Raw genomic sequence first — 55328 nt, forward strand, 5'->3', positions numbered from 1 at the left:
CCGCGCCGGTGAACGGGTCGGCGTGCTCGTCCCATACTTTCTCCAGCAGATGTTCAGCGGACACCACGGCTCCATCGGCTCGAAGGAGTTCCGCCAGTACCCCGAATTCTTTGCGGGACAGGCTGATCGGTGTGCCGTCGCGCGTCACCGTGAGCATGTGGGGATCGAGTCGGATACCGGCACGTTCCAGTATCGGCGGCACGGCCGCCTGTGACCGCCGGCTCAGCGCCTGCACCCGTGCGACCAACTCTGAGAAGGCGAACGGCTTACTCAGATAGTCGTCGGCACCGAGTTGAAGACCGTTGACACGGTCGGCTACGGCGCTGGCCGCGGTCAGCATCAAGATCCGGGCGAGACGGCCGCTCGTGGACAGCTCCGCGCAGACATCGTCGCCAGAGAGCACAGGAAGACCGCGGTCGAGGACGATCACGTCATAATCGTTGACCGTTGCGCGTTCGAGTCCGCTGGCTCCGTCGTAGGCGACGTCGACTGCCATCGCATGGCGGCGCAGACCTGCGGCGATTGCGTCGGCGAGCACGACTTCGTCTTCGACGACCAACACCCGCATGACCGAAAGTATGCTCCCGGCCTCGTTAGGTGGCTGTTTGGCGCAGAGTCATCCTGCTGGTTCGGGCGTGCGACGTGAGGTTTGCACCCCGCGTCGCACGCCCGACTTCAGCTGGTCAGATCAAGCCGGGACCGGGAAGGCCGAGTCCTGCGCCGGGCAGCACTCCGAGACCTGACAAGGGTCCGCCGAGGCCGCCGAGTCCCGGCCCGGGCAGGATCCCCGGGCCGGGAGCGCCCAGTCCTGCGCCGGGGAGCAGCCCAAGACCGGAAGCAGGGCCCCCGACACCGCCGAACCCAAGTCCCGGGAGAAGGCCGGGCCCCGGTGCGCCCCAGCCCAGACCCGGGTCTGCGTTTGCCACGCTTGACAGCGCGATCAACGGTGCGGACAGCAGTGCGGCGCATGCCAAGCCAACCAGCGCCCGTTTGGTGAATCGCCGATAACTCATGGTGAGTTCCTTTCATGTGAATTGATGCGGCAGTTGGCAACTGGTCTCGACGTCGGGACCGCCAACGCCGAATCAGTCTGGTGCGCAGGATGTTCGATCACGGTGAGGAATGTCCTCACGCCCACCAAACAGCGATGACGACAGGATGACCTGGCGTCCGGCAATCGCCGGGCGCTCTGTAGCTGACCGAGAGGATCGGTGACCACATGGCCATCAGCCCCAGCACTTCGGCGTCGGTACTGCGACGCGCTTTCGTCGGTATCGCCGTCTCCGCCGCGGTTGTGGTCGTGGTGCCGGCCGCACCCGCAGTGGCATCCGACGATTGCACCGCCAGCGGACTGGCCCGCACGGTGTCTGAGGTGGCCAGCAGTACGGCGGACTACCTTGACGCCCATCCCGACGTCAACGACGCGTTCACGAGGCTCAAGGGGGAGTCGCGCCCGCAGATGCGGGCGGATGCCCAGCAGTACCTGAATGCCAACCCGTCGGTTCGTGCTGACCTGCAACATCTGCGGTCACCGCTCAACGATCTCGCCCAGCGATGTGGTGTCGCGCTGCCGCCCGGGCCGCTCGGCAGCTGAGCGCCGCATGTGACGGTCGCTTGCCGCGCACCCTCACGGCGAGCAAACAAAAGATCAGCGACGATTAGACGGTGCAGTCATTCGAGACATCGCAGGTGCTGGGCTGGCCGCTGCGGGGCAGGACTATCAGGATCAGGTTGACCGTGCTCTACGGCGGGGCCTTCTTTGTCGCGGGCGCGTTGCTGATCGCCGTGATGTATTTCTACGTACGGCAATCGTTGGACAACAGCCCTGGTGTCAACGCGCTGGAGACGGCCCAGACCTTTCTGAGTCAGCGCGGTCTGCAAGCCCACCCGATTCTCGAGGACCTCATCATCGGCTTGAACAAGCAGGCCGAGCAGCAGCGCCGTGACACGCTACGGGCGGTGCTGGTGTGGTCGCTAGTGTGCTTGGCGGTCGTCGGCGTGGTGGCCTTCGCATTCGGCTGGGTGGTTGCCGGCCGTTTCTTGCAGCCGTTGCAGGAGATCACTGCGACCGCGCGCCGCGTCGTCGACAGGAACCTTCACGAGCGCATTTCGCTGAGTGGGCCGTCCGACGAGATCAAAGAGCTCGCCGACACGTTCGACGCGATGCTCGAGCGCCTCGACCGGGCGTTTGAGAGTCGATATCGGTTCGTGGCCAACGCTTCTCACGAGTTGCGCACCCCACTCGCCATTAACCGCACGGTCATCGAAGTAGCACTGGAGGATCCCGAGCTGGTCGAGCCAACCCGCCGGCTCGCCGAGACACTGCTGGGCGTCAACAAACGGCACGAAAGGCTCATCGACGGGCTGCTTGTGCTGGCGAGCAGCGACCAGCGCATCGACAGGCTCGTTCAGGTCGAGTTGGCGGAGTCGGCCACCCAGTCGATCGTCAATGCGAGTCAACAGGCGGCACAGGCCGGTATCCACATCACCTCGACCATCAATCCTGCGCGGGTGGCCGGTGATCCGGCTCTCCTGCAACGCCTCATCGACAATCTCGTCGACAACGCGGTGCGCTACAACGTGCCTGTCGGAGGGTGGGTACACGTCGGCGTGACGGCCGACGCCCGCGAGGCCCGGGTGCGTGTGGAAAACGCCGGCCCCGTCGTTTCACCGGCCGATGTGGAGCGCATGTTCGAGCCATTTCGCCGTCTGACCAACGACGACCAGCAGGCGGGCACCGCGGTTTTCAGTGGGGCCGGCCTCGGACTTTCGATTGTGCGCGCCGTCGCCGAGGCGCACGGTGGAAACGTCGTCGCGACACCAGGCCCTCGCGGTGGGATGACGGTCGAGGTCGTGTTCCCCCGCGCACCCCAGTAGTTGTCTTCGTCTCCGCACCAATTGCGTTGCCCTGCAAACGCTGAACCAACACCTCAGTTGATGAACTAACGTGCGTGGCGCATTTTGGTGAGCGCCGCGGAATCGCTCCAACTTTGGATGTGAATCCAACCGATTCACAGACACTCTAAGAGACAGGAAAACGATGACCGTCATCAATCAGGCGCAGCGTTCGCCGATCGCGGCGATCGCGGCGATCGCCGCGATCACCGCCACGGCCGCAATCTCGGTGTCAGCCCTCGCGGCGGGCCCGCTGGTGTCCAACTACGCGTGGAAAATGGCAGCCTCGTCGCTGCCTGCCGACATCGCCTCGGCCATTCACGAGGTGCTGGTCGCGACGCACACCGCCGTTCAGGCTGACCGCGCCGATATTGCCGCCGACCGACAGGACATTCGGGCCACCCGTCGTGATTCGGTCGAGGCCATCGGCGCCAGCATTGTTGCCGGCGCGATCGGCGAAGGGCAGATCGTCTCGATTCTCGACGATGCTCACACCGCCAATCATGATGCGCGGCAGTCGATCAGCGCATCTCGCTTCGATATCCATCAGACTCGGCAGGGGGCGGCGGCGGATATCCGCGACATCATCGCCGGCACCCAGGACCCAGGCGCCGAGGCGCCGCTTGTCGTTGCCGGTACCCACGACGGCAGCATTGCGCAGGCGGTCCGAGCCATCATCGACACGGCCAAGATGGACAATGCTATGACCCGCTCCGCGATCGTCGCCGATGCCCAGGAGAACGCTTCAATCCGGCAGGCCACGGTCACGGCCGACGTCGCGGTCCGGCAGAGCGTGCGGGCAGGCGATATCAGCAAGGCGGACGCCGCACAGCAGATCAGTACAACTCGCCGCAGCGCTCATGCCGAGATCGCCGGTAATCGCAGCCAGATGGTTTCCGACCACAAGCAGATCGTCACCACCCGTCACCAGGCGGCTCGTGACATCGCGCAGACGGTTCACCAAGGCCGTACCGGGAACTGAGCCGATGGCGGCCGGGGCTCTTCTCACACTTCGTCGGCGAAGGGGGAGGGGCTCCGGTGCCAGGGCGCTCTTAATAACAAAGAGGTCGGTAAGACAACGGTAAGGAAACGGCTAGATCGCAAACAGTTATCGGGCCGTGTCACAAATGTGACATGAGTGCATCAGTGTTACCGAAGTGAAATCGAGTAGCCGGTGGGTCTCGATCAAAGGGCAGGAGTGGCAATGACTTCCATGACCATGTACGACTCGTGGACCGCCCCAACCATGCTCAGCCTGTGGACGGAGAAAGCGCCCAAGCAGACCAGGGTGGCTCGACAGGTTTCGCAGTGGGTGAAGGTCGTCGACACGACCGTGACAATTCTCTGCCCGCCGGTGGTATCGGTGTGCGCCATCTTCGCCGCCGTGGTGTGGCCGGTACATGTGGACGCCGATCTGGTCGGCCACGCCGCGAAGGCCGCTCCGGCAAACGCCCAGATGCAAGACGCGCCGCCGGCTCCCTAACCCGTTGTGCGCGTTGGCCGGTGGTCGGAGTCGAGCAACGCCGCACCGACCCAACGACGCAGGTACCGGCGCAGCTCGTCCCCGTGACGGGGCGGGCGGCCCGGGTCGACCATGAACGATTGCACGATCCTCAGCAGATGTTCTCCAAGCTCGTCAAGCTCGTTATCACCGAAACCGTGTGCAGCCCAGTCGACGTCGAAGCGACGCAACAGCGAGCCTGCGAACGCCAGCGCGACATCAGAGGTGACTTCGGCGCTGAAGGCGCCGACCCGCTCGGGCCCGAGCAGCAGGCCCATGTGCTTATCGTTCGGCAGCGATTCCACCGCTGCCGCAATTCCTTCGGTCACTGCCTCCGCCGGATCGGTGATATCGGCCAAGTGCGCGGCCATCCGGTCGAGGAATCCGGTCGCCGACGCCATCGCGGCGGCCTGGAGCAGCGCGTCGGTGCTGGGGAAGTAGCGATACACGGTCTGCCGGGTCACGCCGAGGGTGCGGGCGACGTCAGCGATGCTGAGATCTGCGCCGCGGACGTCGATGGCCTTGTTGGCCGCCGCCAGGATCCGGGCGACGGCCTCCTCGTCGGTGGCCGGCGCTGATCCCGACCAGCCATGAGTGCGCACGATCTACCCGCCCACGGCCGCGTAGAACCCCACACCGCCGAAGAACAGCGCCGCCAACGTCAGCACCAACGTGCCCACGGCATAGGGCCACGCCTTCTTGCGGGCCACCAGCACGACGATCGTGACGATGATGCCGACCACGCCGACCAGCGCGGCGGCCCCGACCCCCGTCATGACCGCGGTCACTGCGCCCTCGACACTGCACGTCGCGGGCGGGCAGCTGTCCAGGAACGCCAGCGAGAACATGCCCAGGAACGCGCCGACGGCACCGACCACCACCGTCAAGACCAGCAGAATGATCGAGATCGTCAGATCGGCTGCCGAGCGCGGCGGCTTGGCGGGCGCGGGCGGATAGCCGGGGTACGGCGGTGGATAGCCCGGGTAGCCCATGATCCGCGATGCTATCTGCGGCCCCGCCCTAGTGGTAGGCGACAGGCAGTTCTTTGACCCCGTTAAGCCAGCCCGACCGCAGCCGCTGCGGTTCGCCGAGCTTGCTGATGTCCGGAAGCTGATTGGCGATCTCGTTGAAGATCAGCTTGATCTCCATGCGCGCGAGGTTGGCGCCGATGCAGAAGTGCGCGCCGTTGCCGCCGAACCCGAGGTGTGGGTTGGGGTCGCGCAGGATGTCGAACCGGAACGGGTCGTCGAAGACGTCCTCGTCGTAGTTGGCCGAGCTGTAGAACAGGCCGGCCCGCTGACCTTCCCGGATCGTGACGCCCCCGAGTTCCACGTCTTGCAGCGCGGTGCGCTGGAAGCAGTGCACCGGGGTCGCCCAGCGGACGATTTCATCGGCTGCGGTCTCCGGGCGCTCGCGCTTGAACAGCTCCCACTGGTCAGGGTTTTCGAAGAACGCGTTCATCCCGTGGGTCATCGCGTTGCGAGTGGTCTCGTTGCCGGCCACCGCAAGCAGGATCACGAAGAACGCGAACTCGACCTCGGATAAGGCCTCACCATCGATATCGGCCTCCACCAACCGCGTCACGATGTCGTCGGCCGGGCACTTCCTGCGGTCCTCGGCCATCGAATACGCGTAGCCCATCAGCTCGGCGTTGGCGACGATCGGATCGACGTCGTTGAAGTCCGGGTCGTCGGTGTTCATGATGCTGTTGGTCCAGTGAAAGAGCTTCTGGCGATCGGCTTCCGGGACGCCGAGCAGGTCGGCGATCGCCAGCAGCGGCAACTGCATCGCGATGTCGTCCACGAAATCCCCGGTGCCCTTCGCTGCGGCTGCGGCGACGATGTCGCGGGCGGCGTCGGCCAGCTTCTCCTCCAGCTTGGCCACCGCGCGCGGGGTGAACAGCCGCGCGACCAGCTTGCGCAGCCGGGTGTGTTCGGGCGCGTCGTGGTTGATCAACAACGCCTTGGTGATCTCCACCTGGTCTTTGGTCATGTCGTCGGCGAAGCGCATCACCACGCCCTGCTTGTTCGTCGACCACAGGTGGCCGTCGCGGGAGATGTCGCGGATGTCGCGATGCTTGGTGATCACCCAGTAGCCGCCGTCGTCGAAGACCGTGCTGCCCAGCGGCTGCTCGTTCCACCACACCGGCGCGGTCTTGCGCAGTTGCGCGAACTGGGCGACGGGCATGCCCTCTTTGATCAGGTCAGGGTCGGTGAAATCGAAGCCGGAGGGCAGGAGCGACGCGACCCGGGAATTGGGTTCCGCTCCGAACGGGCATACGTCCGCGGTGGTCATGGTCTACCTCGCTGTTCCTGTGATGTAGCGCACCTTGGCCTAGACCATACACCTGATTGTTGAGTGTATGGCCACTAAGTTCAGCTGATGACTGATCGCCCCGACCTCGCCGACCTGCAGCGGCGACGCGCGTTGACCGAGGACGCGGCCCGCCCCGACGCGGTGGCCCGCAGGCACGCCGCAGGCGGGCGCACGGCCCGCGAGAACATCGCCGACCTGATCGACGCGGATTCCTTCGTCGAGTACGGGCGGTTCGCGATCGCCGCCCAGCGCCGCCGCCGCGATCTGGACGACCTGATCGCCCGCACGCCGGCCGACGGGCTGATCGCCGGAACGGCCACCATCAACGGACACGCCTGCGCGGTGCTGGCCTACGACTACACCGTGCTGGCCGGCACCCAGGGCGTCTTCGGGCACCGCAAGAAGGACCGGCTCTTCGAGCTCATCGAACGGCTGCGACTGCCTACCGTCTTCTTCGCCGAGGGTGGTGGCGGCAGGCCCGGCGATACCGACTATCCAGCGGTGTCGCAGCTGGAAACGCGGGCCTTCAAACTGTGGGCGGCGCTGTCGGGCATCGTTCCGCGCATCGCCGTCGTCAAGGGCCGCTGCTTTGCGGGCAACGCGGTGATCGCCGGGTGCTCGGATCTCATCGTGGCCACCGCCGACACGTCGATCGGCATGGGCGGCCCGGCCATGATCGCCGGAGGCGGGCTGGGCGATGTCGCGCCCGACGACGTCGGCCCGATCTCGGTGCAATCGCCCAACGGGGTCGTCGATGTCGTCGTCGCCGACGAAGCGGAGGCCGTCGCCGTCACCAAACGCCTCATCGGGTATTTCCAAGGCAGCACCCCGCCCGGCCCGGCCCCGGACCAAACCCCTTTGCGCACAGTCATTCCCGAGCGGGCCCGGCGCGCCTACCCGGTCGCCCCGATCATCGAAACCCTCGCCGACGACGACACCGTCACCTTCCTGCGGGAGAAGTTCGCCCCGGAGATGGTCACCGCGCTGGCCCGCATCGAAGGCCGCCCGGTCGGCGTCATCGCCAACAACACGATGGTCATGGCCGGCGCGATCACCGCCGCGGCAGCCGACAAGGCGGCGCGCTTCCTGCAGCTGTGCGACACCTACGGTCTGCCCGTCGTCTCACTCATCGACTGCCCCGGCTACATGGTCGGCCCGGCCGCCGAAGCCGAGGCGTTGGTGCGGCGCGCCTCGCGGATGTTGGTCGCCGGGGCCGCGATGCGGGTGCCACTGGTGGCCGTGGTGTTGCGCCGCGGCTACGGGCTGGGGGCACAGGCGATGACCGGCGGCAGCCTGCACGAGCCGGTGCTCACTGTGGCGTGGCCCAACGCCCACCTCGGACCGATGGGCCTCGAAGGTGCGGTGCGGCTGGGGATGCGCAAGGAACTCGAGGCCATCACCGACGACGCCGAGCGCGAACAGCGGGTCCGGGAGGCCACCGCGGCGATGGAGGACAACGCCAAAGCGCTCAACGCCGCGCAGATCTTCGAGATCGACGATGTCATCGACCCGGCCGACACCCGTGCGGTGATCGCCGCGACGCTGACCGCCGCGACGGCGCGCGGTGATCTCCCGGCGCCGAGGCGGTTCGTCGATACCTGGTAGTCGCAGTGGGCGATAGGGTGTGAACCTGTGCGCGTCCTCGTGATCGGATCCGGTGCCCGCGAACATGCCCTGCTTCTGGGCCTGCGCGAAGACCCCCAAGTCGACTTCCTGGCCATCGCGCCCGGCAACGCCGGCACCGCGGCGGTAGCCGAGCAACACGACCTCGACGTCACCTCGGCTGAGGCTGTCACCGCCTTGGCCCGCACGCTTGCCATCGACCTGGTGGTCATCGGCCCCGAGGTACCGCTGGTGCTCGGTGTGGCCGACGCGGTGCGCGCCGCCGGTATCGCCTGCTTCGGACCCTCGAAGGAAGCCGCCAAGATCGAAGGCTCCAAGGCATTCGCCAAGGATGTGATGGCCGCCGCCGGTGTGCGCACTGCCGGCAGCGAGACCGTCGACAACCCGGCGCATCTGGATGCCGCGCTCGACCGGTTCGGCCCCGCCGCCGGCCAGGCCGCCTGGGTGGTCAAGGACGACGGCCTGGCCGCAGGCAAGGGAGTGGTGGTCACCGCCGACCGCGACCTGGCCCGCGCACACGCCGCCTCGCTGCTGGATTCCGGACACCCGGTGCTGCTCGAGTCGTTCCTCGACGGCCCCGAGGTCTCGCTGTTCTGTCTGGTCGACGGCGCGACCGTGGTGCCGCTGCTGCCGGCCCAGGACTTCAAGCGTGTCGGCGACAACGATGCCGGCCCGAACACCGGTGGGATGGGCGCGTATTCACCGCTGCCGTGGCTCGGCGCCGACGAGACCGCCGCCATCGTCAGCGGCGTCGTCGAACCCGTTGCCGCCGAACTGGTTCGACGTGGCTGCGCGTTCTCCGGTCTGCTGTATGCGGGACTGGCGATGACGTCTGCAGGGCCGGCCGTAGTCGAATTCAACTGCCGATTCGGCGATCCTGAAACGCAGGCGGTATTGGCGCTGCTGGAATCGCCGCTGGGGCAACTGCTGAACGCCACGGCCACCGGCACGCTGGCCGGCTTCGGGCCGTTGCAATGGCATGACGGCTACGCCGTTACCGTCGTGGTGGCCGCCGAGAACTACCCCGGCCGACCGCGGGTCGGTGATGTGATAACCGGCTCGGAGGCCGACGGCGTGTTGCACGCGGGCACCACCCGACGCGACGACGGCGCCGTCGTCTCCTCCGGCGGGCGGGTGCTCTCGGTGGTCGGGGCGGGCGCCGACCTGGTGGCTGCCCGTGCGGCGGCCTACGCGATCCTGTCGTCGATTCGCCTGCCCGGCAGCCATTTCCGCACCGACATCGCGCTGGCCGCCGCCGAAGGACGAATCACACGAGCTTGACCGGCAGTCGCTTCACGCCGTGAATAACGTTGCTGTGCAGGTATTCCGGCTCGCCGACCGCGACCTCGGGAAGCCGGGTGAGCAGCTGGTGGAACAGTTGGCGAAGTTCGGTCCTGGCCAGGTTGGCGCCGAGGCAGAAATGCGGACCGCCGCCGCCGAAACCGAAGTGCTGGTTGGGTGCTCGGGTGATGTCGAACTCGCCCGGACGGTCGAACACGGCTTCGTCGCGGTTGGCCGAACAGTAGAACAGCGCGACCTTCTCGCCGGCCTTGATCGCGGTGCCGGCAAGTTCGGTGTCGACGGCCGCGTGCCGGGCGAAGTTGAGCACCGGGGTGGCCCACCGGATGAACTCCTCGGCCGCCGGGCCGATCCGGGCATCGAAATCCTCAAGCAGCCAAGCCTTCTGGCCGGGATTGTCGGCCAGCGCCTTGAAGGCGTGCGAGGTCGTCTGCTTGGTGGTGTCGTTGCCTGCGGCGCCGAGCAGCACCATGAACGAGCCGATCTGGATATCGGTGAGCCGGTGACCGTCGACCTCGGCGTTGACGATGTTGGTCATCAGATCGTCGTGCGGTTCGCGGCGGCGCAGCTGGGCCAGCTCGATACCCGAACCGGTGAGAATCCCGATCTGCGTCAGCGCGTGGGTGGCCCGCTCCTCGAAGGTGGCGTAGTCGTCGTCGGTGGCGCTGAACAGGCTTTCGGCCGCGTATGCCACCGCCTCCTGATCGGCGGGGGCGATGCCGATCATGTCCGAGATCGTCCGCATCGGCAGCTTCGCCGAACACTCGGTGACGAAGTCGATTTCCTCACCGTCGCAAAGCTTTTCGATCAGCCGGTCGACGATATCGGCGGCGTTGGCCTGGATCTGGGCCTCGATGCGGCGAACCTGCTTCGGAGTGAACGCGGCGCTGATCAACCGCCGGTACAAGGTGTGCTCCGGCGGATCCATGGCCAGGAAGAAACTGGTGGCCTGCTGCACCTCGGCGGGCAGGGGGTCGACGCTCATGCCGAGCGCTGAGCTGAAGATCTCGGTGTGCTGGCTGACGTACTTGACGTCGGCGTGGCGGGTGATCGCCCAGTATCCGGTCTCCTCATGCGGGAAGACCGACGACACCGGCGGATGCCACGACAAACCCCCGGCCGCGCGCAGCCGCGCGAATGTGTGGTCGCGGGTGGCGAAGTCGGCCGTCCAGAAGTCCGGTGCCGAAATGTCCAGCGGGTGGTACGGCCGCGGGGAAAGCGGCAGACTGTCGACGGTCATGGTCTCCTCGGTGCGCTGTCGAAAGGCTTATCGAATGGCTGACAGTAGTAGCGACTGTAGACAATTCCACAACGGGAGACAATCATGACCGACGTGACACCGGACCCTGGTGCGGCGTTCAAGGCCGAGCGCGCCGACATGCTGGCCTTCTGTGGCGGCCTGGAACCCTCGGAGTGGCGGATGGACAGCCGAGCGCAGGGCTGGCGCATCCAGGACGTCGTTGCACACATGGGCACCGGCTGCCGCGCGATGTTCAGCCCCGCCGCGGCAAAGATCATGCGCACCAACGACATCGAAGCCGCCAACGATCTGATGGTCGACACGCGCCGGGATCGGTCCGCGTACGACGTGCTCATCGAATACCGCCGCTGGAGCGGTGTCGCCGCGGTCGTCTTCCCGATGATGGCGCGCAGGCCGGTCGCCGGTCTACAGGTGCCGCTCGGTGAGCTCGGCCGCTTTCCGCTGCGGGTGCTCACCGGCGCCATGGTCTTCGACCACCACACGCACCTGCATCACGACATGGCCCCGGCGCTGGGGCGCCCCGCCCCCGGCACCGACGCCAACCGGATGGCCGTCGTCCTGGAGTGGATGCTGGCGGTGCTGTCCAACCAGCTGCGTGCGGCCGCGCCGTCGTGGCTGGACCGTCCGCTCGCGATCACGCTGACCGGGCCGGGCGGCGGCACGTGGCGGGTCGCACCCGGGGGTGCGGTGGCGCGGGGCTCGGCAGCCGGGGCGGCCGCGCAGATCACCGGTGCGGCACTGGAATTCCCGGAATGGGGAACCCGGCGGGCGAGCTGGCGTGACCGTGACGTGCAGATCGCCGGCGACACCGACTACGCGACGGCGTTGCTTGACACCGTCAACGTGGTTTAGGCCGTCAGCAGGGGAGCCATCCAGGTCAGCTCGCCCGGCAGCTGCGAGCTCCAGTAACCGCCGTCGTGCCCGCCGGGGGAGAAGCCACCGGAGGGCGGATGGGGGAGCTGGGCGATGAACTGCTTGGTGGCCGAATAGAACGGATCGCTGTCACCGCAGTCGATCCGGATCGGGATCGACGCCAGCGCGGGCAGGCCGAACACGCTGTTGGCGGCGAAGTCGTCGGGTCCGTCGAACGCGCCGGGTGCGGCCGCGCCGGATGACAGCCACAGTGCCGGGCTGACCGCGGTGATCGCCGCCGTGCGGGGCGCGCCGAGCCGAGCACCCAGCAACAACGCACCGTAGCCGCCCATCGACCAGCCCAGGAAGGCCACCCGCGAGGTGTCCAGCCCCTGGCTGCCGAGCATCGGAATCAGCTCATCGAGCACCATCGCCCCGGAATCCTCGCCCGAGGCGCGCTTGTGCCAGTAGCTGCCCCCGCCGTCGACGGCGACCACGGCGAACGGTGGGAGTCCGGCGGCCACGGCCTGGGCCAGGCCCTGTTCGACGCCGCCCGCCATCACGCCCGCGGCGTCCTGGCCCTTGCCATGCAGCGCGATGATCGGCCGCAGCAGCGCGGTTTGACCGGGCGGACGTGCGATCGCCCAGTTCGTGTTGACCCCGCCGCGTGCGGCCGAGACGAACGATCCGGTGACCATCGTCGGAAAGGGGGTGCCTGCCGAGGCCGGCTCGAGCGGGGCCGGTGGCGACAGAGGTGCGCCGACGCCGGTCATCGCGATATCCGGGCCGACCAGATGCGTGGGCGACTCCAGCATGCGGCCGGCAGCGAAGGCACCCGCGGCGCCCGCCGCGGCCCCGGCGCCGAGTCGCAGGACCGCGCGACGGCTCAGGTTCGGCATGGGGCCATAGTGCCATCGGATGCTGGTGGACCCGAATCGTGCGCAGACGCTCGTCGGCCCGTCATGTCAAAGGGACGTTAATGATTCTCCTGAAAGACCGATGTCCGCTGCACGCTGCTGGCAGCATTGCTGTACGTGACGGCAGCTGTGACTCCCAAAGGGGAACGACGACGGTATGCGCTGATCAGCGCTGCTGCCGAGCTGCTTCGTGAAGCGGGATTCGAGGCGGTGCGCCATCGCGCGGTGGCACGTCGTGCAGGTTTACCGCTGGCGTCGACCACCTATTACTTCTCGTCGCTGGACGATCTGGTGCACAAGGCCGTCGAGTACATCTGCGCGGTCGAGACCGCGCAGCTGCGCGCCCGTGTCGATGCGCTCCCGCGCCGTCGGCGAGGTGCCGAGGCGATCGCTGATGTGCTGGTCGATCTGCTTGTCGGAGACCCTGACGGCGAGGCGAGCAGCGAAGAACTGATCTCCCGCTACGAGCGCTACATCGCCTGCGCCCGCCAACCCGAACTCCGGGAGATCCAGCGCCGACTGCTTCAACAGCGGGTGGACGCCGCGATGGAGGCGATCGCGCGCTCGGGCCGCAATCTGCGGGTCGACCTGGTGACCGCCTTGGTCAACGCCGTCGACGGCGCGGTGGTCTCAGCGCTTGTCGGCGACGGGGACGGCCCGCGCGAACTGGCCAGGGCGACCCTGATGGACGTGATCGACGTGTTGGCGCCCATCGACGAGCGCACCATCAGGGTCTAACCGATTACGTTCGAAGGCATGAATTTCTCCGGGCTCACCCGGCCCGCTGCGGAACTGCTCGACGGCGCGATGGACCGGGCGCTGATCGTCGGCTACACAAAGATCGGCTCGGGACTGCGGCGACGCTGGTGGGCCGCCGACGCCGGGGCGCGCGCGATGGTGGGCAAACGGGTACTGGTCACCGGGGCCACGGCCGGCATCGGGCTGGCGATGGCGCGGTCGTTCGCCGGGCTCGGCGCGACCGTGCACCTGCTGGGCCGCAACTCCGCCAAGGTGGATCAGGCGGTGGCTTCGATCCGGGAATCGGTGGCCGACGCGCACGTGGTGGCCGAGGTGTGCGACGTCTCCGATCTCGACGCGGTGCGGCAGTGGAGCGCTGACTTCGCCAATCGGGTGCCTGCGCTCAACGGGCTGGTGCACAACGCCGGGCTGATGCCCAAAGACCGGACCCTCACCCGGGAAGGCCACGAGGTGCAACTGGCCACCCACATCTTGGGCCCGCACCTGATCACCGAGCGCCTGCTGCCCCTGCTGCGTGCCGCCGGCGGCGCCTCAGTGGTGTTCGTGTCGTCAGGCGGTATGTACGGCTCGCCGCTGGTCGTCAACGACCTGGAATTCCGGCGCGGCTACAACGGGGTGCGCGCCTATGCACGCACCAAGAAGATGCAAGTGGTGCTGGCCGATTCGTGGGCGCGCCGGCTGGCCGGCACCGACATCCGCGTGGAGAGCATGCATCCGGGCTGGGTCGACACCCCGGGGGTGGCCGAGTACCTGCCGCGGTTTCGCGCCGTCACCCGGCCGCTGTTGCGCGACGTTGCCGACGGCGCCGACACCGCGGTGTGGCTGGTGGCCACCCGGCCGGAGTCCAAGCCGGGGCATTTCTGGCATGACCGCAGCCAGCGGCCGACGACGTTCGGCTGGCAGCGCCACGAGAACCCGGTCAAAGTGCGCCGCTTTCTGGAACAGGTGAGCCGGCTGACCGGAACGTCGGAAGCCTGGCCGGGTTTGCGGGCCTAGCCGGGATCGGTGCGCAGCCGCTGAAGCCGGGTCTGCAGCAATTCCACGCGGTGCGCGTTGCCGGCGAGCCCCACATAACGACTCCCGTAGGTGGCCAGCAACGCGTCGTCGAGGCGGCGCACCGCGCCGGCGGGGAAACGGTATTCCATCCTGGCGTCGACCGCCTCGGTGTCCACGCCAGTCAGCAGTTCCTCGAGTTCATCGAGCGTCTGGATGCCCAGTTCGCCGAGCAGCTCGGAGATCCACGCGTAGTGGTCGGTCCGGGACCAGCCCGCGTCGGGGAAGCGGTGCCCCAGATAGGTGGCGAGCACCGGCGTCGCGATCCCTGCTCCCGTCGCCGACGGGGTGTGATCGTCGGTCATCGAGGCGCGTAACCGATCCCGGATCTCGGTGAACTCCCGGTCGGCCAGCTCGAGCAGGCCCGCGGCCAGGGTGAACCGGCGATCCAGCTCGGGTGCATCAGCGGCGGGCACGCTGCCCTTGTACCGGATGTCGTGTTCGAACTCCGCCCACGCGTGTTGCAGAACGGTGCGCACCTGCACCGAGGCGGGCTGCGTTTCGCCGCGCGCGGTGACCAGCAGATGCCGGCTGGCGTAGCCCCACCGACCTTCGCGCGCGGTCACCTGGCCCATGTCGAGATCGGCCAGCACGTCCATCTCGCCGGCCAATAGGGTGCCGACGGCGGTGACGTCCTCCCGCAGATACGTGATCACGCGCACGCCGACCTGGTCGGTGATCTGCGTCGCCGGGTCGGTGTAGAGCCGCTGCCCGTCGACGCTGCGGTCGGCCTTGGCCGCGAACGACGCCACACTCTTCGTGCGCGCGGTGACGCTCAGATAGTTGATGCCCGCGTCGTCGAGCAGGCGGGTCACCAGCGCCAGATAGTGGGCGGTGGTCTCGACCAGCGCCGGCCGTCGCTCCACATAGCTGGCGACGGCATCGCCGACCACGCCCGGCGTCGGCTCCGGCGGCGCAGGCGTGAGATCCGGCGGGAGCGTCGGCGTCACGATATAGCCGGTCGCGAAGTCGCCGTAGATGGTCACCGAGGCCGGTCGTCGCGTCGCGTACAACCCGACGTAGGCACACACCACGGCATCGATGGGATCCTCGGCGCGCCGCAGATCGCTCTTGCGCTCGGCGTTTTCGGCGGTGTGTCGCAGTGCGATCCACTCGGGGTGGTCGCCGACCCGCAGCGGCACCGAGGCGTGTGCGAGTCGTTCGATCTCGTCCATCAGCCGCAGGAGCTCGGTGCGCAGCTGGACGAGGGTACGGCCCTGCTTGGCCTTGTACTTCAGGGTTCGGCCGAGCCGGAACAGCACCACGGTCGCCGGGTGCGGGTACACCTCGATGGCTCGCCGGGAGGCCCGCGAGTACGGGTCCATATCCAGACCGAGTGCCTCGGCGATGCGGGCGCCGCGCGGAGTGTCCGCGAATTCGGGCTTCCCCTTGTTCGCCGGATGGGCGCCGGCCTGGAACTTGGCGAAGTCCCGGTTCAGCTCTGTCTCGCAGCTGCGTTGCCCGGTCAGGTTCGTCACGATCAGTGGCGCGTCGATGGCGACCAGACAGTCGCCGCCGGCATAGGGGCGTATTTCGGCGAGGATGCTCGAGTCGTCTTGCGCGGCAGCGAGATGAACTAGCCGGCCGTCGGCGTCGAGAACGGCGACTCCGGTGGGCTTCCGTTCACCCCACGCCAGATCCAGTCCGACGAAGTACATGCGCTTACCTTGCCTTACGGCCGCCGTAAGCTTATGCGTTGTGACGATCCCGAATGTCTTGGCCGGACGGTATGCCAGCGCGGAAATGGTCGCGATCTGGTCGCCTGAAGCCAAGATCGTCGCCGAGCGCAAGCTGTGGCTTGCGGTGCTGCGCGCCCAATCCGAACTCGGTGTGGCCGTGCCTGACGGCGTTGTCGAGGACTACGAGCGAGTGCTCGAGCAGGTCGATCTGGCGTCGATCGCCGCGCGGGAGCGCGTCACCCGCCACGACGTCAAGGCCCGCATCGAGGAATTCAACGCACTGGCCGGCCACGAGCACGTGCACAAGGGCATGACCAGCCGGGACCTCACCGAGAACGTCGAGCAGCTGCAGATCCGCCGGTCGTTGCAATTGGTACACGCCCACGGTGTGGCCGTTGCGGCCCGGCTGGCGGAGGCAGCGGTGCTCTACCGCGATCTGGTGATGGCCGGGCGTTCGCACAATGTCGCGGCGCAGGCCACCACCCTGGGCAAGCGGTTCGCCTCGGCCGCCGAGGAGACGCTGATCGCGTTGCGGCGCATTGCCGAGCTGATCGAGCGGTACCCGCTGCGCGGTATCAAGGGCCCCATGGGCACCGCACAGGACATGCTCGACTTGTTCGACGGTGACGATGTGCGGCTGGCGGAGCTGGAACGCCGGATCGCCGAATTCCTGGGATTCAACGATGTTTTCAGCAGCGTCGGGCAGGTGTACCCGCGGTCGCTGGACCACGACGTGCTCTCGGCGCTGGTTCAGCTGGGCGCCGGCCCGTCGTCGTTCGCACATACCGTGCGGCTGATGGCCGGCCACGAACTGGTGACCGAAGGGTTCGCTCCGGGGCAGGTCGGTTCGTCGGCGATGCCGCACAAGATGAACACCCGTAGCTGTGAGCGGGTCAACGGGCTGCAGGTGATTGTGCGGGGATACGCGTCGATGGCCGCGGAATTGGCTGGCGCGCAATGGAATGAGGGCGACGTCTTCTGCTCGGTGGTGCGCCGGGTGGCGCTGCCGGACGCCTTCTTCGCCATCGACGGCCAGATCGAGACGTTCCTGACGGTGCTCGACGAGTTCGGTGCCTACCCCGCGGTGATCAAGCGTGAGCTCGATCGGTACCTGCCGTTCCTGGCCACCACCCGCATCCTGATCGCGGCGGTGCGGGCCGGGGTCGGGCGGGAGACCGCGCACGAGGTGATCAAGGAGCACGCGGTGGCGGTCGCGTTGGCGATGCGCGAAAAAGGTTTGGAGCCAGACCTTTTGGACCGACTGGCTGCTGACGAGCGACTGCCGTTGGACCGGGCTGCGCTGGATGCCGCGCTCGCCGACAAGCAAGCGTTCACCGGCGCTGCGGGGAGCCAGGTCGACCAGGTGGTGGCCGCGGTGCAGGAACTGGTCACCGCCTACCCCGACGCCGCCAAGTACGCGCCGGGCGCGATCCTGTAAGACCCAACGCTCACATCACCGCGTGACCGGCATCGACCGGTAGCGCGACGCCGGTGACATAGCGTGCCTTCGGGCTCGCCAGCCAGACCACCGCGTTGGTGACATCCTCGGCTTCCACAAACGGCACCGGCAGCAGGTTGCCCGACAGGGCGGCGCCGTTGGGGTTCTCCTGGAATGTGCGGATCGTGTGGTCGTTGAGGATCATCGGCGTGCCGACACCGCTGGGGTGCACGGTGTTGACCCGAATATTGTGCTGGGCATAGGCATTGGCTGCCGAGCGCATCAGACCGACCACACCGTGCTTGGCCGCGGCGTAGGCGAACATCGCCGCACTGCCGTCGCCACCCTTCCCGACCAGACCCTGTGCGGAGCTCGTCAGGATGATCGAACCGCCTCGGCCCTTGCGGATCACCGAGGGCACGGTCGCCACGATCGTGTGCCACACGCCGGTGAGGTTGGTCTCGACGATGTCGCGGTAAAGCTGTTCGTCGACCGGATCTTTGCGGCCGATCGCCACCACCCCGGCGTTGGCCACGACGACGTCGACCTCGCCGAGCGCGTCCACCCCGCTCTGCACTGCGGCCTGTAGCGCGGCGAGGTCGCGGACGTCGGCGATCACCGGAACGATCCGACGGCCCTGGGCCTCGACGAGGCGGACGGTCTCGTCGAGATCCTCCTTGGTGGCCAGTGGATAGGGGATCGACTCGATGTCGGCGCAGCGGTCGATGGCGATGATGTCCGCGCCTTCGGCGGCCAGTGCCACGGCGTGGCTCCTGCCCTGCCCGCGGGCTGCGCCGGTGACTACTGCGACGGTGTCGATGAGGTCTGCCACGACGCGGACTCTAACCGATCTGGTCGACGAGTCGATCGAAACTCTTACTGGCCGGATTCGATGAAGTCGGCGCACCGCTCGCCGACCATGATTGCCGGCGCATTGGTGTTGGCCCGGGGGATGCACGGGAACACCGAGGCGTCGGCCACCCGCAGCCCGGCCACGCCGCGCACCTTCAGTCTCTCGTCGACGACGCTGCCCATGGCCGCCGAGCAGGCAGGGTGACCGGTGGTGGCCACTGAACTTCGCACCCACGCCTCGATCTGGGCGTCGGTGACGACGTCGGGGCCCGGATGCAGTTCGGCGGTGATGACCGATCCGAACGGTTCGGTGGCGACGATCTCCCTGGTGCGCCGCACCACCCGGACGAACGCCGCAACGTCGTCGGGGTGGGCCAGGGTGTTGAGCCGGATCTCCGGAGGCTCATGGGGATCCGCCGACTGCGCGAGAACGGTGCCCCGGCTCTTGGGCGTCCAATAGGACTGCAGCACCGACGATGCGCGGCGCAGCTCCCGCTCCATCGCCTGAAGGTTGACGTAGCTCGGGGCGTGGATCAGCTGGAAGTCCGGCGCAGGCAGCTCCTGGCGAGTCCGGATGTGTGCGAGTGCCTCCATCGCATTACTGGTCATCTTGCCGGTGCGGCGAAACAGCCAGCGCAGCAACCACTGTGGCTTCTGCGCATCCGAAAGCCCGACGAACTCCGGGTGCACATCCCAGCTCATCGCCGTCGCCGGATGGTCGGTGAGATTGGTTCCCACCGCCGGGTTTTCGACGATGGGCGTGATGCCGACCGCGCGCAGATGGTCGGCCGCCCCGATACCGGAGAGCTGCAGCAGCTGGGGTGTGCCGTAGGCGCCCGCCGACAGGATGACTTCGCGGTCGGCCCCGGCGATCAGTCGCCGTCCCTTGTGTTCGTACTCGACGCCCACCGCGCGCCCATCGCGGATTACCACCCGGTGCACCAGCGCGCCGGTTACCACGCTGAAGTTCGAACGGCGCAGCGCGGCAGGCAGATACGCGCGCGCGGTGTTCCAGCGCTGCCCCTTCCAGACCGTCACCGGCGCGATGGACGTGCCGTCGAGATCCGGTCCGCCGATGTCCTCGTTGTCGGAGACCCCGGCAGCCCGGGCGGCCGCCAGCCAGCGGGTGGACGTCACGTCGGGCTCGGCCAGCCGGGTCACCCGGATGGGGCCCGAGGTGCCGTGTGCCGGGCCGCCGAGGTAGTGCGATTCGATGCGGCGGAATACCGGCTCGACGTCGGACCAGCCCCAGCCCGGCAGCTGCCAGCCGTCGTAGTCGATCTGGGTGCCGCGCACCCACACCATCGCGTTCATCGAGCTGGTGCCGCCGAGCACGCGCCCGCGCGGTTGCGGAATGGTGCGGCCCTCGCAGGCGGGCTCGGGCGCCGAGCGGTAATCCCAGTCGGTCGGACCGCCCATCTGTGCGGCGTAAGCCAGCGGCGCGCGTACGGTCAGCCGCTTGTCGGAGCCGCCGGCTTCCAGCAGCAGGACGCTGGCGCTTCCCGCAGCCAAGCGGCCGGCCAGCGCACAGCCCGCCGACCCGGCACCGATCACGATGTAGTCGTAGTCAGCCACGGTTGCGGACGCTAGCCCCCGTCGACCTCGATCGCGTGCTCGGGGCAATCGTGCGATGCCTTGGTGACGAGATCGGCGTACTCCGGCGGGATCTCGTCGAGAACCACCTCGGCGAAGCCGTCGGCGGTCCAGGAGAACACCGCCGCGCATATCGATACACAGTCGCCGTGCCCGGCGCACCGGTCGGAATCGACGGAGGCTTTCACGACGCTAGCTTAACGATTTCGGCGCGATTTCCGGTGTACAGCACCGGTTAGCGCGCCGAAATGGCAGCGCGGATCTCACCCAGGACCCGTTCCGGGTGCTGGGTGAGGTCCAGCCAGGTGAAGCGCAGTACCTGCCAGCCCTGCAACGCGAGCCGATTCTGGCGAACCCGGTCGTTCTGAAACGCGGCGTGATCGCTGTGGAACGCCCAGCCGTCGATCTCGATCGCCACTCGCTGCGCCGGGAATGCGAAGTCGACGACGTAGCCGCCGACCGAGAAGTTCGCCCGCCAGCCGGTGATCCCGGCGCCCTTGAGCAGTTGGACCGTCAGGCGCTCGGCCTCCGATCTCGCGCCGCTGGCGGCCGCATGCAGAAGGCGCTGGCTTGCTGCGGACCCACGACGACCCCGATTGCGCGCGTGCGCCTGCTCGAGATGAGCCAACTCGAGGCGGCGTTGCAGAGCGGCATCCATGATCGCTGCGCCGGGCCCGTGCTGAGCTGCCGCTTCGAGCACGGTCAAAGCCGGCGCGGTGACTCGCAACGAGCGGTGTTCGAAGACGTCCACTTCTGCGAGGTCACGCCTACGGATGCAGGTGCCGGGAGCGGCACGTCCGTGGCTGTTGCGCGGGACGGTGATCTCGACGATGCCGGGCGCCTCGTGGAAGAGTCCGAGCCACCATGCGGCCGCCAATCCGCTTGCTGCGGAACGGGTACCGCGACTCCACACCGCCGCCCGGATTCGCGCTGCGGTGGTGAACGGTCGATCATCGGCGAAGTAGACCCCGGGCCCGCATCGCCGCCATTGCCCGGAGCGAATCCGGTGTCGCACGGCATCCTCGCTGAGTCCGGAGCGCCGGGCCTGGGTTAGCGTGACGACTCCGTCTTGCCGGCGAAGGTAATCCTCGAGCACATCAGCTTCGACGCGCTGGCAGCAGTGCAGGTTCCGCTATCCAATTCGGCGCGATTTCCGGTGTACAGCACCGGTCAGCGCGCCAGATTCCGCCAGGCCCGGGGGACGCCCACGCCGGCCGAGCGCAGTTCGAGTGCGGCCAGCCCGCGAATCGCGTACGGATCCTCGCGCCGCCAGGCGCCGACCGGGTCGAAGCTGACCTCGGTGAGCCTGCGCAGCGGGCGGTTGGCCAGCGCCCGCAGTGCCAGCAGCTGTTCACCGGCCGGAGTTCTGGCCAGCATGATCACCGTCCACTTGCGGCGGAAGAACCGGATCCGCAGGAACAGCCACGGCATCCCGATCGCCAGAATCGGCGGCGCGGCCACGGCGATGCCCAGCAGCACCGACAACCAGGTGGCCGTGGTGTCGAGGTTGTGCCCGGCCCCGGCCAGATCGAGGGCGGCCTCGCTCGCCGCCCGCAGGGGTTTGGACACGGTGTCGCCGACCAGCGGGATCTTGTGCGCGCTGTCGCCGGCGGAGTGCAGATTGTCGGAGATTCCGGTGGCGCCGTCCTTGACCTGGCGGCCCACCTCGGCGATGGTGGCGACCGCGGAGTGCACGGCCAGCCCGACCAGCACCCAGACCGTGATCCACGACGCGACCAGCAGGTCGCTGACCAACTGCGCCACGAGCCGGCCTGGTGTGGTGGCGTAGGGCAGGAACCTCGATCTCATGGCTTGATCCCAGCACAGTCGCGGGGTATGAGCGGCCGATAGGCTGACGCGATGCGCCCTGCTCTGAGCGACTATGAACATCTGGCCAGCGGTAAGGTTCGCGAGCTCTACCGCATCGACGACAAGCACCTGCTGTTCGTCGCCAGCGACCGGATCTCGGCCTACGACTACATTCTGGACAGCCTGATCCCGGACAAGGGGCGCATCCTCACCGCGATGAGCGTGTTCTTCTTCGATTACATCGACGCGCCCAACCACCTGGCCGGGCCGCCCGACGATCCCCGCATCCCCGACGAGGTGCTGGGCCGTGCACTGGTGGTGCGTCAGCTGGAGATGGTGCCGGTCGAGTGCGTGGCGCGCGGCTACCTGACCGGCTCAGGCCTGCTCGATTATCAGCGAAACGGCAAGGTCTGCGGCATCGCGCTACCCCCTGGCCTGGTCGAGGCAAGCAGGTTCGACGAGCCGCTGTTCACCCCGGCGACCAAGGCCGAGCTGGGTGAGCACGACGAGAACATCTCGTTCAGCCGGACCATCGAGCTGGTGGGTGCCGTGCGTGCCAACCAGCTGCGAGAGCGCACCCTGCAGATCTACCTCCAGGCCGCCGACCATGCCTTGACGAAGGGGATCATCATCGCCGACACCAAGTTCGAGTTCGGTGTCGACGCCGACGACCGGGTGGTGCTGGCCGACGAAGTGTTCACCCCGGACTCGTCGCGGTATTGGCCTGCGGACACCTACCAAGCCGGTGTGGTGCAGCCCAGCTTCGACAAGCAATTCGTCCGCAACTGGCTCACCGGGCCCGAATCCGGCTGGGACCGTAACGGCTCCACGCCGCCGCCGCCATTGCCCGACGACATCGTCGAGGCCACCAGAGCCCGCTACATCGAAGCCTACGAACGCATCTCAGGACTGTCGTTCGCCGACTGGATCGGACCCAGCGCATGACCCCTCCCGTCGCCAAGCGCGTCGATACCGAGCGCGTCTACCACGACGACGTTTTCGTCGATCCCTATGAATGGCTGCGCGAGAAGTCCGACCCGGAGGTCATCGCCCACCTGGAAGCCGAGAACACATACGCCGACAAAGCGACCGAACACCTCGAGCCGTTGCGGCAGAAGATCTTCGACGAGATCAAGGCCCGCACCAAGGAAACCGACATGTCGATCCCGACTCGGCGCGGCGAATGGTGGTACTACGGGCGCAGTTTCGAAGGCAAGCAGTACGGCGCGCATTGCCGGTGCCCGATCGCCGGGCCCGATGACTGGGACCCGCCGGTGTTCGACGAGGACACCGACGTCCCCGGCGAGCAGGTACTGCTCGACGAGAACGCCGAAGCCGACGGCCATGACTTCTTCTCGCTCGGCGCCAGCAGCGTGAGTCTGGACGGCAACCTGCTCGCCTACTCGGTCGATATCGTGGGCGACGAGCGGTACACGTTGCGATTCAAGGATTTACGCACCGGCGAGCTCTTCGCTGACGAGATCGCCGGTATCTCGTCCGGGGTCACATGGGCGGCCGACAACGCGACGGTCTACTACACCACCGTCGACGAGGCGTGGCGTCCGGACACCGTGTGGCGCCATCGGCTCGGCTCGACCGAGCCCGACGAGCAGGTGTTCCACGAACCCGACGAACGGTTCTGGATCGGGATGGGACGCACTCGCAGCAACAAGTACGTCATCATCGCGGCCGGCTCGGCGATCACCTCGCAGGTCTGGTTCGGCGACGCCGCGGACCCGAATACCGAGTTCACCAGCGTTCTTCCGCGCCGAGACGGTATCGAGTACTCAGTGGAGCACGCCGTCATCGGCGGTGAGGACAAGTTCCTCATCCTGCACAACGACGGCGCGGTCAACTTCACCCTCGTCGAAGCCCCGGTCGGCGATCCCACTGACCAGCGCACCCTGATCGCTGCGCGTGACGACGTTCGCCTCGATGGTGCCGACGCATTCGCCGACCACCTGGTGGTCAGCTACCGGCGAGAGGCATTGCCCCGAATCCAGTTGTGGCCCATCAATGCTGACGGTTACGGCACGCCCGAGGAGATCGCCTTCGATTCGGAGCTGTCGTCGTCGGGTATGGCGGGCAACCCCAACTGGTCGACACCCAAGCTGCGGGTGGGCACCACCTCGTTCGTGACGCCGCTGCGCATCTACGACCTGGACCTGGCCACCGGTGAGCGCACGCTACTGCGCGAACAACCGGTGCTGGGCGGCTACCGCCGTGAGGATTACGTCGAGCGCCGGGACTGGGCCGTCGCCGAGGACGGCACCCGGGTTCCGATCTCCATCATCCACAAGGCCGGAATCGAATTCCCCGCACCCGCGGTGCTCTATGGCTACGGGGCTTACGAGTCGTCCGAGGATCCGCGCTTTTCGGTGGCCCGGCTGTCACTGCTCGACCGTGGGATGGTCTTCGCCATCGCCCACATTCGCGGCGGCGGTGAGATGGGGCGGCTCTGGTACGAGCACGGCAAGCTCCTCGAGAAGCGCAACACCTTCACCGACTTCATCGCGGTGGCACAGCATCTCGTCGACACCGGCCTGACCCGGCCGCAGAACCTGGTGGCACTCGGCGGCAGTGCCGGCGGTCTGCTGATGGGTGCCGTCGCCAACCTGGCGCCAAGGCTGTTCGCCGGAATCCTCGCGCAGGTACCGTTCGTCGACCCCCTCACCACGATCCTGGATCCGTCGTTGCCGTTGACGGTGACGGAGTGGGATGAGTGGGGAAACCCGTTGGAGAACAAGGACGTCTACTTCTACATGAAGTCCTATTCGCCGTACGAGAACGTGGAAGCCAAGGAGTATCCGGCGATCCTGGCGATGACGTCGCTCAACGACACCAGGGTTCTCTACGTCGAGCCGGCGAAGTGGGTTGCCGCGCTTCGGCACACCAAGACCGACGCACATCCGGTGTTGCTGAAGACCCAGATGGCCGCCGGCCACGGCGGGATCAGCGGCCGCTACGAACGCTGGAAAGAGGCGGCGTTCCAGTACTCGTGGCTGCTTGCCACCGCGGGTGCTTGCTAGTGTCTCATCGCATGAGTCTGACCGACATCCCGCTCACCACGCTCACCGGCGCATCCACCTCGCTGGCCGACTATGCCGACCGCGCGGTCCTCCTGGTCAACGTCGCCTCCAAGTGCGGCCTGACCCCGCAGTACGCAGCGCTGGAGCAGCTGGCCCGTGACTACGCCGACCGGGGCCTGACCGTCATCGGCGTGCCGTGCAACCAGTTCATGGGCCAGGAGCCGGGAACGGCGGAGGAAATCCAGACCTTCTGCTCGACTACCTACGGTGTGACGTTCCCGCTGCTGGCCAAGACCGACGTCAATGGGTCTGACCGGCATCCGTTGTACGCCGAGCTCACCACTTTCGCCGACGGTGACGGTGAAGCCGGCGACATCCAGTGGAACTTCGAGAAGTTCGTCATCGCGCCTGGCGGTACGGTCGTCAACCGGTTCCGGCCGCGCACCGAACCGGATGCCCCCGAAGTGGTCGCCGCGATCGAGGCGGTCCTGCCGGGCTGAACCCGATGGTCGCCTGACATCTGACTGGCAGACACCGTCTGGACACTTGAAATTGCCACACTGCGAAGGTGGCTGGCCAACTCCTCGTGTCGGTGTCCGGGATCAGTGATCGGACGCGCCACGACGTTGAAGAGTTCTGCGGCGCACTCGATGCCCGCACAGTTCCGCTGTCACTGCTCGTCGCGCCGAGGCTCAGGGATGGCTACCGCCTGGAATCCGACGCACGCACCATCGGCTGGCTGACGGGCCGCCGGGGCGGCGGCGACGCGGTGGTGCTGCACGGGTTCGACGCGGCCGCCACCAAGAAGCGCCGCGGCGAGTTCGCCGCGTTACGCGCCCACGAGGCCAACCTTCGGCTGATGGGCGCCGACCGGGTTCTCGAGCACGTCGGCCTGCGCACCCGCTTGTTCGCGGCGCCGGGTTGGACGGTGTCCTCGGGAACCGCATTGGCGCTGCCCCGCAACGGCTTCCGACTGCTCGTCGATCTGCACGGGGTCACCGACCTGGTGTCGGGCGTTACGGTGCGCACCCGGGTGCTGGGCATCGGCGGAGGTTTCGTCACCGAACCGTGGTGGTGCCGCACGCTGGTGCTGTCCGCGGAGCGCACCGCGCGCCGCGGCGGTATCGTCCGATTGACCGTCACCGCGCGGCAATTGGGCAAGGTCGGCCCGCGACAGGCCATGCTCGACGCGATCGACCTGGCCTTGATGCACGGCTGCACACCCACTGTGTACCGGTGGGAAAAAGACGCCACCGCCGCGTCTGCGGCGTGACTAGCGGCCTGACCCGCTCGCCGTCGTCGCCATCCCGCCGTCGACCGGGATGATCGCCCCGTTCACGTAGGCCCCGGCCCGGCTGGCCAGAAATACCGCGATACCGGCCATGTCGTCCTCGCGGCCGATCCGCCGCATCGGCGACGAGGCCGCGATCGCATCGCCGAACGCGTCCAGCGTGGCGGCCATCATCTTCGACTGGAACGGGCCGGGGGCCACAGCGTTCACCGTGACATGTTGTGGTCCAAGCTCTTTGGCCAGCACCCGGGTCAGCTGATGCAGCGCGGCCTTGCTGGCCGAGTAGGAGTAGGTATGCGTCACCGGGACGTGGATCCCGTCGATACTGCCGATGTTGATCACCCGCGCGGGGTCGTCCGCAGTGCCGGCCGTGCGCAGCGCATCCGCCAGCTCCTGCACCATCCAGAACGGCGACTTCACGTTGAGGTCGAGCACCTTGTCCCACGCCGATGCGGGAAACGACTCCAGCGGCTCACCCCACGTCGCTCCGGCGTTGTTGACCAGGATGTGCAGCTGGTCGGGGTCGGTGCCGGCGAGCACCTCGGCGGCCAACCGCTTGCACTCGTCCTGACTGGACAGATCGGCCGGAATGGCACGGACCGCCCCGAACGCCGAGAGCTCCTCGACGGCCTGCTCGCACTTGTCGGCCTTGCGGGAACTGATGATCACGCTGGCGCCGGCCTGCAGCAGACCGCGCGCGATCATCACCCCGATGCCGCTGCTGCCGCCGGTCACCAGCGCGGTCTTGCCGGACAGTCCGAATAGGTGATCCAAATCAGCAGAACTCATCAAAACCCTCTCAGCGCAGGATATTTCAGAACCGGAACGACTTCTCTTCCGGCAATACCCTGAAGTCGGTGTCGGTCATCTCGGTCAGCCGACCGTAATAGATTCCCCGCGCCTCCGGTGCCACTACGCCCTGATGAATCGGCACGGCGTGCTCGGGCGCGACCGCCCGCAGGTAGTCGACCGCCTCGGAGATCTTCATCCACGGCGCGGCTGCCGGGGTGGCCAGCACGTCCACCGGCTCGCCGGGCACGAACAAGGCGTCGCCGGGATGCATGAGCCGGGCGGGGTGCTCGGCATCGCCGACCAGATACGAGATGTTGTCGATCACCGGGATCTCCGGATGGATCACGGCATGCCGGCCGCCCACTCCGCGGATGGTCAGCCCCGCCACGTCCAGCTGGTCGCCGACATGCACCGCCCGCCACGGTTCACCGAGCTCGGCCGCGGTCGCGGGATCGGCGTACAGCACCGCGTTCGGGTTGGCCTCCATCAGCGCGGGCAGTCGATCCCGGTCGGCGTGGTCGGGATGTTGATGGGTGATCAGGATGGCCGATAACCCCGTCACACCCTCGAAACCGTGGGAGAAGTTGCCCGGATCGAACAACAGCGTCGCGCCGTCGAACTCGGCGAGAAGACATGAATGCCCGAAATGCGTGAGTTCCATGTTTACGATTGTGCGCGCATGGGGAGGCGTGAACACGTGCGATTGGTCGTCGCGATGATGCTGGTGGCCTGCGGGCTCGCCGTCGCACCGCCCGCTGCCGCCGAACCCGACCTGTGCCCGCCCAATTGCGACCGCATCCCCGACGCAGCCTGGATCGCGCCGTGGGCGATGCCGCTCAATGCCCGCTACACCTGGCCCCGCCTGGCCGGGGTAGCAGTCACCGCCCCCGCACCCCGGTTCCGCTTCGAGGAACTGTGCGGCACGCCGCCGGTGGCTGCCGACCCGCGCGCTTACGCCGTCGCCGAACGGGCCACCGTAGTCAATCCCGACGGCCAGTGGCAGCTGCAAGCCACTGTGGTGCACTGGCGCGGCGAGACCTGGCGCGGCGGTCAACTGGCCGACGATGTCTTTCACACCGCGGTCGCTTCGCTGCGGTCCTGCCAGCGCACCAATCCGATGGCCTCACCGTCGCTGACGGTCGACGAGCCAGACCGGGTGGCGGCAGTGATCAGCGGACCGGTGATCCTGCACGAGTTCCTGGTGGCCAGCCCGGCCAACAGCACGGTGACGGAATTGGCGCTGTGGGCTAGCGCTCCGCCGCTGATCGCGTGGCCGATGGGCGGCGACGAGACGGTGCTCGAGGAGCTCGGCGCGCCGCTGTGCACCGCCTACATCGGGTCGTGCCCGTGACCCGCCGGTACAGTTACAGCGCAACATTCGTCGACGTCAGCAGGAGCGACTGTGGCCCGTGTAGTGGTCAACGTGATGCCCAAAGCCGAGATCCTCGACCCGCAGGGTCAGGCGATCGTCGGCGCATTGGGCCGGCTGGGACACGCCGGAATCTCAGATGTCCGGCAGGGCAAGCGATTCGAGCTCGAAGTCGACGATTCGATCAGCGACTCGGAGCTGGCTGAGATCGCCGAGTCGCTGCTGGCCAACACCGTCATCGAGGACTGGTCGGTCACCCGGGATCCCTCGTGAGCGCGCGGATCGGGGTCATCACCTTCCCCGGCACGCTCGACGACGTCGACGCCGCCCGCGCGGTGCGGCTGGCCGGCGCCGAGGCGGTCAGCCTCTGGCACGGCGACGCCGACCTCAAGGGCGTCGACGCTGTGGTGGTGCCCGGTGGTTTCTCCTATGGGGACTACCTGCGCTGCGGCGCGATCGCCAAGTTCGCGCCCGTCATGGGTGAGGTCATCACCGCGGCCGGCTCGGGGTTGCCGGTGCTCGGCATCTGCAACGGTTTCCAGGTGCTGTGCGAGGCGGGACTGCTGCCCGGCGCGCTGACCCGCAATGCGGGCCTGCACTTCGTCTGCCGCGACGTGTGGCTGAAGGTCAACTCGATCACCAGCGCGTGGACGTCGCGCTACGAGTCCGGCGCCGAGCTGCTGATACCGCTGAAATCCGGGGAAGGCCGCTACGTGGCCAGTGAGGCCGTGCTCGACGAACTCGAGGGCGAGGGCCGGGTGGTCTTCCGCTACGCCGACAACCCGAACGGCTCGATGCGCGATATCGCCGGAATAAGCTCGGCCAACGGCCGGGTCGTCGGGCTGATGCCGCACCCGGAGCACGCCACCGAAGCGCTGACCGGCCCGTCGGACGACGGGCTCGGACTGTTCTACTCCGCGCTGGACGCCGTGCTGGCCGCCTCCTAGACAGTCCGGCTCAGGCGGTCAGCGCGACCGACGCCTCTGCGGTGTAGCAGAGGAACGTCAGCGTCTCCTGCATGTACAGCTGCACGCTGTCGGCGTCGTGGCTCAGGTAGCCGATCGCGACATCGGTGCCCAACTGGAGGTCGAAGTCCCCGCCGCGGGTGCTCAGCAGGAACGCGCCGTCGATCGCGGGCGCCCAGATGATCTCGCCATCGACCAGCCGGTTGAGGTGCTCGCGGATCGGATAGCCGTGCTCGGTGGTCTCACTGACCTTGGTGTAGGCGTCGGCGGACAGCAGCACCGAGTAGGGCCCGTCCACGCCGGCCAGCCGAAGCTCGGACAGCGCCTGGGCGAAAACGTCCGGGTACTCGCGGGCATCCTCGGGCAGCGCCAGCGCCGGGTTGGAGCTGCAGCTGCGGATGCCGTCGATCGACGCCGCGGAGTAGCCCTCGAAGATCGCCCGGTCCTCGATGAACGCCAGCTTCTTGGCGGCGTCCTTGACCGGATCCCAGTCGGAGTCCTGGGCGCCGCGCTCCACGTCGTCGATCGCGTTGCGCGACACGGTGAAGGGCACCCGCAGCCGCACCAGCGGCTTGGACTCGCGAAGGTGGGCCACCACACCGTCGGCCGGCGCGGGCACGTCGCGCAGATGGCCGGTGCTGACCGCAGCCGTCACCGGCCCGCCCGGCTCGCTCACGTCCACGACCCGACGACCGGCGATGTGTCGCTTGAAGGTCCGGGTGGCCTCCAATTCGATTTCATCCCAAGCGGATTCGGTGATCGGGGCGAGCTCGCGGTAAAGGTTGTTCATCAGGGCTGTCCTTTCAGGCTGCCGATCGCCAATGTGCCGTCGGAGGGGGTGGCGAATGCCGGGGGAGCTGTCGCGATCTCACCGAAGTCCGGCAAGGGCGGGGGATCGTCGAGGAAGTCGACGACGGGGGTGAAGAACAGGGCGCCCGTCAGCGCCGTGGAGAAGTCGAGGATGCGGTCGGTGTTGCCTGGCGGGTCCCCGATGAACATGTTCTCCAGCATCTTCTCGGTGACGTCCGGGGACCGCGAATAGCCGATGTAGTACGTCCCGAACTCGCCCTTGCCGATCTCGCCGAACGGCATGTTGGCCCGCACGATCTTGCGCTCGTTGCCGTCAGCGTCCTCGATCACGTTCAGCGCGAGGTGGGAATTCGCAGGCTTCACGTCGTCGGCCATTTCGATGTCCTCGAGCTTGCTGCGCCCGATCACGCGTTCCTGCTCGGTCACCGACAACGACTCCCACGACGACATGTCGTGAACGTACTTCTGGATGTGCACGTAGCAGCCACCTGCGAAATCCGGGTCCTCGTCGCCGATCTCGGTGGCGCTCACCGCCACCGGGCCGGCCGGATTCTCGGTGCCGTCGACGAAGCCGAGCAGATCGCGGTTGTCGAAGAACTTGAAGCCGTGCACCTCGTCGACGATCGTGATCGCCCCGGCCATCGCCTTGGCTACCCGCCCGGCCAGCTCGAAGCAGACGTCGAGCACCTCGGCGCGGATGTGGAACAGCAGATCGCCCGGTGTCGAGGGCGCGTGGTGACGGGCACCGGTCAGCTCGATGAACGGGTGCAGATCCTTGGGCCGCGGCCCGGAGAACAACCGATCCCAGGCGTCGGACCCGATCGAGGTGACCATCGACAGGTGTTTGGACGGATCGCGAAACCCGACCGCCCGCGTCAGACCCGACAGATCGGCCAGTGCATCGTGCACCACCGCCTCGCCGCCGTCATCGATGGTCGCCACCAGAAAAATGGCCGCCGGTGTCAAGGGCGCCAGCACCGGTTGCGGCTGTGGAGGAGGCACCGTTAGACCCTAACCAATACGACGTCGGCGATGATGGTGAACATGTCCACAGGTGCCACCGCGCACGGGTTGTGCGAATTCATCGACGCGTCACCGTCGCCGTTCCACGTCTGCCAGACGGTGGCGGCGCGGCTGCGCGCCGCCGGCTACACCGAGCTCGCCGAGACCGACCGATGGCCGGACCAGGGCGGCGGATCAGGGCGGTACTTCACGGTGCGGGCCGGCTCGTTGGTGGCGTGGAACAACGCGGGGCGCAGCTCCGACAATTCTCAGCGCCCGTTTCGTGTCATCGGCGGCCACACCGACAGTCCGAACCTGCGGGTCAAACAACATCCGGATCGGGTGGTCGCGGGCTGGCAGGTCGTCGCGCTGGAGCCCTACGGCGGGGCGTGGCTCAACTCGTGGCTGGATCGCGACCTCGGGGTCAGCGGCCGGTTGTCGTTCCGCGACCCCGACGCCGAGGGCGGCGTGTCGCACCGGCTTGTGCTCGTCGACACGCCGATCCTGCGAGTGCCGCAGCTGGCCATCCATCTCGCCGAGGACCGCGGGGCGGTGAAGCTCGATCCGCAGCGGCACGTCAACGCGGTGTGGGGCCTGGGGGAGACGCCCCGCTCGTTCCTCGAGTGGGTCGTCGGGTGGACCGATGTGGACCCGGCCGACCTGTTGTCCGCCGACCTGATGACCCACGACCTGACCCCATCGACACTCGTCGGCGCCGACGGAGAGTTCGTCAGCGCGCCCAGGCTGGACAACCAGGGCACCTGCTATGCCGGGCTGGAGGCGTTCCTGGCCGCCGAGCCGAACGGCTACCTGCCGGTGCTGGCGCTGTTCGACCACGAGGAAGTCGGCTCGACCTCCGATCACGGCGCGCAGTCGGATCTGCTGCTGACGACGCTCGAGCGGATCGTGCTCGCGGCCGGCGGCGACCGGGAGGATTTCCTGCGCCGGCTCACCGCGTCGATGGTGGCCTCCGGCGACATGGCGCACGCCACGCACCCGAACTACCCCGACCGCCACGAACCCGGCCACCTGATCGCCGTGAACGGCGGGCCGGTGCTCAAGGTGCAGCCAAACCTGCGCTACGCCACCGACGGCCGGACGGCGGCCGCGTTCGAACTGGCCTGCCGGCAGGCCGACGTGCCGCTGCAGCGCTACGAGCACCGCGCCGATCTGCCGTGCGGCTCGACCATCGGGCCGATGACATCGGCACGCACCGGCATCCCCACCGTCGACGTCGGGGCTGCCCAGCTGGCCATGCACTCGGCTCGTGAACTGATGGGCGCCGACGACATCGTCGCGTATGCGGCTGCGCTGCAAGCATTTTTGTCACCCGCCTAAGCCGCCCCGTTCACCAGCCGGACGCTTTGCGGACGGTCGCCAAACGCCGCGGCCGCCTATCATCCGCCCGGTGCCGACAACCACGTTGCCGCCAGGTCCGCCGATCCCTCGGGCCGTTCAGGCCGCGTTGGCCGTAGCCGACCGCCGGGCTGCACTGAGAATGGTGCGGCGCCACTATGGCTCCGCGTTCACGCTGAACCTGCCGATCTTCGGCCGCATCGTCGTACTCAGCGATCCCGGCCAGATCCGGGAGCTGTTCACCGCCGGCGCCGACGTCGCCGACACCACCGACGCGAATCTCGGCCGCGTCTTGGGACCCGACTCGATGTTCGCGCTGTCGGGGCAGCGTCATCGAGCGCACCGCAAACTGCTGACACCCCCGTTCAACGGCCGGCGGTTGGCCGCCTACGAGGCGATCGTCGAACGTGAAGCCATCGCGGAATTCGAATCCTGGCCCCAGGAGCACACTTTCGCGGCTCTACCCGCGATGATGCGGATTACCCTGAACGTCATTCTGCGGGCGGTGTTCGGGGCGGACGGCGAGGAGTTCACCCGCCTGCGGGAAATACTCCCCCCGGCCATCCAACTCGGGTCGAAACTCGCACTCATCCCTGTGCCGCAATGGGATTGGGGGCACCTGAGCCCGTGGGGCCGGTTCGGTCAGTACCGCCGCGAATACGACCGGATCGTCGACCGCCTGATCGAGAAGGCGCTGGCTGATCCTGATCTCGAGACCCGTGATGACGTGCTGGCCCTGATGCTACTGAGCCGCTATGAGGACGGTTCGGCCATGACCCGCGGCGAGATCGCCGACGAGCTGATCACTTTGCTCACCGCCGGCCACGAGACGACTGCCACCACGCTGGCCTGGGCCGTGGAGCGGCTGCAGCGGCATCCGGCGCTGCTGGGCCGCCTCGTCGCCGATCTCGACGACGGATCCGAACAATTCCTGTCCGCCACGATCCTGGAGGTCCAGCGCACCCGCCCCGTCATCGACGTGACGTTCCGGCAGGTCACGGCGCAGGAGCTGACACTCGGCCCCTGGACGCTGCCCCAGGGGCAGAGCATCGTGGCCAGCATCGGGTTGGTGCATACCGACGAGACGGTTTTCCCCGACGCCGGCCGGTTCGATCCCGAGCGCTTCCTGTCCCGGTCGCCCGACCCGGGGGAATGGATTCCCTACGGCGGTGGCATCCGGCGCTGCATCGGTGCCGCGTTCGCGAACATGGAGATGCGGGTGGTGCTGCGAACCCTGCTGCGCGACTACACGATCAGGCCGTCGAGAGCGCGCGACGAATCGCAGATGTCCCGCGGGGTGGCGATCGCGCCGGGCAAAGGTGCGCTGTTGCGCACCACGGCCCGGACGCGCGCACACCACTTCGGTGAGGGATGATGCGTACCTGTGGTGCAGTCCCTGATCGCGCTCTCGGTGGTCCTGGCGATCTGGTCTTTGCTCGCCCGCCCGATGCAACGGGGCCGGATCACCGCGCCGATCCTGCTGGTCGTCGTCGGGGCGGGCATCGAATACGGCACCTATAACGCCGTCGCCGACACGCTCAATACCCAGGTCGCCCAGCATCTCGCTGAGCTGATCCTGGCTGTGCTGGTCTTCGTCGACGCCACCGATGTGCGCGGCGGTCTGTTGGGCCGGGATCCCCGCTCGGCGCTGCGGCTGCTGAGCATCGCGCTTCCGCTGAGCATCGGACTGGCGTTCGTGCTGGGGTACTGGCTGTTGCCGGGTGTCACCTGGCCGGTGGCCCTGGTTCTCGCCTGCATCGTGGTGCCGACCGACTTCGCGCCCGCATCCCGAATACTGCGCGACGCACGGATTCCCGAGCGAGTGCGCGACCTGCTCAACGTCGAGGCGGGATACAAAGACGGCATCATCGCTCCGGTACTGGTCTTCGCGCTGGCGCTGGCCTCGGGGCCCGAAGACGCCGAACCGCCGATGGACGCGTTCGCCGAGGCGGTCCCCGAGGTCGGTATCGCCCTCGTCGTCGGCCCTGTCGTCGGATGGGTACTCGGCAAGCTGGCCAACACCGCCGAACGGCGCAACCTGATGACCGACCAATCCAAACGGATCATCTTCGTTGCCGCCCCGCTGCTGTCCTACTCGCTGAGCGTCGGTCTCGGCGGCAACGGGTTCGTATCGGCGTTCCTCTGCGGGATGGCACTCAACTACGTGCGCCGGGCGCAGGGCAACCGCAGGGAGCTGGAACTCATCGACGACGTCGCCGTGCTGCTGACCGCCTTCATGTGGTTCGTGGTGGCCGGCATCGGCGTCATCGCGCTGATGTCGGGCGGCATCACCTGGGGCATGGTCGGCTACACCGTGCTGGCCGTTGGCGTCGTCCGGCTGATTCCGGTGCTGCTCGGGCTGCTCGGATCGCGGCTGGACTGGCGGGAGCGGCTGCTCGTCGGCTGGCTGGGGCCACGGGGGACCACCTCGATCGTGTTCGGTCTGCTGGCATTCAACGTGCTCGAGGGCGACGTCGAGAAGACGGCGTTGTTGATCATGGTGCTGGTGGTGCTGAGCAGCGTGCTGGTACACGGCCTCAGCGCGTCCTACGTCGCGCACGTCTTTGCGCGTTCCACTGTGCGACGGCGGGGCAGCGCGGCGCTGCGCCACTAGACTGTTCTGCGTGACATCTGGGCTCACTGGAGCTGTCGACAGCGTCGACCATGCGACGACCACCCCCGAGCACCCGCAGCCGTACCGCGAACTCGGCCTCAAAGACGACGAATATCAGCGGATCCGGGACATCCTCGGCCGCAGGCCCACCGACGCCGAACTCGCGATGTACTCGGTGATGTGGAGCGAACACTGCTCCTACAAGTCATCCAAGGTGCACCTTCGGTACTTCGGCGAGACCACCACCGACGAGATGCGCAAGTCGATGCTGGCCGGCATCGGCGAGAACGCCGGCGTGGTCGACATCGGCGACGGCTGGGCGGTGACCTTCAAGGTGGAATCGCACAACCACCCGTCGTACGTCGAGCCCTACCAGGGCGCGGCCACTGGGGTGGGCGGCATCGTCCGCGACATCATGGCGATGGGCGCGCGGCCGGTGGCCGTGATGGACCAGCTGCGGTTCGGTGCGGCCGACGCCCCCGACACCCGCCGGGTGCTCGACGGCGTGGTCCGCGGTATCGGCGGCTACGGCAACTCCCTGGGCCTGCCCAACATCGGCGGAGAGACCGTCTTCGACGCGTCCTATGCCGGCAACCCGTTGGTCAACGCACTGTGCGTGGGCGTGCTGCGCAAGGAAGATCTGCACCTGGCGTTCGCCTCCGGCACCGGCAACAAGATCATCCTGTTCGGAGCGCGCACCGGGCTGGACGGTATCGGCGGGGTGTCGGTGCTGGCCAGCGACACCTTCGGCGGCGACGAGGGATCCGGCCCCGGCCGCAAGAAACTGCCCAGCGTGCAGGTCGGCGATCCGTTCATGGAGAAAGTGCTCATCGAGTGCTGTCTCGAGCTGTACGCCGCCGGTCTGGTGATCGGGATCCAGGACCTCGGCGGTGCCGGATTGTCCTGCGCTACTTCCGAATTGGCTTCGGCTGGTGACGGCGGTATGGCGATCCAGCTGGAGAAGGTGCCGCAGCGGGCGGCCAACATGACCCCGGCCGAGATCCTGTCCAGCGAGTCGCAGGAACGCATGTGCGCGGTGGTGGCCCCGGAGAACGTGGATGCGTTCATGGCGGTCTGCCGCAAGTGGGAGGTGCTCGCCACCGTGATCGGTGAGGTCACCGACGGCGACCGGCTCCAGATCACCTGGCACGGCGAGACTGTCGTGGACGTGCCGCCCCGAACCGTGGCCCACGAAGGTCCGGTCTACCAGCGGCCGGTCGCCCGTCCCGACTGGCAGGATGCGCTGATCGCCGACACCTCGGCCGCACTGCCGCGCCCGTCGACCGGCGACGAGCTGCGAGCGACCGTGCTTGCGCTGGTTGGCAGTCCGCACCTGTGCAGCCGGGCGTTCATCACCGAGCAGTACGACCGCTACGTGCGTGGCAACACGGTGCTCGCCGAGCACGCCGATGGTGGTGTGCTGCGCATCGACGAAGCCACCGGGCGGGGGATCGCGGTGTCCACGGACGCCTCGGGCCGTTACACCCAGCTCGATCCGTACACCGGCGCTCAGTTGGCCCTGGCCGAGGCATACCGCAATGTCGCCGTCACCGGCGCGACACCGATCGCGGTGACCAACTGCCTGAACTTCGGCTCGCCCGAGGACCCCGGTGTGATGTGGCAGTTCTCTCAGGCCGTTCGCGGACTGGCCGATGGCTGTGCGACCCTTGGCATCCCGGTCACCGGCGGTAACGTGAGCTTCTACAACCAGACCGGGGCGACGGCGATCTTGCCCACCCCGGTGGTGGGGGTGCTCGGCGTCATCGACGACGTGAGCCGGCGGCTGCCCACCGGGCTGGGCAATGAGCCGGGCGAGACGCTGTTCCTGCTCGGTGACACCCGCGACGAGTTCGACGGTTCGATCTGGGCGCAGGTCACCGCAGACCACCTCGGGGGTGTGCCACCGAAGGTGGACCTGGCCCGCGAGAAGCTGCTGTCCGAAGTGCTGGCGGCGGCATCCCGCGACGGTCTCGCCTCGGCCGCGCACGACCTGAGCGAAGGCGGCCTCATCCAGACGCTGGTCGAGGCGGCGCTGGCCGGCGAAACCGGTTGCCGCATCGTGCTTCCCAGTGAATATGAGTCAGCGGTGGATGCCTTTGTTCTGCTGTTCTCCGAATCCGCTGGCCGTGCCCTGGTCGCGGTTCCGCGCACCGAGGAGAGCCGGTTCGTATCGATGTGCGAAGCTCGCGGACTGCCGGCCACCCGCATCGGGGTGTCGGACCCCGGCTCGGACGCCCTTGAGGTCCAGGGCCTGTTCACGGTGACGCTGGAAGAGCTGCGCACCACCTCCGAGAAAGTGTTGCCCGGGCTCTTCGGATGACCAGTGCGGTCGAATTCCATTGATCGACAAGCAATTTGGCAATCCTGCAGTAGGAGCGGCAGCCGGCACCGGGCTGGCTCTGGCGGTGCGTGCGCCGCTGGGGCTGCGTCCGCCGCAGTTGTGGTCCGGGCTCAGGTACGGCGGGGCCGTGGCGGGAGCGGTGAGCGCGGGCGTCGCAGCGACCACTGCGCTGCCGCGGGTGCGCGCCGCGATGCACGATCGCGACCTACCCGCGGGCACGCGACGCTGGCTGGCGCTGGACATTCCGCTTGGCACTGTGTGGACGGAGGAGACGCTCTTCCGCGGGATGCTCCAGACCCTCGCCACGCGGGCGGTCGGGCAAAGCCGCGGACGGTTACTGCAGGCCGCCGCCTTCGGGCTCTGGCACATCCCCGATGCCAGGAAGACCGGCGAGCCGGTCGTGGGCACCGTGCTGGTGACCGGTCTGGCGGGGTGGGCATTCGGCTGGCTGGCCGAGCGCTCCGGCAGCGTGCTGGCTCCGGTGCTGGCTCACCTGGCGATCAACGAAGCCGGTGCGGTGGCCGCCCTGCTCGTGCAGCGGCGGACGGTACGGTGGAGGAGATAGCGCCTAGGGTTCCGGCACGCGTGCGTCTGGTCCGAGCGGCGCCACCGTAGTCCTGGACGGAGTGCGGTCATCTGAACGGATAAAAGCCTGGAGGATCTCCGTCGGCGTGCCCCACGTCGGCGAGAAGGTCCTGCGATGTCGGCTCTCGTCTGTGTTTTCGTTCTCGCGCTCGGCGCCGGTGCACTCGGCGGTCTGGTCGGCACCGGATCGTCGCTGGTGCTGCTGCCGGTGCTGGTCCTGTTGTACGGGCCACGGGCTGCGGTACCGATGATGGGGATAGCCGCGGTGATGGCCAACGTCGGACGGGTCGCCGCCTGGTGGTCACGAATCAGGTGGCGACCGGTGCTCACCTACACCGCATCAGGTGCTCCGGCCGCCGCGCTGGGCGCGCACACACTGCTGACGATCTCCCCGATGATCGTCGACGGATTCCTGGGTGTGTTCTTCCTGGTGATGATCCCGATCCGCCGGGTGATGATGGCGCGGTCGTGGCGGGTGCGGTTGTGGCAACTCGCGCTCGCCGGTGCTGTGGTCGGCTTCTTGACGGGTGTGGTGTTGTCGACCGGGCCGTTGAGCGTGCCGATCTTCACCGGATACGGGCTCAGCGGCGGCGCATTTCTCGGTTCCGAGGCGGCCAGTGCGCTGGGACTCTACGCGGCCAAGCTTGCCACTTTCGGTCAAGCGGGTTCTCTGACAACGGATCTCGTTGTTCGCGGGCTGGCCATCGGTGCGGCATTGATGGTCGGCCCGTTCTTGACCCGTAGCGTCGTGCAGCGGCTCCGCGCGCGCACCTACGCGCTGCTCATCGACCTCGTCCTGGTGGCCGCCGCCGGCGGAATGTTCGTCGCCCTCGTCGCCGGCTGAGCCGGGCTCTAGTTGCTCGTCGTCGGCACGTCGCGACTGTCCGGCACCAGGTCGTGCGGCTCGGTGTCGGTGTCGCCGATGCCGAAACTGATGATCCGTTTCGGGGTGATCCGGATTATCGCGGCATCGATACCGTCGTCGGTCTGAGCTTCGGCTTGCTCGGCGGTGCCGCGGATCTCCAGGCAGCGCACCCGCCACGGGCTGCGCGACGCGATGTCGTCGACGACGAAGGCGACCGTGTTGTTTGTGGCGAGATTGCGGAACTTGCGGCTCTTCGACATCCGGTAGCCCACGACGTCGATGGTGCCCAGCGCCTCGTTGTAGGTGAAGCCGACGGGGCTGTTCTGCAAGGTGCCGTCGGGCGCGATGGTCGCGAGCCGGCCCAGATCCGCCGACTTCAGGTAATCGATTTCTAGCGGTTTGAAGGACATCAACCCACGCTAGGACCTCAAGTTTGGTTGACGTCAAGGTCGCAGGCCGATTGTCTCGCTCCTCCGCCGCCTCGTCCCTTGGCGGCATCGTCCCTTGGCGGCATCGTCGACTCGACGGGAGATACTCGAGTCCATGCCCGCCCGCCGCGACGCCGATCCTGAGGCCACTGTGGCTGCTGTGCAAGCCGTGGCGCCCTGGCTGACCGACGACAGTGCCACCGCCCCCGATCGCGCCGCGATCGCGACAGCAGTGCGGCTGACCGCCCGCACTCTGGCGGCAGTGGCACCGGGCGCCAGCGTGGAGGTCCGCGTCCCACCTTTTGTTGCGGTTCAATGCATCTCGGGTCCCCGACACACCCGCGGCACGCCACCCAACGTCGTCGAGACCGATCCGCGGACCTGGCTGCGGTTGGCCACCGGCCTGCTCGACGTCGAGGAGGCGGCCGGCCGGGGGGTGCTGCGGTTGTCGGGGTCGCGGGCCGGCGAGGTGGGATCCTGGCTTCCGCTGGTGACAATCGGGCCGTAAACGCACCGACACTCGGCGTTCAATTCCGCGATTCCCGCCGATGCCCGTAAACTGAGTTACGTCACCGAACCCCCGCCAGGGAGCAGCCCATATCGTGACCGAAGAAGTCGAAAACCCACCTGCGGAAGAATGCGGCGTCTTTGGAGTCTGGGCTCCGGGTGAAGATGTTGCCAAACTCACTTATTACGGCCTCTATGCGCTGCAACACAGGGGTCAGGAGGCGGCAGGTATCGCCGTCGGCGACGGATCGCAAGTGTTGGTGTTCAAGGATCTGGGCTTGGTCAGCCAGGTCTTCGACGAGCAGACACTGGCCGCAATGGAGGGCCACGTCGCCATCGGCCATTGCCGGTACTCGACGACCGGCTCCACCACCTGGGAAAATGCCCAGCCGGTATTCCGTAACACCGCGGCGGGCACCGGAATCGCATTGGGCCACAACGGAAATCTGGTCAACACCACCGACTTGGCCGCGCGGGCGCGGGACGCCGGGTTGATCAACCCGAACGCGCCGGGCGCGGCGACCACCGATTCTGACATTCTCGGTGCCCTGCTGGCGCACGGTGCCGCGGACTCCAGCATCGAGCAGGCCGCCCTCGAGCTGCTGCCCAGCGTGCGCGGCGCGTTCTGCCTGACCTTCATGGACGAGACCACGCTCTACGCCGCGCGCGACCCGTTCGGGGTGCGCCCGCTGTCGCTGGGCCGGCTGGACCGCGGCTGGGTGGTGGCCTCGGAGACCGCCGCGCTCGACATTGTCGGCGCGTCCTTCGTCCGCGACATCGAACCCGGCGAGTTGCTGGCCATCGACGCCGACGGCGTCCGTTCCACGCGCTTCGCCAACCCGACTCCCAAGGGCTGCATCTTCGAGTACGTCTACCTCGCCCGCCCGGACAGCACGCTGGTCGGCCGCTCGGTGCACGCCACCCGTGTCGACATCGGCCGCCGGCTGGCCCGAGAGAGGCCCGTCGAGGCGGACCTGGTCATCGGCGTGCCGGAATCCGGCACCCCCGCCGCGGTTGGGTACGCCCAGGAATCTGGCATCCCGTTCGGCCAGGGCTTGATGAAGAACGCCTATGTCGGGCGCACATTCATCCAGCCGTCGCAGACCATCCGCCAGCTCGGTATCCGGCTCAAGCTCAATCCGCTCAAAGAGGTGATCCGCGGCAAGCGGCTCATCGTCGTCGACGACTCGATCGTGCGCGGCAATACCCAGCGCGCCCTGATCCGGATGCTACGTGAAGCCGGCGCCGTCGAGCTACACGTACGCATCGCCTCGCCGCCGGTGAAATGGCCGTGCTTCTACGGCATCGACTTCGCCACCCCCGCCGAACTCATCGCCAATGCCGTCGACAACGAGGAGGAGATGCTGGAGGCGGTGCGGCATGCGATCGGAGCCGACACCCTGAGCTACATCTCCCAGCAGGGCATGATCGCCGCGACCGAACAGCCGCCAACCCGGTTGTGCTGCGCCTGCTTCGACGGCAACTACCCGATCGAGTTGCCCGGCGAGGCGGCGCTAGGCAAGAACGTCGTCGAACACATGCTGGCCAGTGCCGCCCGCACCGGCCTTCCGATACAGCCGGTGCAGGCCGACAACGCCAACGTCTCGGCGCTCAGCCGGCCCTGACCGCCGCGCTGGCGATACGTCGCACCCGCGCGGCCGACGACATCGCGCGCAGCGGTCGTCCCACGTACCAATACATCCGGCCCAGCAACCCACGCGGGTAGACGATGTCTCGCTGCTCGACGCAGCTGCCGCCCGGCGCGGAAGTGACTCGCATCTCGAGCCACCGTTCACCCGCGTGCCGGCCTTGAGCACGAAGGCGCAGGGCGGTGCCAGGCTCACGATCTTCCACACGCCAACGCCGAGGGACGTTGTCCCGCACCACTTCCCAGAGCCGCTCCGGAGTCGCCGGGGTGTGCTGGTAGCGGGTGTCGGTGTAGACGATCGGGCCTGCCCAGTCCGGATCGCTGGGCAGCTGCGACGCGATTCCGGTATCCCAGGTGGGCGTGCAGCCCGCGCGAGCCAGGGCCGCCGAGACCGCCCGCCGGTACGGGGTTAGTCCGTCGGGCGGCGGATCGACGACGGTGTCGATGTCATGGTTGTTCATGATGGCGTCACAGTGCAGCGACTCGACCAGCGGTCGGGCCAGCCCGGATGGAATCGGCGTCACCAGCCCTACCCACAGCGCGGCGATCCGCGGGGTCAGTACCGGCAGGACGAGTATGCGCCGGCGAGACAGCCCGGCGACCTCGGCGTAGATCCGCATCATGTCGCCGTATTCCAGGACATCCGGGCCGCCGATGTCCCAGGCACGTGATATCGGTACCGCCGCGGTCGCGGCGGCGGACAAGTAGTAGACGGCGTCGGCGATCGCGATCGGCTGGATCTTGTTGCGCACCCACCTCGGCGTGGTCATCACCGGGAGCCGGTCGGTGAGATGACGGATCATCTCGAACGACGCTGATCCCGAGCCCACCACGACACCGGCCTGCAGCACGACGGTTTCGATGCCCGACCCGATGAGGATTTCGCCCACCGCGGTGCGGGACGCGAGGTGTGTTGACAACTCCGTGCTTTCGGGGTGCAGTCCGCTGAGGTAGACGATGCGCCGGACGTTGGCACGGCGGGCGGCGGTGACGACGTTCTGTGCGGCGCGACGCTCCTCGGCGGCGAAATCCTCGGATGTGCCCATCGAGTGCACCAGGTAGTAGACGACGTCGACGCCGGTGAAAGCATCGGTCAGGGAGTCGGCGTCGACCAGATCGCCGCGGGCGACCTGCACTCTGTCGCGCCACGGCACGGTCGCCAGTTTGTCGGGCGTGCGCGCCAGCGCGCGCACGGCGAAACCGTCGTCCAGCAGGCGCGGAATGAGACGGCTGCCGACGTATCCGGTAGCGCCGGTCACCAGGCACCGAGTTTGTTGCGCCGACATGTGGTCCTCCGTTCGCCGGCGATTTCGGTGCCGACGGTCCTAGGGATTACCTCTTATTGGAAAGGGCAACCAGGGTTGGGCATGTCCACGGCCAGCGGGCTGCCGGCCGGATCGATGTAGAGCACCCACATCACCAACGGGGTGGAGCCTTCATTGCGGCCCTCGTGCACATAACCCGTCCCGCTGCGTTCGGTGATGGCGTCGCCGGCGCTGTAGACGCCGTCTACCGAGCAGTCCCCGTCGTAGTGGGTCAGTGTGCCTGCGCGGATCACGCCGAAGACCTGCCCTGGGTGGTAGTGCCACCCGGTGGTTCCGCCCGGAGCGATGGTGATCTCGCGGCTGATGTAGTCCTTGCCGTTGAGCGTCGCCTGCGACATGACGATGCCGTTGACGCCGTCGGCGGGGGTGGCCGACGCCGAACCGGGCGCTGCGATCGCAAGTCCGAGGGCGACAGGCACTGCCAACGATAAGAACTGCACGGGCTTCATGGTCGCCAGGGTCTCACAGGGAAGACTCAGCCCGGCACGTTCTATAGGTCTTCTACAGGTCGAGGCCCTCGACGGTGGCGCCGGGGTTGGGCCCCAGTAGTGCGCCGAGGCGCGGGCTGAGGTCGCGGGACGCACCGAGTAGCGGCCCCGCCAAGCGGGTCAGAACATCGCAGGAGAGGTGGCTCGAAGGTCCGGCAACGGTGATCGAGCCGAGTGCCACAGGCGGACCGCCGGGGTCGTCGGCCTCGGCGAGTAGCGGAACCGAGATGCCGTTGATGCCGGGATGATTCTCCCCGCACGACATTTCGTAGCCGCGTTCGCGGATCTCGGCAAGGCGTTCGGTCGTGACCCCGTGAAGGTCGATACCGGCCAGCTCACTCGGCGGCAGGTAGGCGAGGATTACCCGTCCGCTGGCTCCGACCGCCAGTGGCGACCGCTCGCCGAGAACGCCCGCGGGGTCGACCACGGGACCTGACGGCGCCGGGACGCCAAGGACAAGCACGCGCGTGTCGCCGGCGCGCAGGTGCACGACAGCCGCTTCGCCGCTGATCGACGCTAACTTGGCCACCACCGGATGCATCAGACGCAACATCGCCGGCCGCGGGCCGATGAGTGTCGCGAGGGCGATCGCCCGGCCGGCCAACCGGTACCCGGATCGCCCGAGATGGTGCAGGTAACCATCGTGCTCGAGCGACCGCAAGATGCGGAACGCGTAGGAGTCCGAAAGTCCGGTGCGCTCGGCGATGTCGTGTAGCGCGGCTGGTTGGCGCATGCCGGCCAGGGCCTCCAGTAGCTGCAGCCCGCGCAGCGCCGTGGTAGCCATAGGTCGATGTTACTTGCGTATTAGGCAAGTAATCTGGCGAGCCGTCGACGTATTGAGTGCAATGGGCCGCATGAACATTCCGCCAACCGGCCCGAGTGCACCCGATGGCGCGACCGGCCTTCTGGTCGACTGGGCTCTGGGGCTGACGTGGGACGAGATTCCTGATCCGGTGCGCCAGCGCGCCCTGCACGTGCTTCTCGACGGCCTCGGGTGCGCACTGGTCGGCGCCCAGCTGCCGTGGTCGAGGGTGGCCACCGAAGCCGTAGTGGCCATCGAGGGCCGTGGCACCGCTGCGGTCATCGGCACCGGCCTGACCACGACACCTGCTGGAGCGGCGCTGCTGAACAGCACCTTCATTCAGGGCTTCGAGCTCGACGACTTTCATCCGCTCGCACCGCTTCATTCCGCGTCGGTGCTGCTGCCCGCACTCCTGGCCACCACCGCCCAGATGGACCGTCCGGTGTGCGGGCGTGAACTGCTGCTGGCGGTGATTGCGGGATTCGAGACGGGCCCGCGGATTGGATACGCGCTCGGCGGAACCGAGATGCTTTCTCGCGGTTGGCATTCCGGGCCGATATTCGGGGGCATCGCTGCGGCCCTTGCGTGCGGCATCCTACGCGGCCTGACCGGTGCCGAACTCGAGGACGCCGTCGGATTCGCCGCGACGCAATCGGCGGGACTGATGTCGGCGCAATACGAGGCGATGGGCAAGCGAATGCAGCACGGCTTCGCGGCGCGCAACGGTTTCTATTCGGCCGCACTCGCCCACGCCGGTTACACCGGCATCGACCAGGTTCTGGAGCGTCCCTACGGCGGATTCCTGGCCGTCTACGGCGAAGGCCACCACCCCGATGCGGAGGCGATCACTCGCGGGCTGGGGCAGAACTGGGAGACCACCGTCATCATGGTGAAGTCCTGGGCGGTGATGGGCGGATTGCACGGCGTGGTCGAAGCCGCCCGAATGTTGCGACAGCGCATCGGAAGTCGCACGATCGACCGAATCGACATCCGGGTCGGAGACGTTGTCTACCACCACGGCTGGTGGACACCCGAACGGCCGCTGACCGCCATCGGTGCGCAGATGAACATCGGCTACGCGGCCGCGGTCACCCTGCTCGACGGGACGGCGCTGCCCGAGCAGTTCAGTGCCGACCGTCTCGACGCCGACGACGTGTGGAACCTCCTGCAGCGCACCCATGTCGAGCTCGACCGGACGATCGACGAGCTGCCGATCACCGAGCGTTTCCAGACGCACGCGACACTGAAGTTCAGCGACGGCAGCACCGAGTCGACGTCGGTGATTGCGCCGCATGGCAATCCGCTCGATCCCGTGACCAACGACGAAGTGGTCGCCAAATTCCACCGTCTGGTCAGCCGGGTGATGCCCGCGCACCGGGCATCCGAAATCCACGACGAGGTCCTGAGCCTGCCCGATGCCGGCGATATAGCACCGCTTGTCGATCTCCTGGCCGGCGCCGTCGGAAGGGCGCTGGACTGATGACGACGAAAGCCCGTGCACGCCTTCGTGAATTGCTCGACGAGAAGCGGTTGATCGTCGCCCCTGGGGTGTACGACGGACTCTCCGGCCAGCTGGCCAGACGCACCGGCCATGCGGCGGCGTATCTCACCGGCGCCGGTGTCGCCGCCGCGGGATTCGGGTTGCCCGACATCGGGCTGGTCACCCAGACCGAAATGGTCGAGCGTGCCCGGATGGTGGTGCGCGCGCTCGGCGACGTGCCGCTACTGGCCGACGCCGACACCGGCTACGGCGCGCCTATCAACGTCATTCGCACCGTCGGTGAGTACGAGGAAGCGGGGGTGTCCGCAATTCAGCTGGAGGACCAGGCTTTTCCGAAGCGGTGTGGTCACCTGCCCGATAAGGAATTGGTCAGCACCGACGACTTCGTCCGCACCATCGACGCTGTTGTGGACGCGCGCACCGACGACGGGATGCTGCTGATCGCCCGGACAGACGCCCGCGGCCCGCTCGGGCTGGATGAGGCGATCCGGCGCGCCAACCGCTACGCGGCTGCGGGTGCTGATCTTCTCTTCGTGGAAGCCCCGCAGAGCGCCGACGAGATCGAACGGATCGCCGCCGAGGTGGACGCGCCGCTGTTGCTGAACCTCGTCATCGGCGGCCTGACTCCCGAGCAGTCCGAGCAGCGGATGCAAGAACTCGGTTTCGCGGTCGCCATCCACCCGTCAGCGGTGCTGGGGCGGGCGACCTTGGGTGTGCTCACCGCGCTCTGCGAGTTGCGCGGCGTCGCCGTCGACGAGTTCTTGCCGACCAAACCGGAGGAGTTCTTCAACCTGGTCGGCATGGCCGAATGGTTCGCGCTCGGCCAGAAATACCAGCCCGGCACCGAAAGTGAGTCCTGAGATGGGCATGACGATGATCGAGCGGATTCTGGCCCGCAAGGCCGGCCGCTCCGACGTGTACGCCGGCGACACCGTCACCGTCGAGGTCGACATGACTGTCCTGATCGATCTGCAGTTCGCCACCATGTGGATGCAGCCGCTGCGGATCAACGACGCCGCCAAAGTCGCGATCGTCATGGACCACGCGGTCCCGGCGCCCACCATCAAAGACGCCGCCGGTGGTCCGAAAGCCCGTCGCTTCGCATCCGAGTTCGGCATCGAGCGCTTCTACGATGTCGGCCGTCACGGCATCTGTCATCAGGTCATCGCCGAGAACGGGCTCGCCCGGCCCGGCGAGATCTTGGCCTGCACCGACAGCCACACCTGTGCCGGCGGCGCTTACAACACCGCGGCACGTGGACTCGGACCGGCCGAGGTCTACTCGATCCTGTGCACCGGGGTCACCTGGTTCCACGCTGCGCCGACCATCCGGTACGAGTTGACGGGGGCGCTGCCGGCAGGTGTCAGCGGCAAGGACGTGTTCTTGTACATCGCGAACGAGTACGGCGATGCCGCCAACACCAATCTGGAATACGGCGGCCCCGGACTCGCGTCAGTTCCGCTCAGCGATCGGCGGACGATCGCCACTCAGGGAGCCGAGGTTTCGGCCGACTTCTCCACCTTCGCCTTCGACGACGTCCTCGCCGAACACTTCGAGACGCTCGGGATCAGCGGCTACGAACCCAGCTACGCCGACCCGGATGCCGCCTACCTCGCCGTCCGCCCCGTTGATCTGTCGGTGCTGGTGCCGTATGTCGCCCGCCCCGGGACGGTGTCCCGCAACGGACTTCCGGTGAGCCAGGTCGAACCCCGCAAGATCGACCAAGCTTTTATCGGATCCTGCGCCAACGGCCAGCTGGACGACCTTCGCATCGCCGCAGAGATCCTGCGCGGCAGGCAGGTCGCACCCGGCGTCCGGCTGATCATCACTCCGGCCAGTCAGCAGGTGTACCGCGACGCCCTGCGGTTGGGCTACCTGCAGGACCTCGCTGATGCCGGCGCTGTGGTGACCAACTCCACCTGCGGGGCGTGCTTCGGGTACCACATGGGTGTCGTCGGCCCCGGCGAGGTGTGCTTGACCTCGAGCACCCGCAACTTCACCGGCCGCATGGGCTCTACCGAGGCCGAGATCTTCATGGCCTCACCCGCTACGGTCGCTGCCTCCGCGGTAGCCGGACACATCATCGACGCCAGGGAGGTCGTCGCCCGATGAGCATCGAACTCAGTGTCACCGGACGCGTCTGGGTCTTCGGGGACAACCTCAACACCGACGACATGTACCCGGCCGAAGCGATGAAGCGCGAGCTTCCCGAAGCGGCCACCATGGTCCTCTACAACGTGCGTCCGGGATGGACTGGTGAAGTCCGCACCGGCGATATCGTCATCGCAGGCAAGAACTTCGGCTTGGGTTCGTCGCGCCCCGTCGCTGCGCTCTTCAATCACCTCGGGGTCGCCGCACTGGTGGCCGACGAGTTCAACTCGCTGTTCTTCCGCAACGCCGTCAACGCGGGGCTGCCGGCCATGACGGTTCCCGGCATCACCGCGGCATTCTCCGACGGTGACAACGGCACCTTCGACCTGCGTGCCGGAACGTGGCGAAACGACTCCACCGGTGTATCCGGCGCTGTGCCGGTGCTGCCCGACCTCGTCCTGGACATCCTGGCCAGCGGCGGGGTGCTGCCTCGCCTTGCCGAACAGGGTTATCTGCCTGCCGAACTCGCTGATCAGCTCCGCTCGCCGACAGTTGCCGCGGCCGGCCAGGGCAGTGGCGCGTGAATCTCGTCGACCACGTCGGGCAGATACTGCGGCCCGTCCGAGCCGGCGCCCGACGCAGCCGATTGACCACGCTGCCATCGCCGTTCACCATCGAACTGAGCAGCCCGGCGTTCGCCGACGGCGATGCGATGCCGATCGCGCACGCGGGTCGGGGTGTCGGCGCCAACGTGTCTCCCGCGTTGTCCTGGCGTGGCGTCCCGAAGGACACCGCCGCCTTGGCGTTCATCATCGAGGACGACGACGTTCCGCTGCCACGCCCGCTCACGCACACCGCCGCGGTTCTCGCTCCAGGGATCGACCATCTCGATGAAGGTGCGCTCGCCGCCGGCGCCCCGGACATCCGCTTCTTGAGAACGCTTCTGGGGCGGGGATACCTCGGACCGCGTCCCATCCCCGGGCACGGCACGCACCACTACCGGTTTCACCTGATCGCACTGAACGCTGCGGTGCCCGACGACGTGCGGACCGTTGGGGCCCTTCTTCGTGCGATACGGACCAGTGCCATCGCCCGCGGTGTGCTCACCGGGACCTACCAGAGGCCACCCCGCTCGTTGGGCAGCCTCGAGAACTGACGTCGCCCACAATGGCGCCATGGCGTTTCGCGGTTGGCCGATCGAGGCCGTCGAGTTCTATGAGGGCTTGGAGGCCGACAACTCCAAGGTGTACTGGACTGAGCATCGGGCGGTCTACGACCGTCAGGTGCGCGCACCGATGGAGGAGTTGCTGGCCGAACTGGCCGACGAGTTCGGCGCGGGCAAGCTGTTCCGGCCCTACCGCGACGTGCGGTTCAGTGCCGACAAGGTGCCGTACAAGACCAACTGCGCGGCGATGATCGGCTCGGGCTACGTGTCCTTCTCCGCCGACGGGCTATCCGTCGGCGGCGGCCTCTACATGCCCGAACCCGCCGCGCTGGCCCGGTACCGAGCGGCCGTCGACGACAAGAAATCCGGGGCCGAGCTCGCCCGGATCGTCGCGGCGCTGCATGAGGGCGGCTACGAGACGATGGCCCACGAGGTGCTCAAAGCGGCGCCGAGGGGATATCCGAAGGACCACCCGCGTATCGAACTGCTGCGCCACAAGGGCATCGCGATGATGAAGACCTTCCCGGTCGGTGCCTGGCTGGGCACGGCGAAGGCCAAGGATCGGGTGGTCACCACGCTGCGGGCGGGCGAGCCGCTGCGCCAATGGCTGGCGCGCAACGTCGGGTGACCCGGCCCGTTTCGGCGACGGTCGGCGACCGGTAGCCTTATGCGCGATGACGGATCGCGAGGAAGACAACCACATCTCCTACGCATCGGCCGGGGTGGATATCGAGGCCGGTGACCGCGCGGTCGAGCTGTTCAAGCCGCTGGCGAAGCGGGCCACCAGGCCCGAGGTGCGTGGCGGACTTGGCGGCTTCGCCGGGCTGTTCGCGCTGCGCGGGGGCTACCGGGAGCCGCTGCTGGCGGCCTCGACCGACGGGGTCGGCACCAAGCTGGCCATCGCGCAGGCGATGGACAAGCACGACACGGTCGGGCTGGACCTGGTCGCGATGGTGGTCGACGACCTCGTGGTCTGCGGCGCCGAGCCGCTGTTCCTGCAGGACTACATCGCCGTCGGACGCACCGTCCCGGAGCGGGTCGCCGCGATCGTGGCGGGTATCGCCGAAGGCTGTGTGGCTGCCGGTTGTGCATTGCTGGGCGGGGAGACCGCAGAACATCCGGGGCTGATGGAACCCGACCACTACGACATCTCCGCCACCGGCGTGGGTGTCGTCGAGGCCGACGACGTGCTGGGGCCCGAGCGGGTGCGCCCCGGCGACGTGATCATCGCGATGGGGTCATCGGGTCTGCACTCCAACGGTTACTCGCTGGCCCGCAAGGTCCTGCTCGACATCGACCGGATGGATCTCGCCGGTCATGTCGAGGAGTTCGGCCGCACTCTCGGCGAGGAACTGCTCGAACCCACCCGCATCTACGCCAAGGACTGCCTGGCCCTGGCCGCCGAAACGCAAGTCCGCACCTTCTGCCACGTCACCGGTGGTGGTCTGGCCGGCAACCTCGAACGGGTTGTCCCGCACGGCCTGGTTGCCGAACTCGATCGCGGAACGTGGACTCCCGCACCGGTATTCGGGCTGATCCAGCAGCGGGGACGCATCGACCGCGCCGAGATGGAGAAGACGTTCAACATGGGTGTTGGGATGGTCGCCGTCGTCGCGCCGGAGGACACCGACCGCGCGCTGGCGATCCTGACTGCACGTCATCTGCACTGCTGGACGCTGGGCACCGTCACCAAGGGGAAGGACGGCCCACGAGCCAAGCTCGTCGGACAACACCCGCGGTTCTAGGAAATCCGAACCGTCGGTTCAACCGGGGTCTAGGCGGCTCAGGGCCGCCAGTCGTCCTCGTCGGCCCACGAGTCGTCGACCAACCCGTTCTCTGACTTTTCGGGTTCGCTCCCGCCCGAGCCGGCCAACTCCTTGCGGAGCCGATCGACGTCGATCGACGGGGAGCTGTATTTCAGCTCCCGAGCAACCTTGGTCTGCTTTGCCTTAGCCCGGCCGCGGCCCATGGGGGAACCCCCTCGCGCAATAACGGAGCGGCCCGGGATGCAGGCGGCTCCGATCTGTGTGTTGGTTATTGTCCTGCCAACACCTTACCGTGCCCCGCACCGATGTGCTGGCAGGCCCGTTCGGCCGTTGGTGAACGTCACACCGCGCCGCGGCGCAGGCGCTCCACTGCCAGGCGCCCGGCGCCCACCGCGTCGGTCGGTGGGAGTGACTCGGGGTCGATTCCGGCGGGCCCCGGGTGCTCGCCGCCCGTGGTCAGCGCGGTATCGGCCGGAATGCCGCGCTTCACCAGAGCCAGCGCGATCGGGCCGAGGTCGACGTGATCGACGACCGTGCCGAGGCGCCCGACGACACGCCCACCGGCCAGCAGCGGGTCACCGGTAGCCGGGCGCTCACCGGAACCGTCCAGATGGACCAAAACCAGCATGCGGGGCGGCTTTCCCAAGTTGTGGACCCGCGCCACGGTTTCCTGGCCCCGGTAGCACCCTTTGTCGAGATGCACAGCTCCTTGCCCGGGGCCGCCGATCCAGCCCGCCTCGTGGGGGATGGTGCGTTCGTCGGTGTCCACGCCGAGCCGCGGCCGCTGAGCGGCGACCCGGTTCGCTTCGTACGCCCACACCCCGGCCCGGCGCACGCCCGCGGCTTCCAGCCGGGCCAGCCAGTCGGTGACGTCGGCACGGCGAACGACGAGATCGAGTTCGATGCGGCCGGGCTCCGTGGGGATGCGCCGGACGAAGCCGGTTCCAATCGGGAGGGCCGTCGACTCGGCGGGCAGTTCAGGCACGCCCAGGGCGGCCAGCACGGCGGGGTCGGCAAGGCGCGGGCCGAGCAGCGAGAGCACGGCGAGATCGGCGGCTTCGGGGGCGACGTCGGCCCAGAACACCATCTTGCGCAGGTAGGCGAGCAGGGGTTCGCCGCGCCAGCCTTCGGTGTCGAGGTAGGTGACGCCACCCAGCTCGGTCTGCACCCAGTGGTCTTCGACACGGCCCTGCCCGTCGAGGCTGAGGTTCTCGGTGGACGTGCCGTCAGGCTGATCGCTGACATGCTGGCTCGAAATCGAGTGCAGCCAGCTGCGCCGGTCGGCTCCGGTCAGCGTGATGACCGCGCGGTTCGAGCGGTCCACCACCACGGCGTCGTGCTCGGCGGCGCGCTGTTCGCCGAATGGGTCGCCGTAGTGCCAGGTTGCGCCGGCGTCGGGGGAGTTATCGGGGGCGGGGACAGCTGACACACATCAACTCTACGGCGCTGCCAGTACGCTCATGCCTCATGTCCAGCCGCCGATCGGTGCTCGTCACGCTCGACGGCGAGGTGCGTGATCCAGGCCAGCCGCTGCTGTTCGCCGACGACCTCGCCGCGGTGCGCGGGGACGGCGTGTTCGAGACCCTGCTGGTTCGCGACGGCCGCGCCTGCCTGGTGGAGGCGCACCTGTACCGGCTCTGCCAGTCGGCCAGGATGATGGACCTGCCCGAACCGGACCTGACGGCGTGGCGGCGGGCCATCGGCGTCGCGGTCGGGCAGTGGTCGACCGATGAGGGAGCCCTCCGTCTCGTTTACAGCCGCGGGCGGGAGAGCGGGTCGACCCCGACCGCCTACCTCACGGTCAATCCTGTCCCGGACCGGGTCGCGGCCACCCGGCGCGACGGCATCGCCGCGGTGCTGCTCGATCGTGGGCTGCCCGCCGGCGGGGTGGCCGCCATGCCGTGGCTGGTGGCCGGCGCCAAGACGTTGTCGTATGCGGTGAACATGGCGGCGCTGCGACATGCCGCCGACAAAGGCGCCGGTGACGTCATCTTCGTCAGCTCCGACGGCTACCTCCTCGAAGGGCCGCGCTCGACGGTGGTGGTCGCCACCGACGACGGCACCGGGGGGACCTGCTTTCTCACCCCGCCGCCCTGGTACCCGATATTGCGCGGAACCACCCAGCAAGCGCTGTTCGATGTCGCCCGCGACAAGGGCTACGACTGTGATTACCGGGCGTTGAAGCCTGCGGACCTGCTTGCCGCCCAGGGTGTTTGGCTGGTATCCAGCATGACGTTGGCGGCGCGGGTGCATACCCTCGACGGCCGCCCGCTGCCACCGACCCGGCTGGCTGCCGAGGTCGCAGCGTTGGTCGACGCCGCGATCGTCAGCGATCGCTGATCGCGAAAACCTGTTGGCACACCCCGCATGACGCGGGTACGGTCGGCCGTACACAGGGAAGGAGGTGGTCCGGAAAATTGATAGCTTCTAGGACATGTGAGGTGGCTGCCCGCTAGCAGCACCAGGTGCCGGAAATCACCTTCGCCCTGAGCGCGCTGGCGAGTTCCAGGCAGCTACCCGGCCCCCGAGCTCTTGGTCTTGTCCGACCAGGGATACGGCTCGGGGGCCGCCCCATTTCTGGAGACCCTCTCACCAGTTGTCATGGTCGGGACAGGACACGTCGATGTAGACCGTCGCCGGTTCGTCGAGTCCGCTGGGCGCGCCGTCCGGATTGTGAATGGCGGTGACAGAGCACCTGTCGAGCGAGGTGCGGGAGTAACCGAAGACCCAGTTGATACCGACGTTGTACCCCTGACTCTGCAGGTCGCGGATGGTGTCGGCTGCTGATTCGGCACCGGCCACCGGCCATGGCGGATCGGCCGCCGCGCTAGGGGCGGTCATGATGGCAACAGCCGCGGCTGCGATCAGAATCGCCCGCATCACCCGATAGTACGGGCGCCGGGGGCGACGGCTCAAAAACGCTTGGCCACAACAACTCTCAGGCCACGGATACCTAGCTCGCCGGGCCGGGCTCCAGTGCAGAGCAAGCCTTTCGCGCCTGATCCCACACTCCGGGGTCGACGCCGGCCGGCGGGCCCAGTACGACGGCACCGGCCGAGTCGGGCACACCGTGCTCGTGCAGGCATTCCGCCAGCGATCCGTGCTGGGCGGGGGCCGCGCTCGTGGGGGCGGCGCTGCTGCTGGTGGCGACGCCGCTGGTGCTGGGCGCGGGACTGATCACCGTCGGCTGCGAGGGATTAGGCGTTGGTGCGCAGCCGACGAGTACTGCGAGGGCCGCCGCGGCGACCCCGAGGAGACTGCGGCGCATCAGCCGACGTGTCGGGTCAGCCGCGCGGACAGATGTGGCACCAAGCCGCCGTCAGCGTCGACACGCTCCTCGACGTAGGCCAAATCACCGCCCTCGACGATTCCGTAGAGCCGCTTGGCGCCCCCGACGAGAACACCGGACTTGCTGCGCGCCAGGGCATCCGTCACCAGTTCCCACGAGGACTGGGTGAGCGGCTGACCGTAGAACAACTCGACATAGCCTGCGGAGTGAGCCAGCAGCAGTTCGATGGCCTGCGACTCACCCGGGTCGGCCGGGTCGTCGACGAACCGCCAGAATCCGGTCTCCCGCAGCCCCGGGGCGTGGTAGTCGCCGCTCTCGTCGAGGCGCCAGGACCGGGCGTCCCAGTTCAGGTAGTCCCCGCCGTCGTGCGAGACGATGATCTGCTGTCCGAAGCGGTAATCGCCGTCCGATCCGCGGCCTTCGCCCTCGCCGCGCCAGACCCCGACGAGCGGCAGCAAGGCCAGCAATGCGTCGTGCAGATTGGCGCCCAGGCGCAAATTGGCGGTGTCAGCGGGCAGCGGCAGGTCATCGAAAACCGGGATGTTGCGCCCGGCCGTCTCTCTGGCCCGTTCGGCTGCCGCGGCCACGGCGCGATCAGCGCTCCCGGAGATGTCTTCGGAACTCACGACTCGTCGGTGATCAGTCGGTAGAGCGTGTACAACGCGAACCAGGTAATCAGCACGACTGTCGCGACCAGCAGGATCTCGTAGAAAAGAACCACGATCGTCAGTCTATCCGCGGCTCGGGCGGGCCGGCCGCCCGAGCCCCTCGGAGACTACGCAGCATCAGTGGCGCGACTCCTCACCGGCGCGTGCCTCGCCGGCTTTGTCATCACGCAACCTTGATGTCGACCTCGTGGATGCCCGCACCGGCCGGCGCCACGGTGGCATCGCCGTTGCCGACCTTCGACAGCGCGCGAACGGTCCAGGTGCCCGGCGCGGCGAAGAACCGGAAATCGCCGGTCGCCGAGGCAACTACCTCCGCGGTGAATTCGTCGCTGGAGTCCAGCAGGCGGACGAACGCGCCCGCCACCGTCTGGCCTGAGTCGTCAACGACGCGCCCGGTGATCACGGTCTCCTTCTCCAGGTCGACACCGGCAGGCAAGGTCTGTCCTTGTTTAGGTGCAGAGCACATGATCAACTTCCCAACTCGATCGGGGCCCCCACCAGGGAGCCGTATTCGGTCCAACTGCCGTCGTAGTTCTTGACGTTCTTGTGCCCCAACAGTTCCTGCAGCACGAACCAGGTGTGCGATGAGCGCTCACCGATGCGGCAGTAGGCGATGGTTTCCTTCTCGCCGTCCAGGCCGGCTTCCGCGTAGAGCGTGGCGAGAGCCTCGTCGGACTTGAAGGTGCCGTCCTCGTTGGCGGCCTTGCTCCACGGCACGCTGATGGCGGTGGGGATGTGGCCGGCACGCTGGCTCTGCTCCTGCGGCAGGTGCGCGGGCGCGAGG

General features: G+C 67.7%; 61 protein-coding genes (2 of these 61 running past the window's edge). 33 read left to right on the forward strand and 28 right to left on the reverse strand.

Annotation, left to right across the window (positions count from 1 at the left end; all coding sequences use genetic code 11):
* A protein-coding gene (locus CG716_RS04455; protein ID WP_094476871.1) for a response regulator transcription factor crosses the window boundary here: on the reverse strand, window positions 1-568 show its 5' portion. The gene continues 89 nt to the left of window position 1, outside the view; 568 of the gene's 657 nt are visible here — the first part of the coding sequence; it begins with the start codon at window positions 566-568; its stop codon lies off the left edge, out of view.
* A gap of 115 nt (window positions 569-683) precedes the next feature.
* Window positions 684-1013 carry a hypothetical protein gene (locus CG716_RS31055; protein WP_094476873.1) on the reverse strand — a complete coding sequence of 110 codons (330 nt, stop codon included), beginning with the start codon at window positions 1011-1013 and terminating at the stop codon, window positions 684-686.
* A gap of 206 nt (window positions 1014-1219) precedes the next feature.
* Here CG716_RS31055 and CG716_RS04465 point away from each other — a divergent pair, with 206 nt between their 5' ends.
* The 4 genes from CG716_RS04465 to CG716_RS04480 all read left to right on the forward strand — a co-directional run bounded on the left by CG716_RS04465 (window position 1220) and on the right by CG716_RS04480 (window position 4378).
* Entirely contained in the window at window positions 1220-1594 is a 375-nt protein-coding gene (locus CG716_RS04465) for a heme-binding protein (RefSeq protein WP_094476875.1), read from the forward strand.
* Between the two features lie 71 nt (window positions 1595-1665).
* Window positions 1666-2877 carry a sensor histidine kinase gene (locus CG716_RS04470; protein ID WP_234817711.1) on the forward strand — a complete coding sequence of 404 codons (1212 nt, stop codon included), beginning with the start codon at window positions 1666-1668 and terminating at the stop codon, window positions 2875-2877.
* A gap of 163 nt (window positions 2878-3040) precedes the next feature.
* A complete protein-coding gene (locus CG716_RS04475) occupies window positions 3041-3877 on the forward strand; it encodes a hypothetical protein (RefSeq protein WP_094476877.1) in 837 nt (278 codons plus the stop codon).
* 222 nt (window positions 3878-4099) lie between these two features.
* Window positions 4100-4378 carry a hypothetical protein gene (locus tag CG716_RS04480; protein ID WP_094476879.1) on the forward strand — a complete coding sequence of 93 codons (279 nt, stop codon included), beginning with the start codon at window positions 4100-4102 and terminating at the stop codon, window positions 4376-4378.
* Here the strand turns inward: CG716_RS04480 and CG716_RS04485 are convergent.
* From CG716_RS04485 to CG716_RS04495, 3 genes are read right to left on the reverse strand one after another with little or no spacing between them, the layout of a single operon-like run.
* Complete coding sequence (locus CG716_RS04485) at window positions 4375-4998, reverse strand: TetR/AcrR family transcriptional regulator (RefSeq protein ID WP_094476881.1); 624 nt, start codon at window positions 4996-4998, stop codon at window positions 4375-4377. The two genes, CG716_RS04480 and CG716_RS04485, sit on opposite strands and share 4 nt — an antisense overlap.
* 3 nt (window positions 4999-5001) lie before the next feature.
* Entirely contained in the window at window positions 5002-5388 is a 387-nt protein-coding gene (locus CG716_RS04490; RefSeq protein WP_094476883.1) for a hypothetical protein, read from the reverse strand.
* Window positions 5389-5416: 28 nt separating this feature from the next.
* Window positions 5417-6691, reverse strand: coding sequence for a cytochrome P450 (locus tag CG716_RS04495; RefSeq protein ID WP_165774021.1), 1275 nt, complete (start codon window positions 6689-6691; stop codon window positions 5417-5419).
* 87 nt (window positions 6692-6778) lie between these two features.
* On the opposite strand from CG716_RS04495, the gene CG716_RS04500 reads away from it, so the two are divergent.
* The gene (locus CG716_RS04500; protein ID WP_094476885.1) at window positions 6779-8317 is read left to right on the forward strand and encodes an acyl-CoA carboxylase subunit beta; all 1539 of its coding nucleotides are present in this window, start codon (window positions 6779-6781) and stop codon (window positions 8315-8317) included.
* 27 nt (window positions 8318-8344) lie between these two features.
* On the forward strand, window positions 8345-9616 hold the full coding sequence (gene purD, locus CG716_RS04505) for a phosphoribosylamine--glycine ligase (RefSeq protein ID WP_094476887.1): 1272 nt from the start codon (window positions 8345-8347) through the stop codon (window positions 9614-9616).
* On the opposite strand, the gene CG716_RS04510 is transcribed toward purD, so the two are convergent.
* Window positions 9603-10874 (reverse strand): cytochrome P450, encoded by a 1272-nt coding sequence (locus tag CG716_RS04510; protein WP_094476889.1) that lies wholly within the window; start codon window positions 10872-10874, stop codon window positions 9603-9605. The genes purD and CG716_RS04510 overlap by 14 nt on opposite strands.
* Before the next feature lie 84 nt (window positions 10875-10958).
* On the opposite strand from CG716_RS04510, the gene CG716_RS04515 reads away from it, so the two are divergent.
* The gene (locus tag CG716_RS04515; RefSeq protein WP_094476891.1) at window positions 10959-11747 is read left to right on the forward strand and encodes a maleylpyruvate isomerase N-terminal domain-containing protein; all 789 of its coding nucleotides are present in this window, start codon (window positions 10959-10961) and stop codon (window positions 11745-11747) included.
* Here CG716_RS04515 and CG716_RS04520 read toward each other — a convergent pair.
* Entirely contained in the window at window positions 11744-12646 is a 903-nt protein-coding gene (locus tag CG716_RS04520; protein WP_094476893.1) for an alpha/beta hydrolase, read from the reverse strand. The two genes, CG716_RS04515 and CG716_RS04520, sit on opposite strands and share 4 nt — an antisense overlap.
* Before the next feature lie 126 nt (window positions 12647-12772).
* On the opposite strand from CG716_RS04520, the gene CG716_RS04525 reads away from it, so the two are divergent.
* Together CG716_RS04525 and CG716_RS04530 are read left to right on the forward strand one after the other, a co-directional pair.
* The gene (locus CG716_RS04525; RefSeq protein ID WP_165774022.1) at window positions 12773-13402 is read left to right on the forward strand and encodes a TetR/AcrR family transcriptional regulator; all 630 of its coding nucleotides are present in this window, start codon (window positions 12773-12775) and stop codon (window positions 13400-13402) included.
* Between the two features lie 18 nt (window positions 13403-13420).
* Window positions 13421-14419, forward strand: a complete 999-nt coding sequence (locus CG716_RS04530; RefSeq protein ID WP_094476895.1) for an SDR family NAD(P)-dependent oxidoreductase — start codon at window positions 13421-13423, stop codon at window positions 14417-14419.
* Here CG716_RS04530 and relZ read toward each other — a convergent pair.
* Entirely contained in the window at window positions 14416-16134 is a 1719-nt protein-coding gene (relZ, locus tag CG716_RS04535) for a bifunctional ribonuclease/(p)ppGpp synthase (RefSeq protein ID WP_094476897.1), read from the reverse strand. The two genes, CG716_RS04530 and relZ, sit on opposite strands and share 4 nt — an antisense overlap.
* A 40-nt stretch (window positions 16135-16174) precedes the next feature.
* On the opposite strand from relZ, the gene purB reads away from it, so the two are divergent.
* Entirely contained in the window at window positions 16175-17593 is a 1419-nt protein-coding gene (gene purB, locus CG716_RS04540) for an adenylosuccinate lyase (protein WP_094476899.1), read from the forward strand.
* Between the two features lie 10 nt (window positions 17594-17603).
* Here the strand turns inward: purB and CG716_RS04545 are convergent, their stop codons facing one another.
* The 5 genes from CG716_RS04545 to CG716_RS04565 all read right to left on the reverse strand — a co-directional run bounded on the left by CG716_RS04545 (window position 17604) and on the right by CG716_RS04565 (window position 21847).
* On the reverse strand, window positions 17604-18425 hold the full coding sequence (locus CG716_RS04545) for a mycofactocin-coupled SDR family oxidoreductase (protein ID WP_094476901.1): 822 nt from the start codon (window positions 18423-18425) through the stop codon (window positions 17604-17606).
* A 44-nt stretch (window positions 18426-18469) separates the two neighbouring features.
* A complete protein-coding gene (locus CG716_RS04550; RefSeq protein WP_094476903.1) occupies window positions 18470-20020 on the reverse strand; it encodes a GMC family oxidoreductase in 1551 nt (516 codons plus the stop codon).
* Window positions 20021-20031: 11 nt separating this feature from the next.
* A complete protein-coding gene (locus CG716_RS04555; RefSeq protein ID WP_094476905.1) occupies window positions 20032-20226 on the reverse strand; it encodes a ferredoxin in 195 nt (64 codons plus the stop codon).
* 47 nt (window positions 20227-20273) lie between these two features.
* The gene (locus CG716_RS04560) at window positions 20274-21134 is read right to left on the reverse strand and encodes a PDDEXK-like endonuclease domain-containing protein (protein ID WP_094476907.1); all 861 of its coding nucleotides are present in this window, start codon (window positions 21132-21134) and stop codon (window positions 20274-20276) included.
* Window positions 21135-21208: 74 nt separating this feature from the next.
* A complete protein-coding gene (locus tag CG716_RS04565) occupies window positions 21209-21847 on the reverse strand; it encodes a hypothetical protein (protein WP_094476909.1) in 639 nt (212 codons plus the stop codon).
* Between the two features lie 51 nt (window positions 21848-21898).
* Here CG716_RS04565 and CG716_RS04570 point away from each other — a divergent pair, with 51 nt between their 5' ends.
* From CG716_RS04570 to CG716_RS04585, 4 genes are all read left to right on the forward strand, one after another.
* Window positions 21899-22792, forward strand: a complete 894-nt coding sequence (locus CG716_RS04570; RefSeq protein ID WP_094476911.1) for a phosphoribosylaminoimidazolesuccinocarboxamide synthase — start codon at window positions 21899-21901, stop codon at window positions 22790-22792.
* Complete coding sequence (locus CG716_RS04575; protein WP_165774023.1) at window positions 22789-24876, forward strand: S9 family peptidase; 2088 nt, start codon at window positions 22789-22791, stop codon at window positions 24874-24876. Before CG716_RS04570 ends, CG716_RS04575 begins: the two co-directional genes overlap by 4 nt.
* An 11-nt stretch (window positions 24877-24887) precedes the next feature.
* Window positions 24888-25376: a glutathione peroxidase gene (locus tag CG716_RS04580; protein WP_094476915.1), complete on the forward strand. Its 489-nt coding sequence runs from the start codon at window positions 24888-24890 to the stop codon at window positions 25374-25376.
* Window positions 25377-25444: 68 nt separating this feature from the next.
* Window positions 25445-26149 (forward strand): DUF2334 domain-containing protein, encoded by a 705-nt coding sequence (locus CG716_RS04585; protein ID WP_094476917.1) that lies wholly within the window; start codon window positions 25445-25447, stop codon window positions 26147-26149.
* Here the strand turns inward: CG716_RS04585 and CG716_RS04590 are convergent, their stop codons facing one another.
* Together CG716_RS04590 and CG716_RS04595 are read right to left on the reverse strand one after the other, a co-directional pair.
* Window positions 26150-26956 carry an SDR family oxidoreductase gene (locus CG716_RS04590; RefSeq protein WP_094476919.1) on the reverse strand — a complete coding sequence of 269 codons (807 nt, stop codon included), beginning with the start codon at window positions 26954-26956 and terminating at the stop codon, window positions 26150-26152. It abuts the gene before it with no gap.
* A gap of 25 nt (window positions 26957-26981) precedes the next feature.
* Window positions 26982-27620 (reverse strand): MBL fold metallo-hydrolase, encoded by a 639-nt coding sequence (locus CG716_RS04595; RefSeq protein ID WP_094477349.1) that lies wholly within the window; start codon window positions 27618-27620, stop codon window positions 26982-26984.
* Here CG716_RS04595 and CG716_RS04600 point away from each other — a divergent pair.
* From CG716_RS04600 to purQ, 3 genes are read left to right on the forward strand one after another with little or no spacing between them, the layout of a single operon-like run.
* Window positions 27597-28310, forward strand: a complete 714-nt coding sequence (locus CG716_RS04600; protein ID WP_094477351.1) for an ATPase — start codon at window positions 27597-27599, stop codon at window positions 28308-28310. The two genes, CG716_RS04595 and CG716_RS04600, sit on opposite strands and share 24 nt — an antisense overlap.
* Before the next feature lie 51 nt (window positions 28311-28361).
* Window positions 28362-28601: a phosphoribosylformylglycinamidine synthase subunit PurS gene (gene purS / locus CG716_RS04605; RefSeq protein ID WP_094476921.1), complete on the forward strand. Its 240-nt coding sequence runs from the start codon at window positions 28362-28364 to the stop codon at window positions 28599-28601.
* A complete protein-coding gene (gene purQ, locus CG716_RS04610; protein ID WP_094476923.1) occupies window positions 28598-29275 on the forward strand; it encodes a phosphoribosylformylglycinamidine synthase subunit PurQ in 678 nt (225 codons plus the stop codon). The genes purS and purQ overlap by 4 nt, the downstream gene beginning before the upstream one ends.
* 10 nt (window positions 29276-29285) lie before the next feature.
* Here purQ and CG716_RS04615 read toward each other — a convergent pair whose 3' ends face one another.
* Window positions 29286-30083 carry a family 1 encapsulin nanocompartment shell protein gene (locus tag CG716_RS04615; protein WP_094476925.1) on the reverse strand — a complete coding sequence of 266 codons (798 nt, stop codon included), beginning with the start codon at window positions 30081-30083 and terminating at the stop codon, window positions 29286-29288.
* Window positions 30083-31105 carry a Dyp-type peroxidase gene (locus CG716_RS04620; protein WP_094476927.1) on the reverse strand — a complete coding sequence of 341 codons (1023 nt, stop codon included), beginning with the start codon at window positions 31103-31105 and terminating at the stop codon, window positions 30083-30085. The genes CG716_RS04615 and CG716_RS04620 overlap by 1 nt, the downstream gene beginning before the upstream one ends.
* 42 nt (window positions 31106-31147) lie before the next feature.
* On the opposite strand from CG716_RS04620, the gene CG716_RS04625 reads away from it, so the two are divergent.
* The 6 genes from CG716_RS04625 (at window position 31148) to CG716_RS04650 (ending at window position 38845) form a co-directional block, all read left to right on the forward strand.
* Entirely contained in the window at window positions 31148-32443 is a 1296-nt protein-coding gene (locus CG716_RS04625; protein ID WP_094477353.1) for a M18 family aminopeptidase, read from the forward strand.
* Between the two features lie 70 nt (window positions 32444-32513).
* Window positions 32514-33836: a cytochrome P450 gene (locus CG716_RS04630; protein WP_094476929.1), complete on the forward strand. Its 1323-nt coding sequence runs from the start codon at window positions 32514-32516 to the stop codon at window positions 33834-33836.
* 9 nt (window positions 33837-33845) lie between these two features.
* Entirely contained in the window at window positions 33846-35075 is a 1230-nt protein-coding gene (locus CG716_RS04635; protein WP_094476931.1) for a cation:proton antiporter, read from the forward strand.
* Between the two features lie 10 nt (window positions 35076-35085).
* Entirely contained in the window at window positions 35086-37395 is a 2310-nt protein-coding gene (purL, locus tag CG716_RS04640; protein ID WP_094476933.1) for a phosphoribosylformylglycinamidine synthase subunit PurL, read from the forward strand.
* 19 nt (window positions 37396-37414) lie between these two features.
* Window positions 37415-37981 (forward strand): Rv0804 family intramembrane glutamic endopeptidase, encoded by a 567-nt coding sequence (locus tag CG716_RS04645; protein ID WP_234817712.1) that lies wholly within the window; start codon window positions 37415-37417, stop codon window positions 37979-37981.
* A gap of 135 nt (window positions 37982-38116) precedes the next feature.
* Window positions 38117-38845 carry a sulfite exporter TauE/SafE family protein gene (locus tag CG716_RS04650; RefSeq protein ID WP_094476937.1) on the forward strand — a complete coding sequence of 243 codons (729 nt, stop codon included), beginning with the start codon at window positions 38117-38119 and terminating at the stop codon, window positions 38843-38845.
* Between the two features lie 8 nt (window positions 38846-38853).
* Here the strand turns inward: CG716_RS04650 and CG716_RS04655 are convergent, their stop codons facing one another.
* On the reverse strand, window positions 38854-39276 hold the full coding sequence (locus tag CG716_RS04655; RefSeq protein WP_094476939.1) for a PPOX class F420-dependent oxidoreductase: 423 nt from the start codon (window positions 39274-39276) through the stop codon (window positions 38854-38856).
* Window positions 39277-39409: 133 nt separating this feature from the next.
* Between CG716_RS04655 and CG716_RS04660 the strand changes: the two genes are divergently transcribed.
* Window positions 39410-39802: a sterol carrier family protein gene (locus tag CG716_RS04660; RefSeq protein ID WP_094476940.1), complete on the forward strand. Its 393-nt coding sequence runs from the start codon at window positions 39410-39412 to the stop codon at window positions 39800-39802.
* Between the two features lie 94 nt (window positions 39803-39896).
* Entirely contained in the window at window positions 39897-41426 is a 1530-nt protein-coding gene (gene purF / locus CG716_RS04665; RefSeq protein ID WP_410430858.1) for an amidophosphoribosyltransferase, read from the forward strand.
* On the opposite strand, the gene CG716_RS04670 is transcribed toward purF, so the two are convergent.
* The 3 genes from CG716_RS04670 to CG716_RS04680 are packed head-to-tail and all read right to left on the reverse strand — an operon-like array spanning window position 41413 to window position 44046.
* On the reverse strand, window positions 41413-42735 hold the full coding sequence (locus CG716_RS04670) for a DUF2867 domain-containing protein (protein WP_094476943.1): 1323 nt from the start codon (window positions 42733-42735) through the stop codon (window positions 41413-41415). The genes purF and CG716_RS04670 overlap by 14 nt on opposite strands.
* 53 nt (window positions 42736-42788) lie before the next feature.
* The gene (locus CG716_RS04675; protein WP_094476945.1) at window positions 42789-43223 is read right to left on the reverse strand and encodes a cupin domain-containing protein; all 435 of its coding nucleotides are present in this window, start codon (window positions 43221-43223) and stop codon (window positions 42789-42791) included.
* A 52-nt stretch (window positions 43224-43275) separates the two neighbouring features.
* The gene (locus CG716_RS04680; protein WP_094476947.1) at window positions 43276-44046 is read right to left on the reverse strand and encodes an IclR family transcriptional regulator; all 771 of its coding nucleotides are present in this window, start codon (window positions 44044-44046) and stop codon (window positions 43276-43278) included.
* Window positions 44047-44116: 70 nt separating this feature from the next.
* Between CG716_RS04680 and CG716_RS04685 the strand changes: the two genes are divergently transcribed.
* The 7 genes from CG716_RS04685 to purM are packed head-to-tail and all read left to right on the forward strand — an operon-like array spanning window position 44117 to window position 50566.
* Entirely contained in the window at window positions 44117-45544 is a 1428-nt protein-coding gene (locus CG716_RS04685; RefSeq protein ID WP_234817713.1) for an MmgE/PrpD family protein, read from the forward strand.
* The gene (locus CG716_RS04690; protein ID WP_207760584.1) at window positions 45541-46425 is read left to right on the forward strand and encodes an isocitrate lyase/phosphoenolpyruvate mutase family protein; all 885 of its coding nucleotides are present in this window, start codon (window positions 45541-45543) and stop codon (window positions 46423-46425) included. Before CG716_RS04685 ends, CG716_RS04690 begins: the two co-directional genes overlap by 4 nt.
* A 1-nt stretch (window position 46426) precedes the next feature.
* On the forward strand, window positions 46427-47677 hold the full coding sequence (locus tag CG716_RS04695; protein WP_094476953.1) for a 3-isopropylmalate dehydratase large subunit: 1251 nt from the start codon (window positions 46427-46429) through the stop codon (window positions 47675-47677).
* Complete coding sequence (locus CG716_RS04700; RefSeq protein ID WP_094476955.1) at window positions 47674-48240, forward strand: LeuD/DmdB family oxidoreductase small subunit; 567 nt, start codon at window positions 47674-47676, stop codon at window positions 48238-48240. Before CG716_RS04695 ends, CG716_RS04700 begins: the two co-directional genes overlap by 4 nt.
* Complete coding sequence (locus CG716_RS04705) at window positions 48237-48812, forward strand: YbhB/YbcL family Raf kinase inhibitor-like protein (protein ID WP_094476957.1); 576 nt, start codon at window positions 48237-48239, stop codon at window positions 48810-48812. Before CG716_RS04700 ends, CG716_RS04705 begins: the two co-directional genes overlap by 4 nt.
* 19 nt (window positions 48813-48831) lie before the next feature.
* Window positions 48832-49449, forward strand: a complete 618-nt coding sequence (locus CG716_RS04710; protein ID WP_094476959.1) for a DUF2461 domain-containing protein — start codon at window positions 48832-48834, stop codon at window positions 49447-49449.
* A gap of 46 nt (window positions 49450-49495) precedes the next feature.
* Window positions 49496-50566: a phosphoribosylformylglycinamidine cyclo-ligase gene (purM, locus tag CG716_RS04715; protein WP_094476961.1), complete on the forward strand. Its 1071-nt coding sequence runs from the start codon at window positions 49496-49498 to the stop codon at window positions 50564-50566.
* A gap of 38 nt (window positions 50567-50604) precedes the next feature.
* Here purM and CG716_RS04720 read toward each other — a convergent pair whose 3' ends face one another.
* The gene (locus CG716_RS04720) at window positions 50605-50790 is read right to left on the reverse strand and encodes a DUF3073 domain-containing protein (RefSeq protein ID WP_094476963.1); all 186 of its coding nucleotides are present in this window, start codon (window positions 50788-50790) and stop codon (window positions 50605-50607) included.
* A gap of 137 nt (window positions 50791-50927) precedes the next feature.
* On the reverse strand, window positions 50928-52016 hold the full coding sequence (gene ygfZ / locus CG716_RS04725; RefSeq protein WP_094476965.1) for a CAF17-like 4Fe-4S cluster assembly/insertion protein YgfZ: 1089 nt from the start codon (window positions 52014-52016) through the stop codon (window positions 50928-50930).
* 56 nt (window positions 52017-52072) lie between these two features.
* Between ygfZ and CG716_RS04730 the strand changes: the two genes are divergently transcribed.
* Entirely contained in the window at window positions 52073-52927 is an 855-nt protein-coding gene (locus tag CG716_RS04730) for an aminodeoxychorismate lyase (protein WP_094477355.1), read from the forward strand.
* Window positions 52928-53176: 249 nt separating this feature from the next.
* Here the strand turns inward: CG716_RS04730 and CG716_RS04735 are convergent, their stop codons facing one another.
* From CG716_RS04735 to CG716_RS04760, 5 genes are all read right to left on the reverse strand, one after another.
* On the reverse strand, window positions 53177-53467 hold the full coding sequence (locus tag CG716_RS04735) for a hypothetical protein (protein ID WP_094476967.1): 291 nt from the start codon (window positions 53465-53467) through the stop codon (window positions 53177-53179).
* Between the two features lie 73 nt (window positions 53468-53540).
* Window positions 53541-53855 (reverse strand): hypothetical protein, encoded by a 315-nt coding sequence (locus CG716_RS04740; protein ID WP_094476969.1) that lies wholly within the window; start codon window positions 53853-53855, stop codon window positions 53541-53543.
* Entirely contained in the window at window positions 53855-54502 is a 648-nt protein-coding gene (locus CG716_RS04745) for a heme-binding beta-barrel domain-containing protein (RefSeq protein WP_094476971.1), read from the reverse strand. Before CG716_RS04745 ends, CG716_RS04740 begins: the two co-directional genes overlap by 1 nt.
* 205 nt (window positions 54503-54707) lie before the next feature.
* The gene (locus CG716_RS04755; RefSeq protein WP_094476975.1) at window positions 54708-55010 is read right to left on the reverse strand and encodes a DUF1416 domain-containing protein; all 303 of its coding nucleotides are present in this window, start codon (window positions 55008-55010) and stop codon (window positions 54708-54710) included.
* Between the two features lie 2 nt (window positions 55011-55012).
* Window positions 55013-55328, reverse strand: the end of a protein-coding gene (locus tag CG716_RS04760; RefSeq protein WP_094476977.1) for a sulfurtransferase. 518 nt of this gene lie beyond the right edge of the window; 316 of the gene's 834 nt are visible here — the last part of the coding sequence; the start codon falls outside the window, past its right edge; the stop codon is at window positions 55013-55015.

Source organism: Mycolicibacterium sphagni (assembly GCF_002250655.1).
GTDB lineage: Bacteria > Actinomycetota > Actinomycetes > Mycobacteriales > Mycobacteriaceae > Mycobacterium > Mycobacterium sphagni.

What these genes read in the sequence shown, in the direction of transcription:
- CG716_RS31055 (WP_094476873.1), bottom strand. Translation starts at nt 1,013, where the DNA reads ATGAGTTATCGGCGATTCACCAAACGGGCGCTGGTTGGCTTGGCATGC.
- CG716_RS04465 (WP_094476875.1), top strand. Translation starts at nt 1,220, where the DNA reads ATGGCCATCAGCCCCAGCACTTCGGCGTCGGTACTGCGACGCGCTTTC.
- CG716_RS04475 (WP_094476877.1), top strand. Translation starts at nt 3,041, where the DNA reads ATGACCGTCATCAATCAGGCGCAGCGTTCGCCGATCGCGGCGATCGCG.
- CG716_RS04480 (WP_094476879.1), top strand. Translation starts at nt 4,100, where the DNA reads ATGACTTCCATGACCATGTACGACTCGTGGACCGCCCCAACCATGCTC.
- CG716_RS04490 (WP_094476883.1), bottom strand. Translation starts at nt 5,388, where the DNA reads ATGGGCTACCCGGGCTATCCACCGCCGTACCCCGGCTATCCGCCCGCG.
- CG716_RS04495 (WP_165774021.1), bottom strand. Translation starts at nt 6,691, where the DNA reads ATGACCACCGCGGACGTATGCCCGTTCGGAGCGGAACCCAATTCCCGG.
- CG716_RS04500 (WP_094476885.1), top strand. Translation starts at nt 6,779, where the DNA reads ATGACTGATCGCCCCGACCTCGCCGACCTGCAGCGGCGACGCGCGTTG.
- CG716_RS04510 (WP_094476889.1), bottom strand. Translation starts at nt 10,874, where the DNA reads ATGACCGTCGACAGTCTGCCGCTTTCCCCGCGGCCGTACCACCCGCTG.
- CG716_RS04515 (WP_094476891.1), top strand. Translation starts at nt 10,959, where the DNA reads ATGACCGACGTGACACCGGACCCTGGTGCGGCGTTCAAGGCCGAGCGC.
- CG716_RS04520 (WP_094476893.1), bottom strand. Translation starts at nt 12,646, where the DNA reads ATGCCGAACCTGAGCCGTCGCGCGGTCCTGCGACTCGGCGCCGGGGCC.
- CG716_RS04530 (WP_094476895.1), top strand. Translation starts at nt 13,421, where the DNA reads ATGAATTTCTCCGGGCTCACCCGGCCCGCTGCGGAACTGCTCGACGGC.
- relZ (WP_094476897.1), bottom strand. Translation starts at nt 16,134, where the DNA reads ATGTACTTCGTCGGACTGGATCTGGCGTGGGGTGAACGGAAGCCCACC.
- CG716_RS04565 (WP_094476909.1), bottom strand. Translation starts at nt 21,847, where the DNA reads ATGAGATCGAGGTTCCTGCCCTACGCCACCACACCAGGCCGGCTCGTG.
- CG716_RS04570 (WP_094476911.1), top strand. Translation starts at nt 21,899, where the DNA reads ATGCGCCCTGCTCTGAGCGACTATGAACATCTGGCCAGCGGTAAGGTT.
- CG716_RS04575 (WP_165774023.1), top strand. Translation starts at nt 22,789, where the DNA reads ATGACCCCTCCCGTCGCCAAGCGCGTCGATACCGAGCGCGTCTACCAC.
- CG716_RS04580 (WP_094476915.1), top strand. Translation starts at nt 24,888, where the DNA reads ATGAGTCTGACCGACATCCCGCTCACCACGCTCACCGGCGCATCCACC.
- CG716_RS04590 (WP_094476919.1), bottom strand. Translation starts at nt 26,956, where the DNA reads ATGAGTTCTGCTGATTTGGATCACCTATTCGGACTGTCCGGCAAGACC.
- CG716_RS04600 (WP_094477351.1), top strand. Translation starts at nt 27,597, where the DNA reads ATGCCCGAAATGCGTGAGTTCCATGTTTACGATTGTGCGCGCATGGGG.
- CG716_RS04595 (WP_094477349.1), bottom strand. Translation starts at nt 27,620, where the DNA reads ATGGAACTCACGCATTTCGGGCATTCATGTCTTCTCGCCGAGTTCGAC.
- CG716_RS04615 (WP_094476925.1), bottom strand. Translation starts at nt 30,083, where the DNA reads ATGAACAACCTTTACCGCGAGCTCGCCCCGATCACCGAATCCGCTTGG.
- CG716_RS04625 (WP_094477353.1), top strand. Translation starts at nt 31,148, where the DNA reads ATGTCCACAGGTGCCACCGCGCACGGGTTGTGCGAATTCATCGACGCG.
- CG716_RS04650 (WP_094476937.1), top strand. Translation starts at nt 38,117, where the DNA reads ATGTCGGCTCTCGTCTGTGTTTTCGTTCTCGCGCTCGGCGCCGGTGCA.
- CG716_RS04655 (WP_094476939.1), bottom strand. Translation starts at nt 39,276, where the DNA reads ATGTCCTTCAAACCGCTAGAAATCGATTACCTGAAGTCGGCGGATCTG.
- CG716_RS04660 (WP_094476940.1), top strand. Translation starts at nt 39,410, where the DNA reads ATGCCCGCCCGCCGCGACGCCGATCCTGAGGCCACTGTGGCTGCTGTG.
- CG716_RS04670 (WP_094476943.1), bottom strand. Translation starts at nt 42,735, where the DNA reads ATGTCGGCGCAACAAACTCGGTGCCTGGTGACCGGCGCTACCGGATAC.
- CG716_RS04675 (WP_094476945.1), bottom strand. Translation starts at nt 43,223, where the DNA reads ATGAAGCCCGTGCAGTTCTTATCGTTGGCAGTGCCTGTCGCCCTCGGA.
- CG716_RS04680 (WP_094476947.1), bottom strand. Translation starts at nt 44,046, where the DNA reads ATGGCTACCACGGCGCTGCGCGGGCTGCAGCTACTGGAGGCCCTGGCC.
- CG716_RS04685 (WP_234817713.1), top strand. Translation starts at nt 44,117, where the DNA reads ATGAACATTCCGCCAACCGGCCCGAGTGCACCCGATGGCGCGACCGGC.
- CG716_RS04695 (WP_094476953.1), top strand. Translation starts at nt 46,427, where the DNA reads ATGGGCATGACGATGATCGAGCGGATTCTGGCCCGCAAGGCCGGCCGC.
- CG716_RS04700 (WP_094476955.1), top strand. Translation starts at nt 47,674, where the DNA reads ATGAGCATCGAACTCAGTGTCACCGGACGCGTCTGGGTCTTCGGGGAC.
- CG716_RS04710 (WP_094476959.1), top strand. Translation starts at nt 48,832, where the DNA reads ATGGCGTTTCGCGGTTGGCCGATCGAGGCCGTCGAGTTCTATGAGGGC.
- purM (WP_094476961.1), top strand. Translation starts at nt 49,496, where the DNA reads ATGACGGATCGCGAGGAAGACAACCACATCTCCTACGCATCGGCCGGG.
- CG716_RS04720 (WP_094476963.1), bottom strand. Translation starts at nt 50,790, where the DNA reads ATGGGCCGCGGCCGGGCTAAGGCAAAGCAGACCAAGGTTGCTCGGGAG.
- CG716_RS04735 (WP_094476967.1), bottom strand. Translation starts at nt 53,467, where the DNA reads ATGCGGGCGATTCTGATCGCAGCCGCGGCTGTTGCCATCATGACCGCC.
- CG716_RS04740 (WP_094476969.1), bottom strand. Translation starts at nt 53,855, where the DNA reads ATGCGCCGCAGTCTCCTCGGGGTCGCCGCGGCGGCCCTCGCAGTACTC.
- CG716_RS04755 (WP_094476975.1), bottom strand. Translation starts at nt 55,010, where the DNA reads ATGTGCTCTGCACCTAAACAAGGACAGACCTTGCCTGCCGGTGTCGAC.